Genomic DNA, 56,554 nt, shown 5'->3' on the forward strand with positions numbered 1-56,554 from the left:
CTCGCGCCGGCGAGGCACGAACCATCCTGAAGCCCACACGGGCCTGAAACCGGGCAGTCGAGGAGGGGCAGCGACTACGCCCCTTCAGGAGGCCGAGCGGAATCGTTGCGCAGGGGGACGAGCGGCATGGATGCCGCGAGAGGCGTGCGGGGCCATGGATGGCCCCTCTCGCCGGGCCCCCGGAGCGACGATGGAGGGAGGGAAGTCCGGCGAAGCCGGACCCGGATGCAGGGGCAAGCCTTTTGCTTCCTTTGGGGCGACTGCCAAAGGGAGGCGCCTGGGAAGGCGAAACCAGAAACATCCGCAGAACTCGGTAATCAACTTGGCTCAGGACGTTCTAGCAACACTTAACGCAGACATAGCCAATTCATTCGCCAAGCAGGCCGAAGGTCTGCCCCGCTTGACCTCAAATAGCTCCATCCCCCTTCAGCGCCGTAATCTGCTCGGCGCTGTACCCCAGCCCTGCCAGCACTTCGCTGTTGTGTTCCCCCAGCTCCGGGCCGATCCATTCGGTCGAGCCGGGGGTATCGGAGAGCTTGGGTACGATCCCCGGCATCTTGAACGGCTTGCCGTCCGGCAGCTTCGCCGAGAGGAACATCTCGCGGGCGAGGAATTGCGGGTCGGCGAACATGTCCTCGGCGGAGAAGATACGGCTGGCCGGCACTTCGGCGCGATTGAGCACCGACAGTACCTCCTCCAGCGGCAGCCCACCCACCCAGCGGTCGATCACCCCATAGAGCTCATCCCGACGTGCGTCACGACCGTCGTTGCTGGCCAGTTGCGGGTCGTTGGCAAGGTCCTCGCGGCCGATGGCGAGCATGAAGCGCTTGAAGATGGCATCGCCGTTGGCGCCGATCTGTACATGACGGCCGTCAGCGGCCGTGTGAATGGAGGAGGGGGTGATACCTGGCATGATGTTGCCGGTGCGTTCGCGGATGAAACCGAAGACATCGAACTCCGGCACCATGCTTTCCATCATCGCGAACACCGCCTCATAGAGCGCCACGTCCACCACCTGGCCCTGGCCGCCGTTCACCTCGCGGTGGCGCAGCGCCATCAGAGCACCGATCACGCCCCACAGGGCGGCGATGGAGTCACCGATGGAAATCCCGGTGCGCACCGGCGGACGGTCCTCGAAGCCGGTGATATAGCGCAGCCCGCCCATGGACTCACCGACGGCACCGAATCCTGGCTGGTCCTTGTAGGGGCCACTCTGGCCGAACCCGGACAGCCGCACCATCACCAGCTTCGGGTTCAGGGCGTGGATGACGTCCCAGCCCAGGCCCAGCTTCTCCAGCACACCGGGGCGGAAGTTCTCGATCAGGATGTCCGCGTCGGCCAGCAGCCGCTTGAGGATGTCCTGGCCGTCGGGGTGCTTGAGGTTCAGCGTCAGCGACTTCTTGTTGCGTGCCTGCACGAACCACCAGAGCGAGGTGCCCTCGTACAGCTTGCGCCACTTGCGTAGCGGGTCGCCGCCGTCGGGGGATTCGATCTTGATGACTTCGGCACCGAATTCGGCGCACAGGCGGGACGCGAAGGGGCCGGCGATCAGGGTACCGAGCTCAATCACCTTGAGGCCGGCGAGGGGTTTGGCGGGGGCGTTCATCGGGTTATCCATGGGCCAGGCAATGGCGGCGACTCTACCCCGTGGGGCCGATAGCGAACAGTCCGGTTTGCCGCTGGCGCACCTTCCCGGGCCGACTTAAAGTGCTTGCAGGACCCACATTCTCGCGCGCCGACCGCCATGCCAACACGCTTCGCAACTGCCTGCCACTTGTCGCCCGGTTCGCGCTGGGAGGGGGGCTTATGCAGCTGAATGTCCCCACTCTGGTGCTGGTGGATATCTACGTTCTCGCCCTGGTGGGGCTGCTCATGCTGCACGCCTGGCGCCGTGGCCGCCGCGAGCCGACCCTCGGCTACCTGGCCGCCATGCTGTTGCTTGGCGCCCTGGGCACCGTGCTGGGCAGCTTGCGCGGCATGGGCATGGATTTCGTCCCCCTGGTGCTGGGCAACGTGGTGCTGCACGTCTGTGCGGCCATGAACTGGACCGCCATGCGGGTGTTCGTCGGGCGTCAGCCGCACCTGCCGGGTATCTGCGCCGGTGCCGTGATCTGGGCGGTGCTCTGCCTCAACCCGGCCTTCTACGAATCACTCACGGTAAGGGTGGCGGTCAGTTCGCTGATCACTGTCTGCTATTGCGGGCTCAGTGCCTACGAGCTCTGGCGCAGCCGCGCAAGCCTTGAAGTGGCCTACATGCCGGCTTTGGCACTGACCCTGTTCCACATGGTCTTCTACAGCGTGCGCATCGTGGTCGACCGTGGCATGCCCTTCGAGCAGGCGGTCGCGAGTTCCGGCCAGGGCACCAGCTTCTTCTCCCTGCTGGTGTTCGAAACCCTGCTCTACGCCATCGGTATCGCCTTCGTCACCCTGGCCATGGTCAAGGAGCGTGCCGAACTGAAGTTCCGCGCAGCCGCCTATTGCGACCCGCTCACCGGCGTCGGCAACCGTCGCGCCTTCATGGCCACGGGCGAATACCTGGTGGAAAGCTGCGAGCACCGCGGTGAACCGGTGGCCCTGCTGCTCTGTGACCTCGACCATTTCAAGCGTCTCAACGACAGCTATGGCCACGCCACCGGTGACGAGGCCCTGGTCGCCTTCACCCGCGTTGCCGCCGGCAGCATGCGTAAGCAGGACGTGTTTGGCCGCATCGGTGGCGAGGAGTTTGCCTGCTTGCTGGCCGATGCCGACGACGAGGCCGGCGCACAGGTGGCCGAGCGTATTCGCCGCGAGTTCGCAGAGCTGCCGTTCCAGGAGCCGGGTGCGCTCAGCGTCAGTATCGGTATCGTCAGTTCAAAGGAGGCCGGTTACGACCTGTTCCGCCTGCTCTCCCTGGCCGACGATGCCCTCTACGACGCCAAGGACAAGGGCCGCAACCGCATCCAGCGCTACCCCGCCGATTAGCCGGAAGGCCCAGCCACGACAGTGGAATCAGGGTAGACTTGCCGCCCTCCGAGAATCATCAAGAAGCCCGACATGGCCCTCCAAGCGACCCCCTACAAAGTCGAACTCAACCTCACCGACCTCGATCGCAGCGTCTACGAGAACCTGCGTTTCACCGTCGCCAAGCACCCGTCGGAAACCGAGGAGCGACTGGCCGTCCGCCTGATCGCCTACATCCTCTGGTACCACGAGCAGCTGGCCTTCGGTCGTGGCCTGTCGGACGTGGACGAGCCCGCGCTGTGGGAGAAGAGCCTGGACGACCGTGTGTTGCACTGGATCGAAGTGGGTCAGCCCGATGCCGAGCGCATAACCTGGTGCTCGCGCCGTACCGAGCGCTTCAGCCTGGTGACCTACGGCAACCTGCGGGTCTGGCAGACCAAGGTGCTGGACGGCGTGCGCAGCCTGAAGAACATCAACGTCGTTGCCGTGCAGCAGGAAGCCCTGGAAGAACTGGCCCGTGACCTGCCGCGTTCGATCAGCTGGAGCGTGATGATCAGCGACGGTTCCCTGTTCATCACCGACGAGCGCGGCCAGCATGAAATCCCGCTGGAGTGGCTGGTCGGGGAGCGCTGATCGGAGATCCGGAGGATTTCCGGGGCAGGGCATCAGGCCCTCGCCCCAAGGCCCTTTCCCGGGAGGGAGAGGGGAAGTCGAGTCAAAGATTGGACCTTTCATGCGTATCGAACACCGCGTCCTGCCCGATGTCCTGCCTGACCTGGGCGACCTGCCACCGCTGCTGACCCGCCTCTATGCTTCCCGGGGCGTGCAATCCGCGACGGAACTGGACAAGAGCCTGGCGCGGTTGATCCCCTACCAGCAGCTCAAAGGCATCGACGCCGCCGTGGCGCTGCTGGTGGAGGCCCTGCAGAAGCGCCAGCGCATCCTCTACGTCGGCGACTTCGACGCCGATGGCGCCACCGCCAGCAGCGTCGGCGTGCTCGGCCTGCGCATGCTCGGTGCCTTCCATGTCGATTACCTGGTGCCCAACCGTTTCGAGTATGGCTACGGCCTGACCCCGGAAATCGTCGCCGTCGCCCTGGAGCGCAAACCGGACCTGCTGGTGACCGTGGATAACGGCATCTCCAGCGTCGAAGGCGTTGCCGCAGCCAAGTCCGCGGGGCTGAAGGTACTGGTGACCGACCACCACCTGCCGGGCCCGGAGCTGCCGGCGGCCGACGCCATCGTCAACCCCAACCAGCCCGGTTGTGACTTCCCCAGCAAATCCCTGGCCGGTGTCGGCGTCATCTTCTACGTGCTGATGGCCCTGCGGGCACGCCTGCGCGAGCTGGACTGGTTCAATCGTACTGGCCTCAAGGAACCCAACCTGGGCGACCTGCTGGACCTGGTGGCGCTGGGCAGCGTAGCCGACGTGGTGCCCCTGGACGCCAACAACCGCATCCTGGTGCACCAGGGCCTGGCGCGCATCCGCGCAGGCCGCGCGCGGGCTGGCCTCAAGGCGATTTTAGAAGTCGCCGGCCGGCCGGCTGGCCGCATCACGTCGACCGACCTCGGCTTTATCCTCGGCCCGCGCCTGAATGCCGCCGGCCGCCTGGACGACATGAGCCTGGGCATCGAGTGCCTGCTTTGCGAAGACGAAGCCCTGGCCCGTGACATGGCGGTGCAACTGGATCAGCTCAACCAGGACCGCAAGGCTATCGAGCAAGGCATGCAGCGCGAGGCCCTGGCCCAGCTGAAGAACCTGCCCATCGAAGACATGCCGTTCGGCCTCTGCGTGTTCGAGCCGGACTGGCACCAGGGCGTGATCGGCATCCTCGCCTCGCGGCTGAAGGAGCGCTACCACCGCCCGACCATCGCCTTTGCCGATGCCGGCGACGGCCTGCTGAAGGGCTCGGCGCGTTCGGTGCCGGGTTTCCACATCCGCGATGCGCTGGACGCCGTTGCTGCCCGCCATCCGGGCCTGATCAGCAAATTCGGTGGTCATGCCATGGCCGCCGGCCTGTCCCTGCCTGTGGAAAACTTTGGCGCCTTCGCTGCCGCCTTCGACGCTGAGACCCGTCGGCAGCTCAGCGAGGATGACCTTACTGGCCGTCTGCTCTCCGACGGCCAACTGAGCATCGCGGAGTTCCACCTGGAGCTCGCCCGCGCCCTGCGCCTGGCCGGTCCCTGGGGCCAGCACTTCCCCGAGCCGTTGTTCCATGGCGTATTCCAGATCGTCCAGCAGCGGCTGGTCGGCGAGCGCCACCTGAAGCTGGTGCTGAAAAGTGAATGCGGTTCGGTGCAACTGGACGGCATCGCCTTCAACATCGACCGCGAGCAATGGCCCAACGCCAGCGTGCGCTGGGCCGAGGTGGCCTACAAACTGGACGTCAACGAATACCGTGGCCAGGAAAGCGTGCAACTGATGGTCGCCCACATCGCCCCGCGCTGACGCGAATGGTTGTGGGGGCGAATTCATTGGCTCTGTCTGCATGACGTGTTGCAAGCAGCTGCATTGCCCGTAGGAGCTGGCTCTTGGCCCGATGGTCAATCTCTCGCAACAGCTCGCGCAGACCCGCGAGGCAGGCCTTCGGCCTGCTTGGCGATTGAAATCGCCGCTACTTGCTCATCCGTCACCCTACCCTCGCAAACCTCCGATCCGGGTCTACGCTGTTCCAGTCCCGCGTCCCTGAAAAAAATTTCGTCCTGTTGTCGATCTGGTCCTTTCCCCATCGACCAATAAGCACAGTCAGCAGGCACGGGCCGCAGGCTGGAGTTCATGCCACCCAACAGGAGAACAACAATGCGCTTCATGGTGATTGTCAAAGCAACCAAGGAATCGGAAGCCGGCATCATGCCGAGCACGGAACTGCTCACGGCCATGGGCCAGTACAACGAGGAGCTGGTGAACGCCGGCATCCTGCTTGCCGGCGAGGGCCTGCACCCCAGCTCCAGGGGCGCGCGGGTGGTGTTCAAGGGCAAGGACCGCGCCGTGATCGACGGCCCCTTCGCGGAAACCAAGGAGCTGATCGCCGGCTTCTGGCTGTTCAAGGTCAATTCCCTGGAAGAGTGCATCGACTGGGTCAAGCGTTGCCCCAACCCCATGCTGTCCGATTCCGAGATCGAAATCCGCCAGGTGTTCGAGGCCGAGGATTTTGGTGAGGAGTTCACCCCCGAACTGCGCGAACAGGAACAGCGCGTCTTCGAGAAAGCCGGGCAGCAGTGACCGCCGTCCACCACGGACAGGAGACCCTCATGAAAATCGATCCCTACCTCACGTTCGATGGCCAGTGCGGCCCGGCCTTCCAGTTCTACGCCAAGGTGCTCAACGGCACCCTGGAAGCCTTCCTGAGCTTCGCCGAAAGCCCGGCCAGCGACGACGTCCCGGAGAACTTCCGCGACAAGATCATGCATGCCCGACTAGCGGTGGGGGACCAGGTGATCATGGGCTCGGACTGCCCGCCCCAGGCGCCTTTCGAAGGCGTCCGCGGCATCAGCATTTCGATCAACGTCGACCGCATAGTCGAGGCCGAGCGGGTGTTCAACGCCCTGGCCGAAGGTGGCCAGGTGCAGATGCCCCTGGCGCAAACCTTCTGGGCCGCGCGCTTCGGCATGCTGGTGGACCGCTTCGGCGTGCCCTGGATGATCAACTGCGAGAAGGATCAGTAATCCGCAGAAAGCCCATAACGCCGGAGATACTCCGGCGTTATGGGCCTAAGCTTCTGGAGTCGAATCGGGGACGACTCCCATGCGTATGACCCACTGGCTGCGTGACTACGCCAGCCGCTTCCATTACCGCCGAGAATGGCTGCGCACCGACATCGTCGCTGGCCTGTCGGTGGCCGCAGTGCAGATTCCCACCGCCATCGCCTATGCGCAGATCATCGGCTTTCCCGCGCAGGTGGGTCTCTATGCCTGCATCCTGCCGATGCTGATCTACGCCCTGGTCGGTGGTTCGCGGCAACTGATGGTCGGCCCCGACGCAGCCACCGCCGCGATGGTCGCCGCAGCCATCACACCGCTCGCCGCCGGCGATCCGCAGCGCCTGGTGCACCTGTCGATGATCGTCGCCGTGATGGTCGGCCTGTTGTCCATCGTTGCCGGATTCATTCGCGCCGGTTTCATTGCCAGCTTCCTTTCGCGACCCATCCTGGTGGGTTACCTCAACGGCATCGGGCTCAGCCTGCTGGCCGGGCAGTTGGGCAAGCTGCTGGGTTACCAGAGCGAGACCAGCGGTTTCATCGCCGGGCTGCTGGCAATGATTCGCAACCTCGCCAATACCCACTTGCCGACCCTGGGGCTGGGGGCCGCCACCCTGCTGCTGCTGATCCTCCTGCCCAGGCGTTGGCCGCGGCTGCCCGTCTCCCTGGTCGCCCTCGTGCTCGCATCGGTGGCGGCCGTCTGGCTGCAACTGGACCGGCACGGAGTGGCGCTGCTGGGCGCCGTTCCGGCCGGCCTGCCGGAGCTGAGCTGGCCGAAGACCAACTACCACGAGCTGCTCGGCCTGCTGCGCGACGCCACCGGTATCACCATCGTCAGCTTCTGCAGTGCCATGCTCACCGCGCGCAGCTTCGCCGCCCGCCACGGCTACGCCATCGATGCCAACCGCGAATTCATCGCCCTGGGGCTGGCCAACATCGGCGCCGGGGTGTCGCAGTCCTTCGTCATCAGCGGTGCGGATTCGCGCACGGCGGTGAATGACCTGGTGGGCGGCAAGACGCAGATGGTCAGCGTGGTGGTGGCCCTGGTGATAGTCGCGGTGCTGGTGTTCCTCCACGGCCCGCTGGCCTGGGTGCCCATTGCAGCCCTGGGCGCGGTGCTGATGCTGGCCGGCTGGGGGCTGATCGATTTCCGCGCGCTGAAGGCCTTCTGGCGCCTCAGCCGCTTCGAGTGCGGCCTCTGCCTGCTGACAACCGTGGGCGTGCTGGGTGTCGGTGTGCTGCCCGGCATCTTCGTTGCCGTAGCCCTGGCCCTGTTGCGTCTGTTGTACCTCACCTATCGTCCCAGCGACGCGGAGCTTGGCTGGGTGGAGGGTGTGGACGGCCAAGTGGAGCTTGGGCGTTATCCACAGGCCACCACCTTGCCGGGGCTGATCATCTACCGATTCGACGCGCCGCTGCTGTTCTTCAATGCCGATTACTTCAAGCAGCGCCTGCTGGCTGTGGTGGAGCGGGCGGAAGACCCGCGCGCGGTGCTGCTCAACGCCGAAACCATGATCAACCTGGATGTTACGGGCCTGGCCACCTTGCGTGAGGTGCAGGAAACCCTCGCGGCCCGGGGCGTTTTTCTCGGTTTTGCCCGTCTCTTCGGTCCGGCCCACGACCTGCTGCAACGCTCCGGGCAGTTTGGCGAGCTGAAACCGCCGCTGGTGTTCAGCTCGGTACGTGCCGGCATCAATGCCTACCGCATCTGGCTGGCGAAGCAGGCCTTGCAGGACAAGGATGCGGTCGCGTAAACAACCTGGCTCACCCACTGGATAACAAGGAACGACCATGGACCCTTTCATGCAAGCCGCCATCGAAGAAGCCCGCCAGGGCCTGGCCGAGGGCGGGATTCCCATCGGCTCGGTGATCGTCCACAAGGGCCGCATCATCGGTCGGGGCCATAACCGCCGTATTCAGGAAGGCAGTGCGATCAAGCACGGCGAGATGGACGCCTTCGAGAACGCCGGCCGCCAGCCCGCCAGCGTCTACCGCGAGGCGGTGCTCTACACCACGCTGTCGCCGTGTGCCATGTGCAGCGGCGCCATCCTGCTCTATGGGATTCCCAAGGTGATCATCGGCGAGAACCGCACCTTCATGGGCGAGGAGGAGCTGCTGCGCTCCCGTGGCGTGGAGCTGGAGGTCCTGCAGGACGCCGAATGCGTGAAGCTCATGGAGGATTTCATCGAAGCCCGGCCGGAGTTGTGGAACGAGGATATTGGCGAGCCGACGGCCTGATCCCAAACCAGCGCCACATCCGTATCGCCCCCCCCCGGCGCACGCCAGTGGGCATCCCTTGCGAGAGCCCGTCTCGCAAGGGGACTACCAATCGTCGAGTAGCGACTATGCTGGTATTCAGCCGATTCAGCAGCGGATCGCAGATGTCGCTGCAGGCTCGACACGATAGGGGTGTCGAGGCCGGGAACCGACAAAAATGACGATCATTGAACAGAAATGACTTGGATCAGACTCCAGTGCGGCTTGAGGATCTCGCGCCGTACGTCCGTTGGATCGCTGCCAAGCAGTAGGAATGTCCGACTGGTTTTGCCTGATTGCTACAGCAGAAGGAGAGTTCGATGCTGCCAAGTTCCGTTTCGGAAAGGATCCTGTCTCGCGGTCTGATGGACGTGCTCATTCGAGCAGGCCTGGTCGCGATCCTCGCCATTTCCTGCTACCAGGTTTTCCATCCCTTCCTCAACCTGATGCTCTGGGCATTGATCCTGGGGGTCACGTTCTACCCACTGCATCAGAGCCTGAAGGCCAAGATGGGCATGCGTGATGGCCACGTGGCCACGCTGATCGTCCTGGTTTCCCTGATCCTGCTGATGGTGCCGATCTACTTGCTGGCGTCTTCCATGGCCGAGTCGGTGCAGGCGGCCATCGAGCTGTTCAAGGGCGGTGAGCTGGACATTCCATCACCCAACGCGTCCGTTGCCAGTTGGCCCCTGATCGGCCAGCCACTGTTCGACTTCTGGCAGCAGGCGTCGGTCGACCTGAGCAGCCTGATGAAGAAGCTACTGCCCCACCTGCGCGGCTTCGGCATGAGCATGTTCGGCAAGCTGGCCGGCGTAGGGGCGGGCTTTTTGCTGTTCATCGCCGCATTGATCGTGGCAGGTATCTTCATGGCCTTTGGCGAGAACGGTCACCGCAGTGCCGTACAGATCGCTTCGCGCATCTCCGGGCCGGACCGCGGCCCGCAGATCGCCGATCTTTGCACGGCGACCATTCGCGCAGTGGCCCAGGGCGTGGTCGGCATTGCCTTCATCCAGATGCTGCTGGTGGGCATCGCCTTCGTGCTGATGGGGATCCCGGGCGCTGGCCTCCTGGCGCTCGGCGTGTTGCTGCTGGGCATCATGCAACTGCCCGCATTGCTGATCACCATTCCGGTGATCATCTTCGTGTTCGCCACCCAAGGAGCGACCGCCGGCACCATCATCTTCGCCATCTACACCTTCGTTGCCGGGATGTCGGACAACGTCCTGAAACCCCTGCTGCTGGGACGTGGTGTCAACGTGCCGATGCCCGTGGTGCTGATCGGCGCCCTGGGTGGCATGGTCACCGGCGGCATCATCGGGCTGTTCATTGGTCCGGTCATGCTGGCCGTCGGCTACATGCTCTTCTGGCACTGGGTGGAGGACCAGCCCACGGCGCTGGACGCGAACGCGGAAGAGGAGGGGCGAGCGACCTGAGCCGGACCCGGTGCCATGGTCCACTCCGTCGCCTTCCGTCTGATCCTGCTCGGTGTGCTTGGCCTCGGCGGCTGTGTGCGGCTGGGGCCGGATTTTCAGTCGCCCCGCGAGCCCTGGGTGGAGCACTGGAGCAGCCCCGCGCTGGAGCAGATGAGCCTCGACCGACCGGAGCCGGACTTCCTGCAGTGGTGGCGGGTGTTCGAGGACCCGACCCTGGATGCCCTGATCGCCGAGGCGGACGCGTACAACGCCAGCCTCGAAATTGCCGGCCTGCGGGTGATGGAGGCCCGTGCGCAACTGGGTATCGCAGTGAGTGGTCGCTACCCGCAGTTCCAACAGGCCAGTGCCGATAGCCTCTACCTGGACCGTGACCAGTCCGGTGGCCGCAATCCCCAGGATAGCCATTCCTGGCAGTATGGCGCCGCGTTCGACATTGCCTGGGAACTGGACTTCTGGGGCCGATTCAGTCGCGCCATCGAATCTGCGGATGCGGCCTACTTCGCTGCCCGGGCCAACTACGAAGACGCCCTGGTGCTGCTGCGTGCCCAGGTGGCGGATACCTACTTCGTCCTACGGACTTTCGAGGCTCGCCTGCGCATCGCCCAGGAAAACGCGGAACGGCAGAAGCGCAGCTTCGAGATCACCGAGCGGCTGTTCCGCAGTGGCGACAGTTCCGAACTGGACTTCCAGCAGGCGAAAACCCAGTACCTGGGCACCCTGGCGACCATTCCCGACCTGGAGAGCCAGGTAGCCAGGACGCGCAACGCACTCGCCGTGCTGATCGGTCGGCCACCGGGCCCTTTGCCTGAACTGGCCGAGCGGGTCGGGCTCATTCCGCTTCCCGATGCTGCGGTGCTGCAGGATGTTCCGGCCAATCTGCTGCTGCGCAGGCCGGATGTGCGTTCAGCCGAACTGGCGGTCGCCGCCCAGTCGGCGCTGATCGGTTTCTCCGAGGCCGATCTGTATCCCTCGGTGGCCTTGCTGGGCAGCATTGCCTGGAGTGCCTCAAGCCTAGATGGCGCATCGGACACCCTGGACCTGGTCGGCGGTCCCAGCCTGGCCTGGAACCTGTTCGACCACGGCCGGATCAAGAACGACGTGCGTGTGCAGGACGCCCGCTTGCAGCAGTTGATCGAGGCCTACCGTGACCGGGTGCGCCAGGCCGCGCGCGAGGCCGACGACGCCGCCACCGGGCTGGCCAAGGCGCTGGAAAGCGAGCGCATCCGCCGCGAGAGCGCGCTGTCTGCCCTGCGTTCGCTGGACCTGGCCAACGCCCAATACATCGAAGGCTTCGCCGACTTCCAGCGGGTGCTGGATGCCCAGCGCGAGCTGTTCCAGCAGCAGGAAACCTACCTGCTCAGCCGCAGTGATGCAGTCAGCAACCTGATCGGCTTGTACAAGGCCCTCGGCGGTGGTTGGTACCGGGACGGCCCCATGATCGACGACTCCACCCGCGAGCAGATGCAACGGCGTACCGACTGGGACGATCTGCTGGACGAGCCGCCGGCTGCGGCCGGGCCAGACGCTGATACCGAGCAAGGTGAACGAGAATGAGCGAACAACCGCAGGCCCCGGCCGAGGAAACGGCGAAGCCCGAACCAGCCGGAGCGCCCGATGCGGCCGCGAAGGGGACGAAATGGGTGGCGCTGGTCATCGTCCTGACGCTGGCCTGGTACCTCCTGGCGGATCGATTCACCCCCTATACCCAGCAGGCACGGGTGCAGGCCTTCGTGGTGCCGGTAGCGGCCGAAGTCGCCGGCCGGGTCACCAAGGTGCATGTGCGCAACAACCAGGACGTCGAGGCCGGCGCGGTGCTCTTCGAAGTGGACCCGGAGCAGTACCAGATCGCCGCCGACCGCGCCCGGGCCGATCTCGAAACCGTTCGCCGACAGATCGGTGCCAGCACCGCCGCCATCGACTCGGCACTGGCGTCGCTGCGAGCCGCCCAGGCCAATGAACTGAAGGCGCGGCAAGACAACGATCGCCTGGAGCGGCTGTATCAGGACGATCCGGGCACCATCTCCGTGCGTCGCCTGGAAGGGGCGCGGGCGACCCTCGAGCAGGCCATCAGCCAGGTGGCAGCGGCACGCGCCGAAGTGCAGCGCGCGCGCGAGCAGCAGGGCGGCAGCGATGAGGAGAACGCGCAGTTGCGCAGTGCCGCCACCGCGTTGGAAAAAGCTGAACTCGATCTGGCCAATACCCGGGTGAAGGCCCGTTCCGCTGGCCTGATCACCGACCTGCGCACCGATGTCGGCCAGTACGTCGGCGCTGGCAGCCCGGTCATGACCCAGATCGCCATCCACGACCTGTGGCTGAGCGCCGAGATGACCGAGAACAACCTGGGTCATGTCGAGGTCGGCACGCCCGTGGCCATCGTGCTCGACGCCCTGCCGGGACGGCTGTTCGACGGAAAGGTACGCAGCATCGGGTATGGCGTCAGCGTCGGGCAGGCCCCGGCCCCTGGCACCCTGCCGACTGTGGATAACAGCCGCGACTGGTTGCGCCCGGCGCAGCGCTTCCCAGTGATCGTGGAGTTCGCCCCCGGTGAACTGGAGCAGCTGCGTGGCCTGCGCGTCGGTGGCCAGGCGGAGGTCATGGCGTTTCCGAGCGAGGGCAATCCGCTCAATCCCCTGGGCCGGTTGTTCATCTACCTGATGAGCTGGCTGTCCTATGCCTACTGACGGCGATCCACGCGGTCGACGGGCGCTGCGCATGGCCAGCGGTGTCGCGCTGTGCCTGGCGATCAGCTTCGGCTTTGCCGTGCCGATACCCTTCCTGCCGCCGATCTTCGTTCTCCTGCTGTTGGTCACCAACAACCGCCCGCTGCCCCTCAAGGCGGCCCCGGCCCTGGCCCTGCTCATCATGCTGACCACCGGCAGCGGCCTGCTGATGATCCCGCTGCTGCGCCATGCGCCGCCCAGTGGCTTCCTGCTGGTGGGGCTGTGCCTGTTCCTTTGCTTCCGCTACGGCCTGCGCGGAGGCAATCCCCTGGTGACGCAGTTCCTGGTGGTCGGCCTGACCATGATTTCCGCGGCCGGCACCTTCGATTTCGGCTTGGCGGTCACGGTCATCGAGGCCCTGGCCAAGGGCATCGTGCTCGCCGTGCTGGTCGCTGCGGTCAGCCACTGGCTGTTCCCGGAGCCGGCCAGTGCCCCGGCCTCGCCGAGCCGCCCGGTGCTGGGAGACAGCGAATCTGCCTGGATTGCGCTACGTGCCGCACTGGTAGTGCTGCCAGCTTTCCTGCTGGCGCTGATCGACCCTTCCAGCTACATGCCGCTGATCATGAAGGCGGTCAGCCTGGGCCAGCAGGTCTGCGGCGCCTCCGCTCGCAATGCCGGGCGCGAGCTGTTGGGCTCGACCCTGCTCGGTGGCCTGCTCGCGATGTTGTTCTGGGCTGCCCTGAGCCTGTTCCCGCACCTGTGGATGTTCTTTCTCTGGATGCTCCTGTTCGGGCTGCTGCTGGCGCGCCGGCTCTATGCGCTGGTGGCGACCCGACAGACACCGGGATTCTGGATGAACACCCTGGTGACCCTGATCATCCTGCTGGGGCAGTCGGTGCAGGACAGCGAGGCTGGCAAGGATGTCTACACCGCCTTCGCGGTACGTATGGGGCTGTTCATCGCCGTCACCCTGTACGCCTGTGTGGCGGTCTACCTGATCGACCGCCGGCGTTTTCACCGGCAAGGCCGTGCCGCCCTTTGAGAGGTCTGTTCGATGCTGATCAATCTGCTGGTTGGAATTCCCGTGATGGTGCTCTGCCTGTTCATGCAGTCGGTGTTCGTGGCCTTCAGCCTGAGGCCGTACATCCACTACGTGCGAAGCGGAAGAGTTCATCTATCACGCTGGCGCGTCACGCTGCTGCTGTCGGCGGTGATGCTGGTGATGCTGCTGGGCAATTTCGTCCAGATGGCGGTGTGGGGGGCTCTGTTCCTGATGCTGGGGGAATTCGACAGCTTCGCCACGGCGATTTATCACTCGGGGGTGAACTTCGCCACGCTGGGCTACGGCGACATTGTCATGACCGAGCAATGGCGGCTGCTGGGCCCGCTGGAGGCCGCCAACGGCATCCTGATGTTCGGGGTTTCCACGGCGGTCATGACGGCAACCGTCTCGGATCTCATCAAGCACAAGTTCGAAGAGGGCCAGTCCCACTAGCGTGCGGCTAGACTGAAACTGTTCGTCCCCATGCACCTGCGGGAGGAGCAGCATGGCGATTCGCGAAGGTTTCATCGGCGGCGTCGGCAACACGCCACTTCTGCGTCTGGATAGCCTCTGCGCCGAGACCGGCTGCGACATCCTGGCCAAGGCCGAATTCCTCAACCCCGGCGGCTCGGTCAAGGATCGCGCGGCCCGCTCCATCATCGACGACGCCGAACGCCAGGGCCTGCTGTATCCCGGCGGTACCGTGGTGGAAGGCACCGCTGGCAACACCGGCATAGGCCTGGCGCATATCTGTGCGGCACGGGGCTACCGCTGCATCATCGTGATTCCCGACAACCAGTCGCCGGAAAAGCTCGACCTGTTGCGCACCCTGGGAGCTGAAGTGCGGCCGGTGCCGCCCAAGCCCTACAAGGACCCGGACAACTACCAGAAGATCGCCGGGCGCCTCGCCGCCGAGCTGCCGGGCGCCATCTGGGCCAACCAGTTCGATAACGTCGCCAATCGCCAGGCCCATTTCGAGACCACTGGCCCGGAAATCTGGGCTGAAACCGACGGCCAGCTGGATGCCTTCGTCTGCGCCACGGGTACCGGCGGCACCCTGGCTGGCGTGGCGCGCTACCTCAAGGCGCGTGATCCACAGGTCCGCATCGTGCTCGCCGACCCGATGGGCAGTGCGCTCTACAACTGGGTGAAACGCGGCGAGCTGGTGGCCGAGGGCAGCTCCATCACCGAAGGCATCGGCACCACGCGCATCACGGCCAACCTCGAAGGCACCCCCATAGACGACGCCGTTCAGGTGGACGATCCCGCCTGCGTGGCCATGGTCTATCACCTGCTGCGGGAGGAGGGCTTGTTCGTCGGCGGTTCATCCGGCATCAACCTGGCCGCCGCCGTGCAAGTCGCCCGACAGCTCGGGCCGGGTCACCGGATCGTCACCCTGCTCTGCGACCGGGGTGGGTTGTATGCCGGGCGGTTGTTCAATCTGGCGTGGCTGGCGGAGAAGGGGTTGGCGGCGGCGGCGGGAGTCGAAGGGTAGCGGGACCCCATGCGTAGCGCCCCCAGCGGGGAGATTCCGGCGAGAGTGGTGAAAGAAGCCCAACGATGATGCGTTGGGCTTCATACCTCTGCCCGACCTGCAGGGCGCTCCGGAGAGCTTTGGCTTACCAGCCGAGCTGCTTGTTGAAACCGAGGGCGTCGTAGTAGTCGCCCTGGTAGGTGATCTTGCCGTTCTTCACGCGGATGAAACTCACGCCTTCGAACTTCAGCGGCTTGTGGGTGGCCGGGGTTTCGGCACTCCAGGCGCCGCTGTTGGTGCCGGCGAATTCCCATTGGAAGGCAATGCCGTCGGCACTGACGATGGGCTCGCTGGTCATCTTCCAGGTGAGGTTCGGCACGGCGGTGATGAACACCTTGATCACGTTGTCGCGGGCAGCGGCACGGCCTTGTTGCGGCGTACCGACGGTGGCGTCGAAGTACACCGCGTCCTCGGCCAGGAAGCTGGCGGCCTTGTCGACATCGTGAGCATTCCAGGCAGCCATGTAGCCGGCGACTATCGCCTTGGCATCGTCGGCCGCCTGGGCCATCCCGGCCAGGGTGCAAAGCAGGATGAAGCTGAAATTACGCAAGGTGTTACGCATTGCTCGTGCTCCTGTTTGAGGTGGCGCGAATGCGGGCGTCGCTCACGCCGCGCGGGCTAGGCGAGAAGTGCGGAGAACGCGGAATGTACTGTTGTACATGAGCATTTCGACGCTCTTCTCAACAACGCCCGGGCAAGCGAGCGGCGGCCGGATCAGTGCTTGAACATCACGTGGCGAATGGCGGTGTAGTCCTCCAACCCATACATGGACATGTCCTTGCCGTAGCCGGAGTGCTTGACGCCGCCGTGGGGCATTTCGCTGACCAGCATGAAATGAGTGTTGACCCAGGTGCAGCCGTATTGCAGGCGCGCGGACAGGCGGTGGGCGCGGCCGACGTCGGACGTCCAGAGGGAAGAGGCCAGTCCGTAGTCGGAATCGTTGGCCCATTCCAGCACCTGCTCCTCGCTGTCGAAGGCGGTGACGGAAACCACCGGGCCGAACACTTCGCGGCGGACGATCTCGTCGTCCTGGCCAGCGCCGGCGAGCACGGTGGGCTGGAAGAAGAAGCCGGGGCCGTCGACACGCGCGCCACCGGTGACCACCTGGATGTGCGGCAGGGCGGCGGCGCGCTGGACGAAGCCTTCGACGCGCTCCAGGTGCTGCTCGGTGATCAGCGGGCCGAGCTCGGTGGCCGGGTCGTCCTGCAGGCCGGTCTGGATGCTGCCCACGGCTTCGCCCAGCTTGGCCACGAAGCGCTCGTAGATGCCCTTCTGCGCGTAGATGCGGCAGGCGGCGGTGCAGTCCTGGCCTGCGTTGTAGAAGCCGAAGGTGCGGATGCCTTCCACGGCGGCGTCGATGTCGGCGTCGTCGAAGATGATCACCGGCGCCTTGCCACCCAGCTCCATGTGCATGCGTTTCACGCTGTCGGCGGTGCCGGCGATGATGCGCGAACCGGTGGCGACCGAGCCGGTCAGGGACACCATGCGGACTTTCGGATGGGTCACCAGCGGCTCACCGACAGTCGGGCCACGGCCGAAGACCAGGTTCACCACGCCAGCGGGGAAGATCTGGGCGATGAACTCGGCGAGTTTCAGTGCGGTCAGCGGGGTCTGCTCGGAGGGTTTCAGCACCACGGTGTTGCCGGCGGCCAGGGCCGGGCCGAGCTTCCAGGCGGCCATCATCAGCGGGTAGTTCCACGGCGCGATGGAGGCGACCACGCCGACCGGGTCGCGGCGGATCATCGAGGTGTGGCCGGGCAGGTATTCACCTGCCGCAGAACCGCTCATGCAGCGGCTGGCGCCGGCGAAGAAGCGGAACACATCGGCGATGGCCGGCAGTTCGTCGTTCAGCGCGGCGGCGTAGGGTTTGCCGCAGTTCTGTGATTCCAGGCGGGCCAGTTCTTCTGCGTGGGCGTCGATGGTGTCGGCGAGTTTCAGCAGCAGGGTGGCGCGGTCCTTCGGCGGGGTCTGCGACCAGGCCGGGAAAGCGGCGTCGGCGGCCCGCACGGCGGCGTCGACCTGGGCCGGGCTGGCCTCGGCGATTTCCACCAGGGCGCTGCCCAGGGACGGGTTGAGCACAGCGAGGCTGGGGCCTTCGCCGGCGACGAGCTGGCCATTGATCAGGAGCTTGGTTTGCATGGGGTGAGTCCTCGTTCGGTCTAGCCCCTCTCCCCCCGGGAGAGGGGTTGGGGTGAGGGTTGTCGTGTGCGGCTCGGACTGCCCTCTCCCCCGGCCCCTCTCCCTGAGGGAGAGAGGAGCAAAGCGAGGGAGAGGGTGCAGGCCTTGAACTCTTACTTCCCGCTACCCGCCACGCCCTCGCCACCCTTGGTCAGGTAGTAGGCGCCGAGGATGGGCAGCATGGTCACCAGCATCACCAGCATTGCCACCACGTTGGTCACGGGGACGTCGCGCGGGCGGCTGAGCTGGTTGAGCAGCCAGATCGGCAGGGTGCGTTCGTGGCCGGCGGTGAAGGTGGTGACGATGATCTCGTCGAAAGACAGCGCGAAGGCCAGCATGCCGCCTGCCAGCAGGGCCGAGCCCAGGTTCGGCAGGATGATGTGGCGGAAGGTCTGCCAGCCGTCGGCGCCCAGGTCCATCGAGGCTTCGATGAGGCTGTGGGAGGTGCGGCGGAACCGCGCGATCACGTTGTTGTGGACAATCACCACGCAGAAGGTGGCGTGGCCGATGACGATGGTCAGCAGGCCCGGTTCGATGCCCAGCCCCTTGAACGCCGACAGCAGCGCGATGCCGGTGATGATGCCGGGCAGGGCGATTGGCAGGATCAGCATCAGCGAGATGCCTTCCTTGCCGAAGAAACTGCGGCGGTAGAGCGCAGCCGCTGCCAGGGTACCGAGCACCATGGCGATCAGGGTGGCGATGGCAGCCACCTGCGCCGACAGCTTGATCGCTTCCAGCACGTCGGCGCGGCCGAAGGCGACGCTGAACCAGTGCAGGGTGAAGCCCTGCGGCGGGAAGCTGAAGGCGGCGTCTTCGGTGTTGAAGGCGTACAGGAAGATGATCAGGATCGGGATGTGCAGGAAGGCCAGCCCGCCCCAGGCGGCCGCTTTGAGGCCCATAGAGGCTTTTTCAGAGTGCATCGAAGGCCCCCAGGCGTTTGACGATGGACAGGTACACGGCGATCAGCACGATCGGTACCAGGGTGAAGGCGGCGGCCATGGGCATGTTGCCGATGGCGCCCTGCTGGGCGTAGACCATGCTGCCGATGAAGTAACCGGGCGGGCCCACCAGCTGCGGCACGATGAAGTCGCCCAGGGTGAGGCTGAAGGTGAAGATGGAGCCCGCGGCGATGCCCGGGATGGACAGCGGCAGGATCACTTGCATGAAGGTCTGGCGCGGGTGTGCGCCAAGGTCGGCCGAGGCTTGCAGCAGCGATGGCGGCAAGCGCTCCAGGGAGGCCTGGATCGGCAGGATCATGAACGGCAGCCAGATGTAGACGAACACCAGGAAGCGTCCCAGGTGCGAGGTCGACAGCGTGCTGCCACCCACGCCGGGAACACCCAGCAGCAGTTCCAGCAGCGGCTCCAGGTGCAGCGCCTGGACGAACCACATCACCACGCCGCCCTTGGCCAGCAGCAGGGTCCAGGCGTAGGCCTTGACGATGTAGCTGGCCCACATGGGCATCATCACCGCGATGTAGAAGAACGCCTTGGTCTTGCCCGTGGTGTAGCGCGCCATGTAGTAGGCGATGGGGAAGGCCAGGGCGGCGCTGGCGATGGACACGGCGATGGCCATGCTCATCGTGCGCAGGATGATGTCGAAGTTCGCGGCCTGGAACAGTGCGGCGAAGTTGGCCAGGGTGAGGTCCGTCGACACCGCCATGGTGAAGTCGTCGAAGGTGTAGAAACCCTGCCAGAGCAGCGTCAGCAGCGAGCCCAGGTAGATCGCGCCGAACCACAGCAGCGGCGGCACCAGCAGCAGGGAGAGGTACAGGGTCGGGCGGCGGTAGAGCAGGCTCGACAACCTGCGCATCAGGCCATTGGCGGCGCGCGGCCGCTCGGCGTTGAGGGTCAGTTCCATGTCACGCACCCTCGGTCAGCTGGACCATGGCATCGCGAGCCCAGCGGGCGGTAACCACCTGGCCCTGCTGGTGCAGCGGCGCGGCGTCCTGCCACTGGCTGTTGGCCAGGCTGACACAGAGGTTCTGGCCGTTATCCAGACGGATCTCATAGCGGGTGGCGGCGCCCTGGTACTGGATGTCGTGCAGCAGGCCGCTGATCTCCACATCGCTGCCGTTGCGCTCGCCACTGGCGAAGCGGATATGCTCGGGGCGGATGGAGAACGGCTGCTCGGTGCCGGTGAGTTGGCGCGCCAGGTCGCCGCGCAGGACGTTGGAGGTGCCGACGAATTCCGCGACGAAGGGGGTCGCCGGCTTCATGTAGAGGTTGCGTGGGGTGTCCACCTGTTCGATGCGGCCCTTGTTGAATACGGCCACGCGGTCGGACATGGACAGCGCTTCGCCCTGGTCGTGGGTGACGAAGATGAAGGTGATGCCGAGCTGGCGCTGCAGCTTCTTCAACTCGCTCTGCATCTGCTCGCGCAGCTTGAGGTCCAGCGCACCCAGCGGCTCGTCCAGCAGCAGCACGCGCGGACGGTTGACCAGCGCACGGGCCAGGGCCACGCGCTGGCGCTGGCCGCCGGAAAGCTGCGCCGGCTTGCGCTCGCCGTAACCAGCCAGGGCGACCATCCCCAGGGCTTCCTCGGCGCGGGCCAGGCGCTCGGCCTTGGCCACGCCTTTTACCTTCAGGCCGTAGGCGACGTTGTCGCGCACGTTCATGTGCGGAAACAGCGCGTAGTCCTGGAACACGGTGTTCACATCGCGCTCGTAGGGCGGCAGGCCGGCGGCCTCTTCGCCGTGAATGCGGATGGAACCTGAAGTGGGCTGCTCGAAGCCGGCGATCAGGCGCAGGCAGGTGGTCTTGCCCGAGCCGGATGGGCCGAGCATGGAGAAGAACTCGCCGTCCTTGATATCGATGGATACCCGGTCGACGGCCTTGACCTCACCGAACTGGCGGGAAACCTGGGTGAACTGGACAGCAAGTGTCATGGTGCGGTGCTCCGGTGACGCAAAAAAAGACATGACTTGGGCGGGGCTTCGCGGTGGAAGCCCTGCGGGAATTTCAGGTGGTGCGGACAAGCTCCCTCTCCCAGAGGGAGAGGGAAGGTTTCATCGTGCTAAGGGCTGGACTGAGCGAGCGGCCTGAGGGCAAGGCGCCCCGCAGCGAGGCGCGAGACATACCTTCTGGTAGGCGAAGCGCCGAGTGAGGACGCAACGCCGCCATCAGGTCGCGCAGCCAGTTCAGCGACCGCCCATGATCGCGATGTAGTCCTGGGTCCAGCGGCTATAGGGGACGAACTTGCCGCCCTCGGCCTGCGGGGTTTTCCAGAAGGCGATCTTGTCGAACTGGTCATAGCCGTTGGTGGCACAACCCTCGGCACCGAGCAGGGCGCTGGCCTTGCAGCCGGCGGGCACGGCCGGCAGGGCGCCGAACCAGGCAGAGACGTCGCCCTGGACCTTGGGTTCGAGCGACCAGTTCATCCACTTGTAGGCGCAGCTCGGGTGCTTGGCCTCGGCGTGCAGCATGGTGGTGTCGGCCCAACCGGTGACGCCTTCCTTCGGGAACACGGTGGCGACTGGCTGGCCTTCGGCTTTCAGGGTGTTGGCCATGTAGCCCCAGGTGCTGGAGGCGGCCACGCCTTCGTTCTTGAAGTCGCTCATCTGCACGGTCGCGTCGTGCCAGTAGCGGTGTACCAGGCTGTGTTGCTTGCGCAGCAGGTCGAGCACGGCGGCGTACTGCTCTTCGGTGAGCTGGTAGGGGTCCTGGATGCCCAGTTCCGGTTTGGCAGACTTCAGGTAGAGAGCGGCATCGGCGATATAGATCGGGCCGTCGTAAGCCTGCACGCGGCCCTTGTTGGCCTTGCCGTCGGCCAGTTGCTGGGGCTCGAACACGGCGCTCCAGCTGTCCGGCGCCTGCTTGAAGGCCTTGGTGTTGTACATCAGCAGGTTCGGGCCCCACTGGTAGGGCGTACCGTAGGATTTACCCTCGACGGTGAACCAGGGCGCGTCTTTCAGGCGCGGGTCGAGGTTCTTCAGGTTGGGGATCAGCTCCGGATTGATCGGCTGTACGCGCTTGCCATAGATCAGGCGCAGCGAGGCGTCGCCGGACGCGGTGACCAGGTCATAGCCGCCCTTGGCCATCAGGCTGACCATCTCGTCGGAGGTGGCGGCGGTCTTCACGTTGACCTTGCAGCCGGTGTCCTGTTCGAACTGGGTGACCCAGTCGTAGTTCTTGTCCGACTCGCCGCGCTCGATGTAGCCGGGCCAGGCGATGATGTCGAGCTGGCCTTCGCCGGCTCCGACTTGTTTCAGGGCTTCGGCGGCCTGGAGGCTGGTGCTGGCCAGGATCGCGGTGGCCACTGCGCTGAGCAGGGCGGTTTTGCGCACGGACATGATGTTCCCTCTTTTTCGTTATTGGTCGGGGCAGATCAAGCAGGTGATGCCGGCCTTCAGGGCCTTTTATCTCTCTTAGAGGTCGTTTCCGTGGCGGGCCATGATGTGGCGCACCACGCTGTAGTCCTGCAAGGAGTCGCTGGACAGGTCCTTGCCGTAGCCGGAGCGCTTGAGCCCGCCATGGGGCATCTCGCTGGCCAGCATGAAATGGGTGTTGATCCAGGTGCAGCCATACTGCAGCCGCGCGGCGACCTGCATGGCCTTGTCCAGGTTCTGGGTCCAGACGGAGGAGGCCAGGCCGTACTCGGAGTCGTTGGCCCAGTCCACGGCCTGGGCCAGTTCGTCGAAGCGGGTGACGGTGACCACCGGGCCGAAGACTTCGCGCTGGACGATCTCGTCTTGCTGCTTGCAGCCGGCCAGCAGGGTGGGCTGGTAGTAGAAACCCGCGCCGGAATGCACCGCGGCGCCGGTGACCCGTTCGATGTGCGGTTGGCCCAGGGCGCGTTCGACGAAACTGGCCACGCGGTCGCGCTGGCGCGAGCTGATCAGCGGGCCGATTTCATTGTCCTGGTCGCGCTTGCGGGCGAAGCGCAGGCTGGCCACGGCCTCGCCCAGTTCGCTCACCAGGCGGTCGTGGATGCCGGCCTGGGCGTAGATGCGGCAGGCAGCGGTGCAGTCCTGGCCGGCGTTGTAGTAGCCATGGGTGCGCACGCCCTGGACCACGGCGTCGAGATCGGCGTCGTTGCAGACGATCACCGGTGCCTTGCCGCCCAGTTCCAGGTGGGTGCGTTTCAGGGTGCGGGCGGCGCTCTGCAGGATCTTCTGGCCGGTGACGATGTCGCCGGTGAGCGACACCATGCGCACCCGCGGGTGGCTCACCAACTGACTGCCGACGCTGTCGCCGCCGCCGCAGAGGATGTTGATCACCCCCGGCGGGAGGATTTCGGCCAATGCCGGCGCCAGGGCCAGGATCGACAGCGGGGTGTGCTCGGATGGCTTGAAGATCAGCGTGTTGCCGGCAGCGAGCGCCGGGGCGATCTTCCAGGCCGCCATCATCAGCGGGTAGTTCCAGGGTGCGATGGAGGCCACCACGCCGACCGGATCGCGGCGCACCAGGCTGGTGTGGCCGGGAATGTACTCGCCGGCGAGCTGGCCTTGCTGGCAGCGCACGGCGCCGGCGAAAAAGCGGAACACGTCAGCAGTGGCGGGGATGTCGTCCTGGCGCGCCAGGTGCAGCGGCTTGCCACAGTTCAGGGCTTCCAGGCGGGACAACTGGTCGGCACGTTTCTCGATGGCATCGGCGATGGCCAGCAGGGCGGCGGCGCGTTGCGCGGGGGTGGTGCGCGACCAACGGGGGAAGGCTCGGTTAGCGGCAGCGACGGCGGCTTCCACCTGCTCGATGGACGCTTCGGCAATGGCTACCAGGGTTTCGCCGCTGGCGGGGTTGATGATCGGCTCGGCCAACCCTTCGCCGATGACGAGCTGGCCGTCGATCAGCAGTTCGGTGTGCAGGGTCGGTGTGCTGGCGGCGCCGGTCATCTTGCTGGCTCGTTTCTTCTCGGGTTTTTGTTCTTCAGTCATCCCGGTGCTCCCTGGGTGGGCCCGGCATGCCTCTGCTTATGGGGAGCAGAGACTAGAGGCCGGGCCTGGGGTCGACAAATTCTAAATATTGAAAGTGGCGTTCGATTAAATCGAAGGCCTGCGGTTGTTCGGCTGTTCCCGCGCCACGGTGAGGAAAGGGTCCACCAGGGTCGGGCGGGCGGTACCGCGTCGCCAGGCCAGGCCCACGTCCAGTGGGGCGCCCAGGTCCACCAGCGGGCGGGCCTCGATGATGTCGCCTTCCAGCGACCAGGGGCGGTAGGTCATATCCGGCTGGATCGACAGGCCGAGGCCCGCTGCCACCAGGCTTCGCACCGCTTCCACCGACGCGGTGCGCAAGGTCACCTGGGGCGTGAGTCCGGCGCGGGACCAGATGCGCTGGGTGTGCAGGCCCATCTCGTCGGCGTTGAGCTGGATCAGCGGCTCGCCTGACACGTCCGCCAGGCTGATGCTGTCGCGCTCCAGCAGCGGGTGCTGGGCCGGCAACCAGAGACGATGGGGCGAATGGGTCAGCACCTCGGTCTGCAAGGCGTGGCGGTCTTCCAGGTTGGAGAGGATCAGCACGCCCACATCGATCTCGCCGCTGACCAGCAAATGCTCGATGTAGGGGCGCTCGTCTTCGACCACCCGGGTTTTCACGTTGGGGTAGGCGCGCTGGAAACGGGTGATGAGGTCGGCCAGGTAGTAACCGGCCACCAGGCTGGTCACGCCGATGGTGAGGCTGCCGGCCACCTGGTCGGTGCTCTGTTGCAGGCTGCGCTTGGCGTTCTCCACCGTCGCCAGGATCAGGTGCGCCTGACGCAGGAACTGATGACCCTGATGGGTCAGGGACATGCCCTTGGCGTGGCGATTGAACAGGCTGACGCCGATCTCTTCCTCCAGTTGCTGGATGGCCAGGGTCAGGGTTGATTGGGAAATGAACACCGCCTGGGCCGCGGCGGAGATGGAGCCGGTCTCGGCAACGGCGATGAAGTGGCGGATCTGGCGGAGGGTCATCATGGGCGTGGTTCGCGTCTGGATGGCGGCCGATGGATAGGGAATATCGAAATCTGAACGAGCGTTTCGCTTTTTTAGATGGATTCTGTCAATCCCGCCACCTTGCGGACCCGCGGCAATATCTCGAAGCACACTGTGAACTGCCGCGGGGAATCCCAGCGGCTAGAGTCGGTCGATCTTTGGGTTTGGACTTATCTGGAGGCTTCGATGAATACCCGCGGACTGCTCGACCAACTGCTCAAATCCGGCCAGGACCTGCTGCAACAGAAAACTGGCGGCAAATCGGGAGGCTTCTCGGGCGGCAAGTCTGGCAACGGCGATCTCGGCAGCCTGCTCAAGGGGGCGGGCGGTGGCGCTCTGGCGGCAGGCGCACTGGGTCTTCTGCTGGGCAACAAAAGTGCGCGCAAACTGGGCGGCAAGGCGCTGACCTATGGCGGCCTGGCTGCGCTTGGCGTGCTGGCGTACAAGGCCTATGGCAACTGGCAGGCCCAGCAGGCGAACGCGCCAACAACCGAACCGCAGACCCTCGACCGCCTGCCCGCGCCCCAGGCCGAGCAGCACAGCCAGGCCATCCTCAAGGCGCTGGTGGCGGCGGCCAAGGCCGATGGCCATGTGGATGCCCGCGAACGCCAGCTTATAGAAGAAGCACTGGGCAAGCTGACCCAGGACGCGGAACTGCACCGCTGGCTGGACGCCGAACTGAACAAACCGCTGGACCCCGCCGACGTGGCTCGCGCGGCCACCACCCCGGAAATGGCCGCCGAGATGTACCTGGCCAGCGTGCTGATGGTGGACGAAGAGCACTTCATGGAGCGTGCCTACCTGGAAGAGCTGGCTCGTCAGCTGCGGCTCGATCCGGGACTCAAGGTCGAACTGGAGCGGCAGGTGCGCCAGGAACTCGTCTGACCGACACCACCGGAGTGGGAGCGGATTCATTCGCGATTTAAATCGCTCCCACAGGGCTCCCGCGCGTCGCCGGATCGGCGCAAATCGCGGCTGGCATGCTGCCGGCCTCCAGTGACTCGGGTATACTCGCCGGCTTTTCCGAAAGTTTTGCCAGCGAGAGCTTCCGCCATGGAAATCAACCCGATTCTGAACAGCATCAAGGACCTCTCCGATCGCACCCTGTCTATTCGGGGGTATCTTTGACTACGATCAGAAGCATGATCGTCTCGTCGAAGTAAACCGCGAACTCGAAGATCCCAACGTCTGGAACAACCCCGAATACGCCCAGAATCTCGGCCGCGAACGCGCCCAGCTGGCGCAGATCGTCGAAACCCTGGACGACCTCACCGGTGGCCTCGCCGATTCCCGCGACCTGCTGGACATGGCGGTCGAGGAGAACGACGAAGCTGCAGTGAACGACGTCGCTGCCGAAGTCGAGCGCCTGCGCGAGATTCTCGAGAAGTTGGAATTCCGCCGCATGTTCAGTGGCGAGATGGACATGAACAACGCCTACCTGGACATCCAGGCCGGCTCCGGCGGTACCGAAGCCCAGGACTGGGCCAACATGCTGCTGCGCATGTACCTGCGCTGGGCCGACAAGCGCGGCTTCGACGCCACCATCATCGAACTGTCCGAAGGCGAAGTCGCCGGCATCAAGGGTGCCACCGTCCATGTGAAGGGCGAGTATGCCTTTGGCTGGCTGCGCACCGAGATCGGCGTGCATCGACTGGTGCGCAAGAGCCCCTTCGACTCCGGCAACCGTCGCCACACCTCGTTCACCGCGGTGTTCGTCTCGCCGGAAATCGATGACAACATCGAAATCGAGATCAACCCGGCGGACCTGCGCATCGACACCTACCGCTCCTCCGGCGCGGGCGGTCAGCACGTGAACACCACCGACTCCGCGGTGCGTATCACCCACGTACCGACCAACACCGTGGTGGCCTGCCAGAACGAGCGCTCCCAGCACGCCAACAAGGACACCGCCATGAAGATGCTGCGGGCCAAGTTGTACGAGCAGGAGATGCAGAAGCGCACCGCAGCCTCGCAGGCGCTGGAAGACACCAAGTCCGATATCGGCTGGGGCCACCAGATCCGTTCCTATGTACTCGACCAGTCGCGGATCAAGGATCTGCGTACCGGCGTCGAGCGTAGCGACTGCGACAAGGTGCTGGACGGCGATATCGACGAATACCTCGAGGCCAGCCTCAAGCAAGGGCTTTGACGCACCACACTTTTGTAGGAGCGGGCTTGCTCGCGAAGAGCATCGAACGCTTCGCGAGCAAGGGCGAGTCGCCCTCTCGGTCCTACGGTTACCCAAATTGAAACAGACGCCAGGCAGATAGAACGACCATGAGCGACCAACAACTCGACCAGCACGAACTGCAACAGGAAGAAAACAAGCTGATCGCCCAACGCAAGGAAAAACTTGCTGCCGTGCGTGAAGCCAAGGCCATCGCCTTCCCGAATGACTTCCGCCGCGACAACTATTTTGCGGACCTGCAGAAAGAGTACGCCGACAAGACCAAGGAAGAGCTGGAAGCAGCCGCCATCCCGGTCAAGGTCGCCGGTCGCATCATGCTCAACCGTGGTTCCTTCATCGTCCTGCAGGACAGCAGCGGCCGCCTGCAGGTCTACGTGAACCGCAAGACTCTGCCCGAAGAGACCCTGGCCGAGATCAAGACCTGGGACCTGGGCGACATCATCGGCGCCGAAGGCACCCTGGCCCGTTCCGGCAAGGGCGACCTGTACGTCGAGATGACCAGCGTGCGCCTGCTGACCAAGTCGCTGCGCCCGCTGCCGGACAAGCACCACGGCCTGACCGACACCGAGCAGCGCTATCGCCAGCGTTACGTCGACCTGATCGTCAACGAGGAAACCCGCAACACCTTCCGCGTGCGTTCCCAGGTGATCGCCCACATCCGTCGCTTCCTCAGTGACCGCGGTTTCCTCGAAGTGGAAACCCCGATGCTGCAGACCATCCCCGGTGGCGCTGCGGCCAAGCCGTTCGCGACCCATCACAATGCGCTGGACATGGCCATGTTCCTGCGCATCGCGCCGGAGCTGTACCTCAAGCGTCTGGTGGTCGGCGGTTTCGAGAAGGTCTTCGAGATCAACCGCAACTTCCGTAACGAAGGCGTTTCGACCCGGCACAACCCCGAGTTCACAATGCTCGAGTTCTACCAGGCGTATGCCGACTACGAAGACAACATGGACCTGACCGAGGAACTGTTCCGCGAGCTGGCCCAGGCGGTGCTCGGCAGCACCGACGTGCCCTACGGCGACAAGGTCTTCCACTTCGGCGAGCCGTTTGTCCGCCTGTCCGTGTTCGACGCCATCCTCAAGTACAACCCGGAAATCACCGCCGCCGACCTCAACGATGTCGAGAAGGCCCGCGAGATTGCCAAGAAGGCCGGTGCCAAGGTCCTCGGCCACGAAGGTCTGGGCAAGCTGCAGGTGATGATTTTCGAGGAACTGGTGGAGCACAAGCTGGAGCAGCCGCACTTCATTACCCAGTACCCTTTCGAAGTGTCGCCGCTGGCGCGCCGCAACGACCAGGACCCGAGCGTCACCGACCGCTTCGAGCTGTTCATCGGTGGCCGCGAGATCGCCAACGCCTACTCCGAGCTGAACGACGCCGAAGACCAGGCCGAGCGCTTCATGCTGCAGGTCAAGGAGAAGGACGCTGGTGACGACGAGGCCATGCACTACGACGCCGACTTCGTCAACGCCCTGGAGTACGGCATGCCGCCCACCGCAGGTGAAGGCATCGGTATCGACCGTCTTGTGATGTTGCTCACCAATTCGCCGTCTATTCGAGACGTCATCCTGTTCCCGCACATGCGGCCGCAGGCTTGATGCAGGAGCAAGAAAAAACCGCCTTCGGGCGGTTTTTTCTTGGCTGCCGTGCGGCGCGCGAACCTTTTGCCCCGGCGCCGCTCCTAGTTGGCGCTCGTCAGGGTCGACAGAGCCTTAATCTTGCCCATCCCAGCATTGAATAGCCGGATAAATGGTCAACACTTTCACCTTGAGTGAGATCGGAGGGTTTCCTGTCTTGAACCAGACGTCCCGCAGTGACAGTGCCGCCCGCGTGGCCAGCGCGGTAGCCGAAAGCGTGAAGTACCAGGGCCGCAAGGCCAGCCGCCAGGGCAGCGAACAGCGCCGCCAGGCGATCCTCGATGCCGCCATGCGCATCATCGTCCGTGACGGCGTGCGTGCCGTACGCCATCGCGCCGTGGCCGCCGAGGCCCAGGTGCCGCTATCGGCCACCACCTATTACTTCAAGGACATCAACGACCTCATCACCGACACCTTCGCCCAGTTCGTGGAGCGCAGTTCGGCGGTGATGGCGGCCTTCTGGGCCAGCGTGGAGGACGACCTCCAGGCCATGGCTGCGGTGCTCAGCCGCGACGGTGACTCGCGCCGGGCGATGACCGACCAGATCGTCGAGCTGGCCATCCAGTACGTGCGCAGCCAGTTGGAGGAAAACCGCGACCAACTGCTCGCCGAACACGCCTTCCGCCAGGAAGCGCTGCTCAACGCCGGCCTGCGTAATCTTGCTGACGCACATCGCAGGATACTGTCGCAGGGCGCGGAGCATTTCTTCCAGGTGCTGGGCTCGGCCGAGCCAACTCAAGACGCCAAGGTGTTGACGGCCGTCATTCTGCGGATGGAATATCAGGGCCTCCTCGACGGGGTGGAAAACCTCGACATCGACGAGATGCGAGCCGTCCTGAAACGCTACCTTTACCTGGTGATGGGACTGTAGGCGCATAGATCGAACCCCGCCGAGGCGGGGTTTTTCGTTATCACAAGGAGAGCGAAATGAAAGTCTGGCGTGCCGTGGTTGCCCTGTCCTTCCTGCTGTTGGGCGGCTGCCTGGTCACCTTCAAGGATCCGATCCCGGCCAACGAGCCGGCACCCATGCCACTTCTCGGGGACTGGACCCGCAAGGACGAGTGGGGCGAGCGCCAGTACCTGGAGGTCAGCCGCGCCGGCTCCAACCTGTACAAGGCACGCAGCTTCGAGGGCAGCAAGGACAACCTGGAGGGCATGGAGGAGTTCGGCTTCACCGTCGCCCACCATGGACGCCGCTGGTACCTTTCGGCCGGTCTGCCGAAGAGGCTTGGTGCCAACTTCGCCATCGCCGGATTCGAGCTGACCACCGACAACGAGTTGGTGGTCTACAACCTGGATGTCGAACGTTTCGAGCAGGAAATGCAGGACGGCAAATTCCAGGGGCAGGTCGTGGAAATGCCGGAAGGCGACGGCGTGCTCATCACCAGCCCGCTGGATGTGGTCTTCGGCTGGCTGGACGACCCCGCCAACTCCGACGTTTTCGTCGAAGTGGCGCGGTACCAGCGCGCGACCGAGGAGTGAGCCACCGATGACCCGCCGCAAGCTGCCAGACGATTACCAGAAGACCATTCGCGCGCTATCGGACCGTATCGTCCAGGCGCAGACGCCGATCCGCGTGCTGGACGCCGTGAAATGGGACGACAGCGTCCGCCAGGGCTTCCTCAAGCACAAGGGCAAGGCCATGCCCCCGGTGGACCGCGCCTACTACGACAGCCGTCCGCTGGCCTTCGACTCGGTCGAGAAGAAGCTGGAATTCCAGAACATCGAGCGCGATATCACCCGTCACCTGGGCCAGTTCAACCCGGTGGGGCAGATCATGCGGCGCATGTGCAAGGAGTACCGCATGGTCATCCGCATGCTCGAAGCACGCGGCACCGCGGATTTCGGCCTGATCTCCCAGGAACTCTATGGTGCCGCCTCCGACGCCTTCCATGCCGGCGACCCGACCCTGGCCGACCTCGGCCTGATGCTCTCGGACTACCTGAACAACATCGCCCATCGCGGCGACCTCAAGGACGAGGCCAAGACCCTCACCGCCAAGGACGCCGTGGGCTTGCTGCAGAGTCGGCTGGCGGCCGTGTTCGGCGACGACACCATCCGCGTTTTCGAGTCTGACGGCATAGTCGCGGATGCCGCGGCCGGGGCGGACTACATCAAGGTGCGTGCCGACGCCATGTTCAACGAGCGCGACGTGCGTGCCCTGGAAGTCCACGAAGGGCTGGTACACGTGGGGACCACCCTGAACGGCCAGAATCAGCCGATCTGCACCTTCCTCTCCAAGGGCCCGCCGTCGTCGACCGTGACCCAGGAAGGCCTGGCGATCCTGATGGAGGTCATCGCCTTCGCCTCTTACCCGACTCGCCTGCGCCGGCTGACCAACCGCACCCGCGCCATCCACATGGCGGAGGAGGGCGCGGACTTCCTCGAGATCTACCATTTCTACCGCGAGCAGGGCTGCAGCATGGAAGAGAGCTACGGTAACGCCAGCCGTGCTTTCCGTGGCTCGCTGCCGGGCGGGCTGCCCTTCACCAAGGACCTGTCCTACCTGAAGGGCTTCATCCTGATCTACAACTACATCCAGCTGGCCGTGCGCAAAGGCAAGCTGGAGCAGATCCCTCTCCTGTTCTGCGGCAAGACCACCCTGGAAGACACCCGCACCCTGCGCCAACTGGTGGACGAGGGGCTGGTGGTACCACCCAAGTACCTGCCGCCGCAGTTCCGCGACCTCAACGCGCTGTCGGCCTGGATGTGCTTCTCCAACTTCCTCAACCACCTGAGCCTGGACCGCATCGAGGCGGACTACGCCAACATCCTCTGACCAGCCTGCAGGGGCGAAGGCACTCCCCCTGCAAGGCGGCACGAACCCTGTAGCGGCGAATTCATTCGCCAACCAGCCCGCAGGGCTGGCCTGTGATGTTTCAGGAAGGAAATGCACATGCCCGGTTCCCGCCTCTTGCCGATCCTCTTCGTCCTGCTCCTGCAAGGCTGCAGCGCGCTGCTCTTCTACCCCGACCGCTACCTGCCCATCACCCCGGAGAAGGCCAAGCTGGAGTACCGCGACATCAGCCTGACCGCCGCTGACGGTACGCGCCTGCATGCCTGGTGGCTTCCAGCCAAACCGGGTGTGGACGTGAAGGGCACGGTGCTGCACCTGCATGGCAATGGCGGCAATGTCGCTACCCACCTGGGCGGCAGCTGGTGGTTGCCGGCGCAGGGTTACCAGGTGCTGCTACTGGATTACCGTGGCTATGGCCGCTCCGAAGGCTCGCCCAGCCTGCCGGCGATCTACCAGGACATCGAGGCCGCCTTCGCCTGGCTCGACCAGGCGCCGGAAGTCCAGGGCAAGCCGGTCGTGTTGCTGGGGCAGAGCATCGGCGGCGCGCTGGCGGTGCATTATCTTGCCGAACACCCTGCGCGGCGCGAGCAACTCAGGGCGCTGGTGCTGGACGGCGTGCCCGCCAGCTACCGCGAAGTGGCCCAATACAGCCTCTCCAACGCTTTGGTCACCTGGCCGCTGCAGGTCCCGCTGTCCTTCCTGATTCCGGATAGTGACAGCGCTATCCGCGCAATCGGCGGGCTGAAAGGCCTGCCCATGCTGATCTACCACAGCATCGACGATCCGGTGGTGCCTCTTTCCAACGGCGTGCGCTTGTATCAAGCTGCGCCCCCGCCGCGGGTGTTCCAGCCGGTCCGCGGTGGCCATGTGCAGACCTTCGCCGATCCCACCTGGCGGCAGGTCATGCTGCTTTACCTCGAAGACCCGAAAGGCTTCGTCGGACTGCGCCGGCTGGCTGAAGTCCCGAATACAGAGAGTCCCCAATGAGCGAACGCAACCCCATTCCACTGATCCTCACCGGCATCGGCAGCATTGTCGGCACCGTGATGGTGCTCTGGTACTACGGCTACCTTCACTTCGCCAAACCGGAGGACGCCCTGCTGCTGTCCGACTTCACCATGCTCAAGACCATCCCGGGCGAGGATTACAAGGTTTCCCTGGAAGCTGCCCCGCAGGTCGCCCAGTGCATCGACGGCGTGCTGGTGCTGTTCGATACCCAGCAGAAGGGCCTGACCGGCGTGCTGGTGGACAACAAGCGCAAGGCCGTGCGCTGCATGGGTCAGGAGACCCCGCAAGAGGTCAAATAAGGGGCTAGCCTCCGTTTGGAGGTACCCGTCATGGACATTCGAATCTGGCAGGGTGATATCACCACCCTGAGCGTCGACGCCATCGTCAATGCCGCCAACAGTTCGCTGCTTGGTGGCGGTGGCGTCGACGGCGCCATCCACCGGGCCGCCGGCTCCGAGCTCCTCGCCCACTGCCGCACGCTAGGCGGCTGCCCTACAGGCGAGGCACGCATCACCCCGGGCTTCCGCCTGCCGGCGCGCTTCGTGATCCACACCGTCGGGCCGGTCTGGCACGGCGGCACTCGCCGCGAACCCGAACTCCTCGCCAACTGCTACCGCAACAGCCTGGCCCTGGCCGAAGCCGAAGGGCTGGTCAGCATCGCCTTTCCGGCGATCAGTTGCGGGGTGTACGGCTATCCGCTGGAGGCGGCGGCGCGAATTGCTGTGGCCGAGCTGCAGCGGCCGCGGCCGGTGGGCAGCGGTCTGCGTGAGGTGCTGTTGGTGGCCTTTGGGGCGGATATGGTGAAGATCTATCAGGACACCCTGAAGTAGGCTGCTGGGAGCGAACGGCCTGTCTTGCCGGACCTCTTTCGTAGGATGGGTAGAGCGGAGCGAAACCCATCATCGGATCGATGGGTTTCGCAGGTGTTCTCATCAAGGTGCCGCCCTCAGCAAGCGCATCCCGTTGAACACCACCAGCAGGCTGGCGCCCATATCGGCGAACACCGCCATCCACAGGGTGCCTTGGCCCATCAGCGTCAGCGCGAGGAACACCGCCTTGATGCCCAGCGCCAGGGTGATGTTCTGCATCAACACCGCGTGGGTCCGGCGCGACAGGCGTATGAACTGCGGCAGCTTGCGCAGGTCATCGTCCATCAAGGCAACGCCGGCGGTTTCGATGGCGGTATCGGTGCCGGCGGCGCCCATGGCGAAGCCGATGTCGGCACGTGCCAGGGCCGGGGCGTCGTTGATGCCGTCACCCACCATGCCCACCGGCACGCCTGAGGATTGGCGCAGGCCGATTTCCGCCAGCTTGTCTTCCGGCAGCAGGTTGCCACGGGCATCGTCCACCCCCACCTGGCTGGCGATGGCCTGCACGGTGTGCGGGTTGTCGCCAGAGAGCATCAGGGTCTTCACCCCCAGCTCATGGAGCTGGCCGATGGCTTCGCGGCTGCTGTCACGCACTGTATCGGCGACGGCGAACAGGGCCAGCACGGTGTCCTCGCCGCACAGCGCCACCACCGTTTTGCCCTGGGTTTCCAGGGCGTCCAGGCGCGCTTCCAGCGCCGATGAACAGAGGCTGAGCTCTTCGACCAGGCGGTGATTGCCCAGTTGATAGGTGCGGCCCTCGATCAGGCCGGTGACGCCGCGACCGGGCAGGGCGGCCAGGTTATCCACAGCGTAGAGCGCTATACCGTCGTCTTCGGCGGCACGGGCTACGGCCTGGGACACGGGGTGGTCCGAACGCGCCGCCAGGCTGGCGGCCACAGCTCGGGGATCGCGTTCATCCGCGTGCAGCAATTGGATGTCGGTCTGGCGAGGACGGCCTTCGGTCAGCGTGCCGGTCTTGTCCAGGGCGATCCAGGCCAGCTTGCGGCCCAGCTCCAGGAACACGCCGCCCTTGATCAGGATGCCGCCACGGGCCGCCGCCGCCAGGCCACTGACGATGGTCACCGGGGTGGAAATCACCAGGGCGCATGGACAGGCGATCACCAGCAGCACCAGGGCGCGGTACAGCCAGTCCAGCCAGGCGCCGTCGAACAGCAGGGGCGGCAGCAGGGCGGTGAGTACGGCGATGAGGATCACCACCGGCGTATAGATGCGCGAAAACTGGTCGACGAAGCGCTGGGTCGGCGCCCGCGAGCCCTGGGCGGCTTCCACGGCGTGGATGATGCGCGCCAGGGTGCTGTCGTCGGCGGCGCGGGTGGCGCGGTATTCCAGTTCGCCCTCGCCGTTGATGGTGCCGGCGAACAACGGGTCGGCCAGGTCTTTTTCCACCGGCAGACTCTCGCCGGTAATCGGCGCCTGGTTGACGCTGGAGCGGCCGCTCAGCACTTCGCCGTCGAGGGCGATGCGTTCACCGGGACGTACCCGCACGCGGGCGCCGGGCTTTACGTCGCGCGCCGGGCGTTCACGCCACTGGCCGGCCTCGAATACCGTGGCCTGCTCGGGGGCCAGTTGCAGCAGGCCGCGAATCGCGTCCCTCGCTCGCTCCAGGGAGCGCGCCTCGATCAGTTCGGCGATGGCGAACAGCACGCTGACCATGGCCGCTTCCGGCCACTGGCCGATCAGCAGCGCACCGGTGACGGCGATGCTCATCAGGGCGTTGATGTTCAGGTTGCGGTTCTTCAGGGCGATCCAGCCCTTGCGGTAGGTGGGCAGGCCGGCGCCGAGGATGGCGAGGATGGCGAGGGCCGCTACCACCCACTCGGGCGTGAGGGTGAACCACTCGCAGACTTCCGCCGCCATTGCGGCCAGACCGGCCAGGGCCAGCGGCCACCAGGGCTTCTGCGCTTCTTTCGGGGCGCTGGCGGGAGCGCCTTCGCGCAGCGGCACGGCCTGCATGCCGAGGCTCTCGATCAGGCGCTGCAGCGGTTCCACATCGTCGAAGCGGTGACGCACGCGCAGCAGGCGCTGCATCAGGTTGAACTCCAGTTCTTCGATGGCCGGGACCTTGCCCAGGGCATCGCGGATCAGGCGCTCTTCGGTGGGGCAGTCCATGGCATCGATGCGCAGGCTGCTCCAGCGCGGTTCGGCGGTAGCGGCGACGGCGGCCAGTTCCGGTGCGGCGGAGCGGGGCGCATGCTCATGGTCGTGGCAGCAATGGTGGCTCATGGGTCAATTCCTGTTTGACGCTTCGGTGGCCATTGCACACCCTGTAGCAACTACAGAGTCAAGCGGAGTCCGGCAATGAAGATCGGCGAACTGGCCACCCTCACCGGCTGCCCGGTGGAAACCATCCGTTACTACGAGCGCGAAGGCCTGCTACCGGCGCCCTCGCGCAGCGCGGGCAACTACCGGCAGTACGACACGGTCCACGTGGAGCGGCTGTCGTTCATCCGCCACTGTCGCTCGCTGGACATGACCCAGGAGGAAATCCGCGCCCTGCTGGCCTTGCGCGATCGTCCCGAGGCCGATTGCGGCACTGCCAACCGGCTCATCGAGGAACACCTGCACCATGTGGAGGTGCGCATCGCTGAGCTGCAGTCATTGCGCGACCAGCTTCATGACCTGCGCGCGCGCTGCAGCGGGGAGGGCGCAAGCGAAGCCTGCGGCATTCTCCGCGAGCTGGAGCAACCGGGGCCGCCGCCGGTGACCAGCGAGGAATGCGCGCACGCCGGCCACCTGCACGTACCGGGCGTGCATCGACGAGGGTGACGACCCCAGCGCTCGATCAGTGGTTGGTGCTGTCGCGCTGATCGCTGAGTTGTTGCAGGTAACGGCGTGAAAGGGCCAGGAAACGCGGTGTCGGCCCGATGTCCTCATAGAGCGGGTCGCCCTGTTCATCGGTAGCGACCACCTGGCTGCCCCTGACGTAGGGGAAGCTGGCTTCCAACTCTTCCAGGGCGGCGCCTACCAGTTCGCCGATCAGTTCCTCGACGCTGCGCTTGGGATACATCTCGGACAGCGCGGCAAGGCGTGCGGCGGACTCCAGGTCCAGGTGAATGCTGTACTCGCTGCGGGTCAGGCGACCCTTGGCGTTCTGCTCCCAATGGCGGGCTAGTTCTCGGATCTTCATAGACACCTCATCCTTTACCCACGTGGTGGTGGGTGACTGCGAAGCACCGGGCGATCTCTGCCGCCCGGGAGTCGTCATTCGTGATGGCGGCTAATCTTCAGACTAGCTTGCCGACGCGCCTGGATACGCCGTTCGTCGCGCCCTTGTATCTGTATGGCGCGCTGGGCAATCTGGAGGCCGCATACAGAACGGAGAGACGGTAATGGCCGAAATCGACGCGCGCCTGCGTGAGGATGTCCACCTGCTCGGTGAACTGCTCGGAGATACCATCCGCACCCAGCTGGGTAAGGCCTTTTTCGACAAGATCGAGCGTATCCGCAAGGGCGCCAAGGCTGCGCGCAAAGGCTCGGCCCAAGGTGAGCGCCAGCTCATCGAGACCCTCGACGGGCTTACAGACGATGAACTGCTTCCGGTGGCTCGTGCCTTCAACCAGTTCCTCAACCTGGCCAATATTGCCGAGCAGTACCACCGCATCCGCCGGCGCGGCCCGGATGAACCGCAACCTTTCGAAGATCGTGTGCTGGGCGACTTGCTGCAGCGCCTGCTCGCTGCCGGTCATGGCCCGGAACAGCTGGCCCGGCAGCTGGGGCGCCTGGATATCGAATTGGTGCTGACTGCCCATCCCACCGAGGTTGCCCGCCGAACGCTGATCCAGAAGTACGACGCCATGGCGGCGCAACTGGCCGTCCAGGACCACGCCGACTTGAGCGACGCCGAGCACGAGCGGACGCGCCTGCGCCTCCTGCGCCTGATTGCCGAGGCTTGGCACACCGAGGAGATCCGCCGCATCCGGCCGACACCGGTGGACGAGGCGAAATGGGGCTTCGCAGTGATCGAGCATTCCCTGTGGCATGCATTACCCAATGTGCTTCGGCATGTCGACCAGGTGCTGCATGAGGCCACCGGGCTGCGTCTTCCACTGACTGCCGCGCCTCTGCGCTTCGCTTCCTGGATGGGCGGCGACCGCGACGGCAACCCCAATGTCACGGCCGCCATCAGCCGCCAGGTGCTGCTGCTGGCCCGCTGGATGGCAGCCGACCTCTATCTGCGTGACATCGACCATCTGGCCGCCGAGCTGTCCATGCAGCGGGCCAGCGATGAGCTGCGGGTGCGGGTGGGCGTTCATCCAGAACCCTATCGAGCGGTGCTCAAGCAATTGCGTGATCGCCTTCGCGCCACCCGCGCCTGGGCCGAAGCGGCTCTGGACAGGGATATACCACCGAGCGTCGACGTGCTTCATGAGAACAGCCAGCTGCTTGAGCCCCTGGAGCTTTGCTACCACTCGTTGCACAGCTGCGGCATGGGCGTTATCGCTGACGGCGCGCTGCTCGATTGCTTGCGTCGCGCGGCCACCTTCGGCCTGTTCCTGGTGCGCCTCGACATCCGTCAGGACGCCGGGCGTCACGCCGCCGCGCTGGATGAAATCACCGACTACCTGGGGCTGGGCAATTACGCCGAGTGGGATGAAGAGGACCGTCTGACGTTCCTCCAGCGCGAACTGGACAACCGACGTCCGTTGCTGCCATCGCACTACCGTCCTTCGGCCGACACCGCCGAAGTGCTCGCCACGTGCAGGGTGGCGGCCAATGCGCCGGCTGCGTCCCTCGGTTCCTACGTGATCTCCATGGCCGGGGCGCCTTCGGACGTGCTGGCGGTGCAACTGTTGCTCAAGGAAGCCGGGTTGCAACGGCCGATCCGCGTGGTGCCACTCTTTGAAACCCTGGCTGACCTGGACAACGCCGGCCCGGCCATCGATCGCCTGCTGGGTCTGCCTGGCTACCGTGCGCGGCTGCATGGCCCGCAGGAGGTGATGATCGGCTACTCCGATTCGGCCAAGGATGCCGGGACCGTGGCGGCCGCCTGGGCCCAGTACCGCGCCCAGGAACGGCTGGTGGAGATATGCCGCGAACATCAGGTGGAGTTGCTGCTGTTCCACGGTCGCGGTGGCACCGTGGGGCGCGGCGGTGGCCCTGCCCATGCAGCCATCCTGTCGCAACCGCCGGGTTCAGTCGCAGGGCGATTCCGTACCACCGAGCAGGGCGAGATGATCCGCTTCAAGTTCGGCCTGCCCGGTATCGCTGAGCAGAACTTGAACACCTACCTGGCCGCCGTGCTGGAGGCGACCCTGATGCCGCCGCCGGAGCCCGAGCCGGCTTGGCGTGCCGCCATGGACCGCCTGGCTGCCGATGGCGTGGCCGCCTACCGCGCGGTCGTGCGAGAGCATCCTCAGTTCGTCGAGTATTTCCGCCAGGCCACACCTGAGCAGGAGCTGGGCCGCCTCCCCCTGGGAAGCCGCCCGGCCAAGCGTCGCGCGGGTGGTGTGGAGAGCCTGCGAGCGATTCCGTGGATCTTCGCCTGGACCCAGACACGCCTGATGTTGCCGGCCTGGCTGGGCTGGGAGGCCGCCCTGGCCAACGCCCAGCAACGCGGCGAAACCGCATTGTTGGCGCGAATGCGTGAGCGCTGGCCGTTCTTCGCCACCCGAATCGACATGCTGGAAATGGTCCTGGCCAAGGCCGACGCCAATATCGCCGCCCTCTACGACGAGCGACTGGTGTCTGGGGAGCTGAAATCCCTGGGTGCGCAGTTGCGCGACCTATTGTCGCAGGCGTGCACGTCGGTACTGGCTCTGACCGGTCAGTCCGAGCTTCTGGCACAGAGCCCGGAGACCCGCGAAGCCATCAGTGTGCGCAATACCTACCTTGACCCTCTACACCTGCTTCAAACCGAGCTCCTGGCCCGTTCCAGGCGCTGTGAGCAACATGTCGAAGGCCCTCTGGAACAGGCCCTTCTGGTGAGTGTGGCGGGTATCGCAGCCGGGTTGCGCAACACCGGTTGAGGCGGTTCCAGCCCCTACTTCCGGCGTCTTGTGCGCTATAGGGGCGCTGTGTATCTTGAACGTCCTTTTGGCCCGACAGCGACGCCGAAAACCTATTCTGAGATTGGCCCCATGAGGCGAATCCGACCGATCTGAAAATAAAATCTTTGAGGAGCACATCGATGCGCGTGATTCTGCTGGGGGCCCCTGGTGCCGGCAAAGGTACTCAAGCCGGTTTCATCACCAAGAAGTTCGGCATTCCGCAAATTTCCACCGGCGACATGCTGCGCGCAGCCGTCAAGGCTGGTACCGAGCTCGGCCTGAAGGCCAAGAGCGTCATGGATGCCGGTGGCCTGGTTTCCGATGACCTGATCATCAACCTGGTCAAGGAACGCATCGCCCAGCCCGACTGCGCCAACGGCTTCCTCTTCGACGGTTTCCCGCGCACCATTCCCCAGGCTGAAGCCATGAAGGAAGCGGGCGTGAGCATCGACCACGTGGTCGAGATCGCCGTGGACGACGAGGAAATCGTCAGCCGCATCGCCGGCCGCCGTGTGCACCCGGCCTCCGGTCGCGTCTACCACACCGAGCACAACCCGCCGAAGGTTGCCGGTAAAGACGACGAAACCGGTGAAGACCTGATCCAGCGCGACGACGACAAGGAAGAAACCGTGCGTCATCGCCTGTCCGTCTACCACTCCCAGACCAAGCCGCTGGTGAATTTCTACCAGAAGCTCTCTGCCGCTGAAGGCACCCCGAAGTACAGCGCCATCGCCGGCGTTGGTTCGGTGGAAGAGATCACTGGCAAGGTACTGGCCGCGCTCAGCTGAGACGTAGCTCGTATCTGACCAACGGCCCGCTTGCGGGCCGTTGGCGTTTATAATGCCCGCCTTTTTTCCTGCGTCTGGACTGATCGATGACCACTCTGCTGGCCCTGGATACCGCCACCGAAGCCTGCTCCGTTGCCCTGTTGCATGACGGCAAGGTGCTCAGCCACTACGAGGTGATCCCGCGCCTGCACGCCCAGCGTCTGCTGCCGATGATCCAGACCCTGCTGGCCGAAGCCGGATTGCCGCTGGCGGCGCTGGATGCCATCGCCTTCGGTCGCGGACCAGGGGCCTTCACCGGCGTGCGTATCGCCATCGGTGTCGTCCAGGGGCTGGCCTTTGCCCTGGATCGTCCAGTGCTGCCAGTTTCCGATCTGGCCGTGCTGGCTCAGCGTTCCCACCGTGAGCAGGGTGTCGATCAGGTGGCTGCGGCCATCGACGCGCGCATGGACGAGGTCTACTGGGGCTGCTATCGCCTGGAGGCCGGAGAAATGCGCCTGGCTGGCGCGGAAGCCGTGCTGCCGCCGGAAAAGGCCCAGCTGCCGCGCGACGCCAGTGGTGACTGGTACGGCGCGGGCACCGGCTGGGGCACCTTTGCCGCGCGGATTCCGGTTCTGGTCAGCGGTCAGTCACCCGCCTTGTTGCCCCATGCCGAAGACCTGCTGACCTTGGCCCGCTTCGCTTGGGCGCGGGGTGAAGGCCTGCCCGCCGATCAGGCGCAGCCGGTCTATCTGCGCGACAACGTCGCCACGCCCAAGGCGCCGCGCTAGAATTGAGCCTGTCGGCCCTCCGTCCCGGATTGCCAACGCCGGGGCGGGTGGCTAGAGTCCACCGGCACTCATTTCGAAACGCCAGCACTGCCGAGCAGTAACCGATGCGCATCGATGGCTTCACCTCTTCCTATCCGCTGGAGCGCAGCCCCCGTCAGGGCAGCGCGGTCACGCCTTTCCGCGAGATCCAGCGTGAAGCGGAGGCCCGTCGCGAGCAGCCGAGCACACCGTCTTCTACCCAAGGCTACGAGCAGACCGCCCAGCCCCGTCGTGTCCAGGCCAGCAATAGCTCCGGCGACAGCCTGCCGCTGCGTCCGCAGGACCTGATCCAACAGCAGCGCACTCTCAGCAACCGTGCTGCGCAGGCCATCGCCAGCTACAGCGCCACCGCCAGTTTCGCCGCCGACTACGACGCCCCCGAGGTGCTCGGGCTCGACCTCTACGCCTGATGTTGCCTTACCACCTGGGCTGCCCGTCGTGGAACGAGCCGGCCTGGCGCGGCAGCTTCTATCCCACCGACCTGCGCCCCGCCGACACCCTGGGGCATTACTGCCAGGTGTTCAACGCCGTGGAGGGCAACACGACCTTCTACGCGCGGCCTTCCGCCGACACTTTGCAGCGCTGGGCGCAGACCATGCCGGAGCAGTTCCGCTTCTGCGCCAAGATGCCTCGGGACATCAGTCATGAAGGTGATCTGCGCGACCAGTTCGCCGCCACTGACACTTTCCTCCAGCTCCTTTCGCCACTGGGCCCGCGCCTCATGCCGCTCTGGCTTCAGCTGCCAGCGGCTTTCGGACCCGCACGCCTGGGGGAGCTGGCGGCCTGGCTTGATGAATTCAGTCACCACCCCATTGCCGTGGAGGTACGCAACCCGGCGTTCTTCGACAAAGGCGACGCCGAGCGTATGCTCAATCGCCTGCTGCATGAACGCGGCGTGGAGCGTATCTGCCTGGACTCGCGGGCCTTGTTCAGCGTCCGTTCCCAGGACCCGGCGGTACTCCATGCGCAGGCGAAGAAGCCGCGGGTACCCGTGCGGCCCACGGCCTTCAGTACCCGTCCACAAGTGCGCTTCATCGGCGGGCCGGACCTGGACGCCAACCAGCCGTTCCTCGAGCCCTGGCTGGACAAGGTCGCCGGCTGGATCGAACAGGGCCTCACGCCCAACGTCTTCCTGCACACTCCGGACAATCATCTTGCTGCAGCCCAGGCCCTGCGCTTCCATGCCGCCCTGTGCAAGCGCCTGCCCGGACTGCCGGCCCTGGTGCTGCCGCAACCGCCGGCCGAACAACTCGGCCTCCTCTGAGCCTTGGGCTAGGCTATCGGCTTCTGCCTATGACTCCGGAGCCTGCCATGACCACCCAAGCGCAACGCGGTGAAGCCTTCGCCGCTCTGCACCGCGCTCCCGGCCTGTTCGTCCTGCCCAATCCCTGGGATGCCGGTTCGGCGAAGATGCTCGCCCATCTGGGGTTCGCCGCCCTGGCCACCACCAGCGCCGGCCTGGCATTTGCCCTCGGCCGGCGTGATGCGGAGGGCAATGTCAGCCGGGACGAAGCCCTGGCGAATGCCCGCGCCATAGTCGAGGCCACGCCCCTGCCGGTGGCGGCGGACCTGGAGAATGGCTATGGCGATCGTCCTGAAGACTGCGCCGCGACCATTCGTGCGGCTGCTTCAGTCGGGTTGGTGGGCGGCTCGATCGAAGATGCCAGCGGTCGCAGTGACGATCCCATCTACCCGCTGGAGTTGGCGGTCGAGCGCATTCGCGCCGCAGTGGAGTCCGCCCATCGCCTTGGATTCCCCTTCACCCTGGCGGCCAGGGCGGAGAACTACCTCCACGGCCGTCCTGACCTGGACGACACCCTGCGTCGCCTGGTGGCTTATGCCGAGGCGGGGGCTGACGTGCTTTATGCACCGGGCTTGACCACTCGCCAACAGATCCATGAAGTGGTGCATGCCGTGGCGCCACGGCCGGTGAATGTGCTGGTGGGGTCACCTGGCCTGAAGCTGAGCCTGGAGGAACTGGCCGAACTTGGGGTCAAGCGGGTGAGCGTAGGTTCCAATCTGGCGCGGGTGGCCTACGGGGCGTTTTTCCGTGCCGCCGAAGAACTGCACCAGGGCAACCTGGCGGCAATGGAGCAAGCCATTCCGTTCGATCGCATCAACGACCTGTTCCGGCCCTGAGCCGAGGCTCCTCTCCCGCTTGGGCGGATGGGGACGCTGGCTGCCGGCTCTGGCAGAATGCGCGGGTTTTCCGGTCAGGCGTGTAGGTCCATGAGTGAAGATTCCGTCAGGGTAAGGGCAGAAGCCCTTGAACCGGCCTATGCCGAAGCGCTTGAGACCTGGGCTGCGCGCCTGGGGCTGGTGCGGGAAGGCGAGGCAGATTTCGCCCTTCAGCTCGGTGGTGACGGTCTGCAACTGCTGCAGCTGGGGCCGGATTCGCCAGGCCCGGTGCGGGTGGATTTCGTCGAAGGAGCGGCAGCGCACCGGCGCAAATTCGGGGGTGGCAGTGGGCAGATGATCGCCAAGGCCGTTGGCGTGCAGCCGGGTATTCGGCCGAAGGTGCTGGACGCCACCGCGGGCCTGGGCCGCGATGCTTTCGTCCTGGCCACCCTGGGCTGCGAGATGACCCTGATCGAGCGCCAGCCGTTGATCGGCGCGCTGCTGGAAGACGGTCTGGCCCGCGCCGGACGGGACCTGGAGACAGCCGCCATCGTCGCGCGCATGCGCCTGCTGCAGGGCAACGCCATCGAGTTGATGCGGGGGTGGCAGGGGGAGGCGCCCCAGGTGATCTATCTGGACCCGATGTTCCCGCACCGCGACAAGAGCGCCCTGGTAAAAAAGGAAATGCGCCTGTTCCGTCCGCTGGTGGGCGATGACCAGGATGCGCCGGCGCTGCTAGAGGCCGCCCTGGCCCTGGCCAGCCACCGAGTGGTGGTGAAGCGCCCACGCAAGGCGCCGATCATCGAGGGCGCCAAGCCGAGCTATGCGCTGGAGGGTAAATCCAGCCGCTACGACATCTATCCGAAGAAAAAGCTCGAAGCCTGAGGCCAGCCAACGGCCTCGAAGTTCCGTGCCATTTCCGTCAGGGCCGGTAGGCCCTGATGAACAGCTCGACCACTTCCCGTACGTGCAACTCGGCCTCTTCCCCCTCCAGCGCCGCCGCGCAGCCGATCAGCAGGCGGAAGTTGTGCCCGCCCTTGATCAGGCAGAAGAAGTGCTCCGCGGCGTTCTGTGGATGGTCGATGCGCAGTTTGCCGGCCTCGTTGGCGTGGGCCAGCAGCCCGGTCATCTCCTGCAGGATCTGCAGCGGTCCCGCCTCGTAGAACATCCGTGACAGCTTCGGATCCTGGTTGGCCATGGCCACCATCACCCGGTGCAGCTCGAGGGATTCGCGGCTGTTGATCAACTGATGGAAGCTGCGGCCGATGTTCAGCAGCACGCTCTCGATGCTGGCGTCGGCCGGTAGCTCGAACAGCAGCTCTGGCAGCTGCTCCTCACATTTGGCCTTCACCGCGGCGGAGAACAGCCTCTCCTTGTCCGTGAAGTGGCTATACACGGTCAACTTGGACACGCCGGCCTCGGCGGCGATGGCGTCCATGCTGCTGCCGTCGTAGCCGTTCCTTAGGAAAAGATTCTTCGCGGCTTCGAGAATGGCCTTTCTCTTTACCGGATCTTTCGGACGGCCTGGGCCGTTGGTTGGAAATGAATTGTCTGACATTTCTTTATAAATACTGGACTGGTGAGTTTGCTATTTTTACTATACCCAGCAGTATAAATATTCCAGCTGTTCTTCGCGAAAGGTCATTCATCATGTTTCGCCATGCCTTGCCCCTCGCTCTGCCCCTTTCCCTCTCTCTTCTGATCGCGGCCTGCGGCAATGGGGAGCCTGTTCAACAGGTGGTTCGTCCGGCCATGGTGGTGCAGCCCGAACCGGCGGCAGATGCGGTGGATACCTTCCCGGGCGAAGTGCGTTCGCGCTATGAGCCGGAATTGGCCTTCCGCATCGGTGGAAAGATTGCCAAGCGCCTGGTGGAAGTGGGCCAGCGGGTGAAGAAGGATCAGGCCCTGGCCGAGCTGGACCCACAGGACGTGCGCCTGCAACTGGAGGCTAGCCGGGCCCAGGTGGCTGCGGCTGAGGCCAACCTCACGCTGGTGCGCGCCGAGCGTGATCGCTACCGCACCCTCTTGGATCGCCAGATGATCAGTCGCTCCCAGTACGACAACGTGGAAAACACCTTCCGCGCCGGCGAGGCGCGGGTGAAGCAGATCAAGGCCGAGCACAACGTCGCCAGCAACCAGGCGGCCTACACCGTGCTGCGTGCTTCCCGGGATGGCGTGATCGCCGCCCGTCGCGCGGAAGTCGGACAGGTGGTGGCCGCCGGCCAGACCGTCTTCACCCTGGCCGTCGATGGTGAACGCGAAGTCCTGATCAGCCTGCCGGAACACGCGATCGACCGTTTCAAGGTTGGCCAGGATGTGGCGGTTGAGCTCTGGTCGCTGCCCGGTCAGCGTTTCCCGGCACGCATCCGTGAACTGGCACCGGCCGCTGATTCGCAGTCCCGTACTTTCGCTGCACGGGTCGCCTTCGCCGACAACAAGGTCCCGGCGGAACTGGGCCAGAGCGCTCGCGTGTTCATCCGCAGCAACGGCGCGGTGCCGCTTTCCGTACCGCTGTCGGCACTGACTGCCGAAGCGGGCCAGCCCTATGTCTGGGTGGTCGATCCCAAGGACTCCACGCTGAAGCGTCGCCTGGTGCGCGTCGGTCCCTATGGCGAAGACCGCGTGCCCGTGCTCGAAGGCCTGCAACCCGATGACTGGGTGGTGGCAGCCGGCGTGCAGGTGCTGCGCGAAGGCCAGCAGGTGCGGCCGGTGGACCGCGCCAACCGTTCGGTGAAGCTGTTGGCCAAGGAGTAAGGCGCCGTGAATTTCAATTTGTCCGCCTGGGCGCTGCAGAATCGCCAGATCGTCCTCTACATCATGCTGTTGCTGGGCATTGTCGGGGCCATTTCCTACACCAAGCTGGGGCAGAGCGAAGACCCGCCCTTTACCTTCAAGGCCATGGTCGTGCGCACCAACTGGCCGGGCGCCAGTGCCGAGGAAGTCTCCCGCCAGGTCACCGAACGCATCGAGAAGAAGCTGATGGAGACCGGCGAGTACGACAAGATCGTCTCCTTCTCCCGTCCCGGTGAGTCGCAGGTGACCTTCATTGCGCGCGACTCCATGCATTCCAACGAGATTCCCGAGCTCTGGTACCAGGTCCGCAAGAAGATCAGCGACATTCGCCATACCTTGCCGCCGGGCATCCAGGGACCGTTCTTCAACGACGAATTCGGCACCACCTTCGGCAACATCTACGCGCTGACCGGTGAAGGTTTCGACTACGCCGTGCTCAAGGACTACGCCGACCGCATCCAGCTGCAGCTGCAGCGGGTCAAGGATGTGAGCAAGGTGGAGCTGCTCGGCCTGCAGGACGAGAAGATCTGGATCGAACTGTCCAACGTGAAGCTGGCCACCCTGGGGCTGCCGCTCGCCGCAGTGCAGCAAGCCCTGGAGGAGCAGAACGCGGTCGCTACCGCCGGATTCTTCGAGACGCCCAGCGATCGTGTGCAGCTGCGTGTTTCCGGCCGTTTCGATTCGGTTAAGGAAATTCGCGACTTCCCTATTCGCGTGGGTGACCGCACCTTCCGCATTGGCGATGTGGCGGAGGTTCGTCGCGGCTTCAATGACCCGCCGGCACCGCGCATGCGCTTCATGGGCGAGGACGCCATCGGCCTTGCGGTGTCCATGAAGTCCGGCGGCGACATCCTGGTGCTTGGCCAGGCGCTGGAGGGCGAGTTCGCCCGCCTGCAGGAGAACCTGCCGGCCGGCATGCAGTTGCGTAAGGTGTCGGACCAGCCGGCAGCGGTGAAGACCGGGGTCGGGGAGTTCGTTCGCGTGCTCACCGAGGCGCTGGTCATCGTGCTGCTGGTAAGTTTCTTCTCCCTGGGCTTGCGCACCGGCCTGGTGGTGGCGCTGTCGATCCCGTTGGTACTGGCGATGACCTTCGCCGCGATGTACTACCTCGGCATCGGCCTGCACAAGATTTCGCTCGGCGCCCTGGTGCTGGCACTGGGCTTGTTGGTGGACGACGCGATCATCGCGGTGGAGATGATGGCCATCAAGATGGAGCAGGGCTATGACCGTCTCAAGGCGGCGAGCTTCGCCTGGAGCAGCACGGCGTTCCCCATGCTCACCGGCACCCTGATCACTGCCGCCGGCTTCCTGCCCATCGCCACCGCGCAATCCGGCACCGGCGAGTACACCCGCTCGATCTTCCAGGTGGTGACCATCGCCCTGGTCGTGTCCTGGATCGCCGCGGTGGTGTTCGTGCCCTATCTGGGTGACCGCCTGCTGCCCGACCTGGCCAAGCTGCACGCGAAGAAGCACGGCGGCAGCGACAAGGGCCACGATCCCTACGGCACGCCCTTCTACCAGCGGGTCCGTCGCGTAGTGGAGTGGTGTGTGCGGCGACGCAAGACCGTGATCCTGCTGACCCTGGCTGCTTTCGTGGCCTCCATCGCCCTGTTCCGTTTCGTTCCCCAGCAGTTTTTCCCATCCTCGGGTCGCCTGGAACTGATGGTCGATCTCAAACTGGGCGAGGGTTCGTCCCTGGCCAACACCGAGGCTGAGGTCAAGCGTCTGGAACAGCTGCTGCGCGAGCATCCGGGTGTGGATAACTACGTGGCCTATGTTGGCACCGGTTCGCCACGCTTCTACCTGCCGCTGGATCAGCAACTGCCGGCGGCCAGCTTTGCCCAGTTCGTGGTGCTGGCCAAATCCATCGAGTCCCGCGAGGAAATCCGCAGCTGGCTGATCCAGGTGCTGAACGACGAATTCCCCGCCCTGCGCAGCCGCATTTCGCGCCTGGAGAACGGTCCGCCGGTGGGCTACCCGGTGCAGTTCCGCGTGTCTGGCGAACACATCGACGAAGTCCGCGCACTGGCCCGCCAGGTGGCCGACAAGGTGCGTGAGAACCCCCATGTGGTGAACGTGCACCTGGATTGGGAAGAGCCGAGCAAGGTGGTGCGGCTGAATATCGACCAGGACCGCGCCCGCGCCATGGGTGTGACTACCGCCGATCTCTCGCGCTTCCTGCAGAGTTCGCTGACCGGCGCGCCGGTGAGCCAGTACCGCGAGGACAACGAGCTGATCGAGATCCTGCTGCGCGGGACCGTGCGTGAACGCCAGGAACTGGCCCTGCTGCCGAGCCTGGCCGTGCCCACCGACAATGGCCAGAGCGTGCCGCTGTCGCAGATCGCCACCCTGGAGTACGGCTTCGAGGAAGGCATCATCTGGCACCGCAACCGCCTGCCGACGGTCACGGTGCGCGCCGATATCTACGACAAGTCCCTGCCGGCGAGTCTGGTCAAGGACATCTCGCCGACGCTGGACCCGATCCGCGCCGAACTGCCGGACGGCTACCTGCTGGAGGTCGGCGGTACGGTGGAAGACTCCGCTCGTGGGCAGAAGTCGGTGAACGCCGGCATGCCGCTGTTCATCGTGGTCGTGCTGACGCTGCTGATGTTGCAGCTGAAGAGCTTCTCGCGTTCGGCCATGGTCTTCCTGACGGCGCCCTTGGGGCTCATCGGCGTGACCTTGTTCCTGTTGGTATTCCGCCAGCCCTTTGGCTTCGTCGCCATGCTCGGCACCATTGCCCTGGCTGGGATGATCATGCGCAACTCGGTCATCCTGGTGGACCAGATCGAGCAGGACATCGCCCAGGGTCTGGATCGCTGGCATGCCATCATCGAGGCCACGGTGCGACGCTTCCGGCCTATTGTCCTAACCGCCCTGGCGGCGGTGCTGGCGATGATCCCACTGTCGCGCAGCGTGTTCTTCGGTCCCATGGCCGTGGCCATCATGGGCGGCCTGATCGTCGCCACCGCCCTGACCCTGCTGTTCCTGCCCGCGCTCTATGCGGCCTGGTTCCGGGTCAAGCCGGCGGAAGCCGAACAGACAAGGCCGGTGCTGGCACCGGACGTCCAACCCAGCCACTGACGACAAAGGCCCCTTCGGGGGCCTTTTTCATGTGTATGGGCTGTTTCTGCCAATCCTGCGGCCACTTCCTCTCCGGCCCTTGGCGTCGTCGCCTGCCAGGCAGAGACTGGCCGGGCTCGCTACCGCCAATCGCCACAAGAAGAGGTGCCCATGCAGCATGCGACCCAGGTGGAATTGCTCAAGCGAACCCTGGCACTGGTGGAACGGGGCGTATCCGAATGCCTCGACGCGCCTTCATCGTTGCCGGTGGACGTCTATCTCGATGAACAGCGATACCGCCGCGAGCGCGACGAGGTTCTGCGCCGTGAACCGCTGCTGGTGGCTCGTTCCAGCGAGGTTCCACCCGGTCATTTCGTCACCCGCGACCTCCTGGCGCCGCTGCTGCTGACCCGCGATGAGCACGGCCGACTGCGCGCGTTTCTCAATGTCTGCAAGCACCGGGGCACTCAGTTGGTGGGTGATGCCTGCGGGCGTAACCGGGTATTCGTCTGCCCCTATCACGCCTGGTCCTACAACCCGGACGGCCAACTGCGCGGCATCCCCCATGGCTATGGCTTCGAGGGCATAGACCGGGCTTGCCTGAACCTCACTGAGGTACCGGTGGCCGAGCGCTTCGGCGCCATATGGGCGCGCCACTCACCCGGGCCGGCACTGGACATGGATGCCTTCTTCGGTGAGCAGATCCTGGCCGACTTCGACAGCTTCGCCCTGGATGAGCATGTGGTCTTCGATCCCCGGGACATTCGCCGGCCGGTGAACTGGAAGCTGACCATCGACACTTTCCTGGAGAATTACCACGTCTCCAGGGCGCACCAGGCCACCATCGATCACCTGTTCTGGCCCAACCTGGGGCTGTTCGAGCGCTTCGGCCGGCATATCCGCAACTACTACGTGAAGCGCAACTTGCGTGAGGTTCTCGATCAGCCTGAACGTGACTGGAACCTGAGGCACCACGGTAACCTGCTGTATTTCCTCTGGCCCAACACCCTGGTACTGGTGGAACCGGACCACATCGACTTCTCCACTGTGTTCCCAGACGGCCCCCTCGCCACCCGCGTGCTAGGCCACACTCTGCTGCCGGAAGCTCCGGCGACGGAGAAGGCGCAGCGTTATTTCGAGAAGAACAACGCCATTCTCTACTCGGCGCTGGAGGAGGACTTCGCCATGGCGGCACGGGTGCAGGCCGGGATTCAGGCCGGCGCCAGCGACCGGCTCTGGCATGGGCGTTTCGAGCAGGCGCTGCGCTGGTTCCACCAGGGGCTGGATGAAGCGTTGGCGGATGAGCGCGTGGCGGTGTTGGCAAAGTGATTTCACGCCGGATTGCCAATCCGATATGCCGCTCATTCACTGGCGCTTGTTGGTCGTTCAAAGAAAAAGCCCGGCATCACGCCGGGCTCATCCGTACCTCGTTGAGGCTCAAAGCGCTCCAAACACCTTCTTCGCCAGACCAGTGGCGGCACCTGCCGGGTTCTGGCGGATGCTGGCCTCCTGCTCGGCAATCATCTTGAACAGGCCGTCCAGGGCTTCTTCGGTCACGTAGCTTTCGATATTGGCGCTCTTGGCATCCACGACGCCGAAGCTCGCGGCCTGGCCGGCGAAGCTGTTGTATTGCTGGGCCAGACCCACCTTGTCGGTGGCCTGCTTGACGATGGGCAGGAACTTGGCGCGCAGCTGGTCGCGGCTGGACGTGTTCAGGTATTGGGTGGCGGCGTCATCCGGGCCGCTGAGGATGCCCTTGGCGTCTTGCACGGTCATCTTCTTCACGGCGTCCACCAGCATTGCCTGGGCCTGCGGTACTGCGGCTTCGGCGGCCTTGTTCATGGTGTCTTCGAGCTGTTCCACCTGGGCGCCCATGCCCATCATCTTCATGGTTTTGGCGGCCTTGCCGAGGTTGCCCGGAAGTTCGATGCGGACGTCCGGGTTTTCGGCGAAGCCGCCCGGTTTGCCCAATTGCTGGACGGCGACCTTGGCGCCCTGGGTCAGCGCGTCCTTCAGGCCGCCAGTGGCATCCGACTGACTGAGATCGGCGATGGACAGGGCGAAGGCGCTTGCAGACAGGGCGAGGCCGGCGCAGAGGGTGGCAAAGCGGATCATTGCTGCATCCTTGTGGCTAGGGGGGAGGACGGTCTGTTTGTGCTCAGCGGACCGGATCGACCTTGATGCGAAGTGGCTGCGGGTCGGAGCCGTCGAGTTTAACCGAGTGCTGCTCGGTACTGATGAACATCAACCTGCCGTCCAGTTCGATGCGCGCACTCACCGCGTAGCGGTGGTTGGCCTGGACCTTGGCGGGGTCGTAGTCGAGCCGGAAGGCCAGCGGCACCTGGCCCTCTATCGGTCCCTGCTGGCGGGCCAGTTCCACGGCCGGGGCATCGGCCAGCGATACGTCCTGGAGGCTGACGCTGAGGGTCGCGGCCGGGGGAAGGGCCATGCGTTGCAGGTAGAAGACCTCACCTTCCAGTTGGCGAGTTTCGCTGGCGGGATGGCCGGCGCAGGCAACCAGCAGGCTACCGGCAAGGATCACGGACAGTGCTTTCATCAGGACCTCGGGGTCATGCGGGATCGACAGATGCCACTATAGAAGGCCACGCACGATGAGCCATGGTGCCAGGTCAAGACGCCCGAAAATGACATCGCCCCCGGGTGGGGGCGATGTGGCTGTAGGGTCAGTGCGGATTGTCGTCCAGTGCCGTGCTGGATATGGCGTTGAGGGTGTCGTTGAACTGCACCGTTTCGTTGAAGGACTTGACCAAGGCGCGGAAACGGTCCTTGGCGGCGATCAGTTGCTTGAGTTTCTCGGCCAGTTCGTCGTCCTTGCGATTGAGCGCGGCCTCGCGCTCCTCCAGGGCTTCGGCACGGCGCCCCAGGGACTCGGCCAGCTCATCGTTGCGTTGCTTCTCCAGGCGCAGGCTTTCGGCAAGCTTGGCGGTGCCGCGGTCGCGCGCTTCGACGCTTTCGGCCAGGGCCTTGAGGGCGGCGCTGCGCTCGGCGAGGGCGCGCGCGTTGTCCTCGGCGCTCCGTTCCAGATTGGAGACTTCGCGTGTAAGGCGTGCTTCCAGCAGCCGCAGTTGTTCGTCCTTGTCCGCGAGGAGGCGCTCCTTCTCTTGCAGCTGCGACTTGCGTTGCTCCAGGTTTTCCTGATGCTTCAGCGCGTCCAGTTTCTGCTGGGTCAGGCCTTTGGCCATGTCTGCGAGGGAGTCGAGGGTGCTCTGCACGTCGTACAGGACGCTGTCGGTATCGCTGCCGAGGAACGCCGCGTGGGGAGTATCTGCGGAGCGCTCGACCGCTACTTCGGTCTCGGTGTTGGTCATCGGTGAGGGCGTCACAGGCTGAGGGATGTAATGTCGTATGTCCTCGATTTCGAGGGGGCGTTCAGCCTCGATGCTGGGCTGTGGCTCAGGCTGGGGTTCAGGTTCAGGCTGCGGTTCTGGTTCTGGTTCTGGTTCTGGTTCTGGTTGGGGCTCAGGCTCAGTCTCGAAGGGAGCTGCCGAGGAAGGCGCGTCATCAACAGCGTCCACATCACTGGCGTGTACGTCAGTTTGCTCGTGCGAGATCAGTTCCGGGGCTTCCTCGGCGATCTGGGTGGGCTCCGCAACGGGAGTGTCGGCGATGGCGGGAAAGCTCAGGCTGAAGTCCACGCCAAGGGAGCGGCTGTCGATGGGGGAGGGCGGGGCTGCCGTGATGACGGCTTCCTCCACCAGCGGTGGACGGGTGGACGGCAGTGGCTCACCGGTGTTGGCACTTTCGCGGGTGGCAATCAGCCTGTTCACCGCGGACCGGTTGATGGCCAGGTTGTGGTGTGAGCCTGTCACGGCTGGCTTCTGGTCGCCGCCTGTGATCTCACCCTTGAGCTGAACGAAGTGGAATTCCAGCTTTTCAGTCGTGCTCACGATTCATCCCCCTTGGTGATCTGCTTGAGGACCTGCACGGCGTACTGCCATTCCTGTTCGGACTCCAGGCCGGCCAGGTGATAGCCGTCTTCCTGGGGCACGGCGCTGGCCACGTAGACCTTCGAGGTGCCGTTGCGGCCTTCTTCGTTGAGGGTGTAGACGAGGATGTTGCGGTCGATCAGGGGGATGGCGAAGCTGCACAGGACGGCAGCGTTGACCACCTCTCCGGTGTCTTTCTCGACAGTGATGGTTCTCAGCAGCATGGGCGGGGTCTTCCATGTTCGGGACTGGTGGTGCGCTCGGATGTCCGAGGCGGCGCAGCGCCGAATGGTACGGAGGGGACCCCGGCACGCCTGCCGGGAGCGGTCTTATTGTGATGTGGGAACGGTCTTAGTCGGGCAGCGCAAAGGAGGCGCCAGGCCCGGAGGCCTGGTACTGCAAGGGTCAGCCAGCTTCTGCCGGGGCTTCCGGCTCGGCCTCGGTCTGGCGATCGAGAGCTACCTGGCGGATAGACAGGCGGATCTCCGCCGGCAGCACGCGCTTGGCGGCGCCTTCAGCCAACTCGCCGAGCAACTCGTGGTAGCTCAGCTTGCCGGCTTCGTCGCGACGCAGGACGCGCTGGTCCAGCAGGGTCTGGATGAAGTGACGGAACAGGCTCTTGTCGAAGAACTCCGGGGCGTTCAGGCCATGGAGAATCGACAGGCGCTGCGCCATGACGGTGCAGAGGTCTTCCAGTTCCTCGGCGCTCAACTGGTTCTGCCCTGCGTTCAGTAGCAGGGCGATGGCCATGTAGAAGCGTTGAAGCGTCTGGACGATGGCACGGGCCAGCAGCGTCAGCAGGACGAACTGTCGCGAGCTCGGTGCCGGGCGCACATACACGTCGCCTTCGACTTTGAGCAGGCCTTGCTCAACGAAGGCGGCCAGCCATTGGTCGACCACGCCTTCCACCTCGCTGGCGTCCCAACGGATGAACAGCTCGGCCTGCAGGTAGGGATAGAGCGCGCGCGTATAACGCAGGATCTGCTCGCGGCTCATTCGCGCGCTGCTCTGGAAGAAGCACGCCAGCAGCGCCGGCAGCGCGAACACGTGGAGCACGTTGTTGCGGTAGTAGGTCATGAGGACGGCGTTCTGCTCGTCCAGATAGAGGATCTTGCCCAGCGCATCTTTCTGCTCGGCCAGCAGGTTCATGCTCTGCACGTACTGGGTCAGCGCCTGGCCATCGCCTTCCGGCAGGGTGGCGTGGGGCGAATAGGGGACGGCGCGGAGCAGCGCCAGGTAGAGATCGAGCACACGGGTCAGGGCGCGTTCGTCCAGGGCCAGGCGACTGGTGGAGAGCAGTGCCAGGGCCACCAGGTTGACCGGGTTGATCGCCGCCGCGTCGTTGAGGTGGCGGGCAATGCGCACGGCCAACTGATTGGTGGTGTCGTTGAGCCAGGCTGGGCGGAACTGCGGGCCCAACTCCTGGTTGCGCCAGTCCGGTTGCTGCTGGTCGAGGAACTCGGCCAGCTTGATCGGTTCGCCGAAGTTCACCGCCACCGAGCCGAAGCGCAGCTTCAGCGCACCGATGACTTTGAACAGGTCGAAGATGGATTCCTTCTTCTTGCTCGCACCGCGCAACTCACCCAGGTAAGTGCGACCTTCCAGCACGCGCTCGTAACCGATGTATACCGGCACGAAGACGATGGGCAGACGCGAGGAGCGGAGGAAGCTGCGCAGGGTGATGGCGAGCATGCCAGTCTTCGGATGCAGCATGCGCCCCGTGCGCGAGCGCCCACCTTCGACGAAGTACTCCACCGGGAAGCCGCGGCTGAACAGGGTGTGCAGGTATTCGTTGAACACAGCCGTGTACAGCGGGTTGCCCTTGAAGGTGCGGCGCATGAAGAACGCGCCGCCACGGCGCAACAAGCCGCCGATCACCGGCATGTTGAGGTTGATGCCGGCAGCGATGTGTGGCGGGGTCAGGCCGTTGCGGAACAGTAGGTAGGACAGCAGCAGGTAATCGATATGGCTGCGGTGGCAGGGCACGTAGATGACTTCATGGCCCTGGGCAATGTCTTGCACGCCTTCGATATGGTTGACCTTGATGCCTTCGTACAGCTTGTTCCAGAACCAGGACAGCACGACCTCGAGGAAACGGATGGCGGTGTAGGCGAAATCGGAGGCGATTTCGTTGCCGTACTTCAGCGCCAGGGCCTCGGCTGTGGGCAGGCTGATCTTCTCGCGCTCGGCTTCCTCGGCCATGGCTTGGCGGACCATGGGCGCGCGCACCAATCCCTTGACCAGGTTACGGCGATGGGAAAGGTCGGGGCCGATGACTGCGGTCTTCTGATTGCGGAAGTGCACCCGCAGGATACGGTTGACCATACGCAGGGTGCGCTCCGGGCCCTTGTCCTGTTCCACCAGCTCACGCAGGTGGATCGGGGCGGAGAACTGCACGCGGGTCTTGCGGCCGAGGATGAGGATGCTGACCAGCTTGCGCAGGCGTCCGGTTACCGCCCAGCTGTCGGCGAACAGCAGCTTCCATGGGCTCGTTTCGCGATCAGGCGACTGCCCCCAGAACACCGTCACCGGGATGATCTGCGCATCTTCCACCGCGTTCTGCTGAATGGCGCCCAACACCCGTACCAGAGTGGGGGAGGCACCGCGCTTGTCCTGGCCGCCAAGCCAGCCCGGCTCCGGCGACAGGTAGAAGAACGCGGCTGGCTCCAGCAGGTCACCCACCGCCACCGGCAGCACCGGACGAGGCAAGCCGGCCTTGGTGCACTCCCGGTCCACCACCGCCAGGTCGCTGGCCGACGGTTGCTGCAGCACGTAGAGCACCGGCTTGCTGCGGTCGAGCTTCAAGGTGAAGGCGGATTGGTTGATGGTCTCCGAGCGCACCCAGAGGTAGAGCAGGCGGCGCAGGGCACCAAAGGCAAGGCGGCGGAAGGGGGAGCGGGTCATGACGGGGGTAATGCTGTGAAACGAGCGATTGCTCGGGGCGGCTAGTTTGCCGTATTCGCCGCCGGGTCGCAAAAAGCCACTGGCTGTCGTTTCTAACCGAATATTCCTGCAACTTTTCGCACAAGTGGCTGTCTTGCAATGCCTGCGGGGGACTCCTTATAGTCCGCCAGCGTTTTGCAAGGCCCCGGTGGCCAGCATGGCCAGGGGCTGCTCCCTTCGGGACTAGAGGCCATGATCGAGATAACAAATCTGACCAAGCGCTTTGCGCACCATACTGCCGTGGATAATCTGTCCTTCAGCGTCGCACCTGGGGAGGTGCTGGGGTTTCTGGGCCCCAACGGCGCAGGCAAATCCACCACGATGAAGATGCTTACCGGTTTCCTTGCGCCGACCTCCGGTACCGCGAGCATCTTCGGCTTCGATATCCAGACCCAGACACTCAGGGCCCAGCGGGAAATCGGCTATTTGCCTGAAGGTGCCCCGTGCTACGGCGACATGACCGTGCGCGGCTTCCTCGAGTTCATTGCCGAGGTCCGTGGCTATCGCGGTGCCGAGAAAAGGTCACGGGTAAGCCGGGCGGTGGGCCAGGTCGAGCTCGAGAGTGTCTTTGGCCAGTCCATCGAGACGCTCTCCAAGGGCTTCAAGCGTCGTGTCGGCCTGGCTCAGGCCATACTCCACGACCCGCGCGCGCTGATTCTGGACGAGCCTACCGACGGCCTCGACCCGAACCAGAAGCATCAGGTTCGCCAGCTCATCCAGAGCCTGGCTCGCGACAAGATCGTGATCATCTCCACCCATATCCTCGAAGAGGTCGCGGCGGTCTGCACCCGCGCCCTGGTGATCGCTTCCGGCAAGGTAGTGGCAGACGGCACGCCGTTCGAACTGGAAAGCCGTTCGCGCTATCACCAGGCGGTCACCCTGGTAGCCGAGGAGCCCTTGGACATGCTCGCCCTGGCCGTACTGCCGGGCGTTGCCGGTATCGA

The 56,554-nt window shown here is 64.9% G+C and carries 51 protein-coding genes (1 of these 51 cut by a window edge); 34 read left to right on the forward strand and 17 right to left on the reverse strand.

Annotated features, from left to right (window positions below; translation table 11 throughout):
- Positions 1 to 406: 406 nt before the first annotated feature.
- A complete protein-coding gene (locus G559_RS0105995) occupies positions 407 to 1,606 on the reverse strand; it encodes a CaiB/BaiF CoA transferase family protein (RefSeq protein ID WP_028627376.1) in 1,200 nt (399 codons plus the stop codon).
- Positions 1,607 to 1,806: 200 nt separating this feature from the next.
- Between G559_RS0105995 and G559_RS0106000 the strand changes: the two genes are divergently transcribed.
- The 13 genes from G559_RS0106000 (at position 1,807) to G559_RS0106060 (ending at position 15,524) form a co-directional block, all read left to right on the forward strand.
- The gene (locus tag G559_RS0106000; protein ID WP_028627377.1) at positions 1,807 to 2,961 is read left to right on the forward strand and encodes a GGDEF domain-containing protein; all 1,155 of its coding nucleotides are present in this window, start codon (positions 1,807 to 1,809) and stop codon (positions 2,959 to 2,961) included.
- A 72-nt stretch (positions 2,962 to 3,033) separates the two neighbouring features.
- The gene (locus G559_RS0106005) at positions 3,034 to 3,573 is read left to right on the forward strand and encodes a YaeQ family protein (protein ID WP_028627378.1); all 540 of its coding nucleotides are present in this window, start codon (positions 3,034 to 3,036) and stop codon (positions 3,571 to 3,573) included.
- Positions 3,574 to 3,673: 100 nt separating this feature from the next.
- On the forward strand, positions 3,674 to 5,389 hold the full coding sequence (recJ, locus tag G559_RS0106010) for a single-stranded-DNA-specific exonuclease RecJ (protein WP_028627379.1): 1,716 nt from the start codon (positions 3,674 to 3,676) through the stop codon (positions 5,387 to 5,389).
- Positions 5,390 to 5,740: 351 nt separating this feature from the next.
- Positions 5,741 to 6,163: a YciI family protein gene (locus G559_RS0106015; RefSeq protein ID WP_028627380.1), complete on the forward strand. Its 423-nt coding sequence runs from the start codon at positions 5,741 to 5,743 to the stop codon at positions 6,161 to 6,163.
- Positions 6,164 to 6,192: 29 nt separating this feature from the next.
- Complete coding sequence (locus G559_RS0106020) at positions 6,193 to 6,606, forward strand: VOC family protein (protein WP_028627381.1); 414 nt, start codon at positions 6,193 to 6,195, stop codon at positions 6,604 to 6,606.
- A 79-nt stretch (positions 6,607 to 6,685) separates the two neighbouring features.
- Positions 6,686 to 8,392, forward strand: coding sequence for a SulP family inorganic anion transporter (locus G559_RS0106025; protein ID WP_028627382.1), 1,707 nt, complete (start codon positions 6,686 to 6,688; stop codon positions 8,390 to 8,392).
- Positions 8,393 to 8,429: 37 nt separating this feature from the next.
- Positions 8,430 to 8,876, forward strand: a complete 447-nt coding sequence (locus G559_RS0106030) for a nucleoside deaminase (RefSeq protein ID WP_028627383.1) — start codon at positions 8,430 to 8,432, stop codon at positions 8,874 to 8,876.
- 338 nt (positions 8,877 to 9,214) lie between these two features.
- Positions 9,215 to 10,327 carry an AI-2E family transporter gene (locus G559_RS28510; protein ID WP_051246436.1) on the forward strand — a complete coding sequence of 371 codons (1,113 nt, stop codon included), beginning with the start codon at positions 9,215 to 9,217 and terminating at the stop codon, positions 10,325 to 10,327.
- A 15-nt stretch (positions 10,328 to 10,342) separates the two neighbouring features.
- Entirely contained in the window at positions 10,343 to 11,881 is a 1,539-nt protein-coding gene (locus G559_RS28515; RefSeq protein ID WP_036996987.1) for an efflux transporter outer membrane subunit, read from the forward strand.
- Positions 11,878 to 13,008 (forward strand): HlyD family secretion protein, encoded by a 1,131-nt coding sequence (locus tag G559_RS0106045; RefSeq protein WP_028627384.1) that lies wholly within the window; start codon positions 11,878 to 11,880, stop codon positions 13,006 to 13,008. Before G559_RS28515 ends, G559_RS0106045 begins: the two co-directional genes overlap by 4 nt.
- Positions 12,998 to 14,029, forward strand: coding sequence for a DUF2955 domain-containing protein (locus G559_RS0106050; RefSeq protein ID WP_028627385.1), 1,032 nt, complete (start codon positions 12,998 to 13,000; stop codon positions 14,027 to 14,029). Before G559_RS0106045 ends, G559_RS0106050 begins: the two co-directional genes overlap by 11 nt.
- 12 nt (positions 14,030 to 14,041) lie before the next feature.
- Complete coding sequence (locus tag G559_RS0106055) at positions 14,042 to 14,482, forward strand: potassium channel family protein (protein ID WP_028627386.1); 441 nt, start codon at positions 14,042 to 14,044, stop codon at positions 14,480 to 14,482.
- 52 nt (positions 14,483 to 14,534) lie between these two features.
- The gene (locus G559_RS0106060) at positions 14,535 to 15,524 is read left to right on the forward strand and encodes a cysteine synthase A (protein ID WP_028627387.1); all 990 of its coding nucleotides are present in this window, start codon (positions 14,535 to 14,537) and stop codon (positions 15,522 to 15,524) included.
- A gap of 124 nt (positions 15,525 to 15,648) precedes the next feature.
- Here G559_RS0106060 and G559_RS0106065 read toward each other — a convergent pair whose 3' ends face one another.
- From G559_RS0106065 to G559_RS0106100, 8 genes are all read right to left on the reverse strand, one after another.
- A complete protein-coding gene (locus G559_RS0106065; RefSeq protein ID WP_028627388.1) occupies positions 15,649 to 16,125 on the reverse strand; it encodes an ester cyclase in 477 nt (158 codons plus the stop codon).
- Positions 16,126 to 16,277: 152 nt separating this feature from the next.
- A complete protein-coding gene (locus G559_RS0106070) occupies positions 16,278 to 17,702 on the reverse strand; it encodes a gamma-aminobutyraldehyde dehydrogenase (RefSeq protein WP_028627389.1) in 1,425 nt (474 codons plus the stop codon).
- A gap of 152 nt (positions 17,703 to 17,854) precedes the next feature.
- Positions 17,855 to 18,661, reverse strand: a complete 807-nt coding sequence (locus G559_RS0106075; protein WP_028627390.1) for an ABC transporter permease — start codon at positions 18,659 to 18,661, stop codon at positions 17,855 to 17,857.
- Positions 18,651 to 19,601 carry an ABC transporter permease gene (locus G559_RS0106080; protein ID WP_028627391.1) on the reverse strand — a complete coding sequence of 317 codons (951 nt, stop codon included), beginning with the start codon at positions 19,599 to 19,601 and terminating at the stop codon, positions 18,651 to 18,653. Before G559_RS0106080 ends, G559_RS0106075 begins: the two co-directional genes overlap by 11 nt.
- 1 nt (position 19,602) lies before the next feature.
- On the reverse strand, positions 19,603 to 20,628 hold the full coding sequence (locus G559_RS0106085) for an ABC transporter ATP-binding protein (protein WP_028627392.1): 1,026 nt from the start codon (positions 20,626 to 20,628) through the stop codon (positions 19,603 to 19,605).
- A gap of 252 nt (positions 20,629 to 20,880) precedes the next feature.
- A complete protein-coding gene (gene ydcS, locus G559_RS0106090) occupies positions 20,881 to 22,032 on the reverse strand; it encodes a putative ABC transporter substrate-binding protein YdcS (protein ID WP_028627393.1) in 1,152 nt (383 codons plus the stop codon).
- Between the two features lie 75 nt (positions 22,033 to 22,107).
- Positions 22,108 to 23,613 carry a gamma-aminobutyraldehyde dehydrogenase gene (locus tag G559_RS0106095; protein ID WP_028627394.1) on the reverse strand — a complete coding sequence of 502 codons (1,506 nt, stop codon included), beginning with the start codon at positions 23,611 to 23,613 and terminating at the stop codon, positions 22,108 to 22,110.
- Between the two features lie 105 nt (positions 23,614 to 23,718).
- A complete protein-coding gene (locus G559_RS0106100; protein ID WP_028627395.1) occupies positions 23,719 to 24,630 on the reverse strand; it encodes a LysR family transcriptional regulator in 912 nt (303 codons plus the stop codon).
- A 204-nt stretch (positions 24,631 to 24,834) separates the two neighbouring features.
- On the opposite strand from G559_RS0106100, the gene G559_RS0106105 reads away from it, so the two are divergent.
- The 9 genes from G559_RS0106105 to G559_RS0106145 all read left to right on the forward strand — a co-directional run bounded on the left by G559_RS0106105 (position 24,835) and on the right by G559_RS0106145 (position 33,105).
- A complete protein-coding gene (locus tag G559_RS0106105; RefSeq protein WP_028627396.1) occupies positions 24,835 to 25,533 on the forward strand; it encodes a tellurite resistance TerB family protein in 699 nt (232 codons plus the stop codon).
- A 168-nt stretch (positions 25,534 to 25,701) separates the two neighbouring features.
- A protein-coding gene (prfB, locus tag G559_RS0106110; protein ID WP_137822185.1) for a peptide chain release factor 2 occupies positions 25,702 to 26,797 on the forward strand; the annotation gives its coding sequence in 2 pieces (ribosomal slippage) (positions 25,702 to 25,773 and positions 25,775 to 26,797; 1,095 coding nt in all).
- Positions 26,798 to 26,925: 128 nt separating this feature from the next.
- Positions 26,926 to 28,431 (forward strand): lysine--tRNA ligase, encoded by a 1,506-nt coding sequence (gene lysS / locus G559_RS0106115; protein ID WP_028627398.1) that lies wholly within the window; start codon positions 26,926 to 26,928, stop codon positions 28,429 to 28,431.
- Positions 28,432 to 28,627: 196 nt separating this feature from the next.
- Complete coding sequence (locus tag G559_RS0106120) at positions 28,628 to 29,341, forward strand: TetR/AcrR family transcriptional regulator (protein ID WP_028627399.1); 714 nt, start codon at positions 28,628 to 28,630, stop codon at positions 29,339 to 29,341.
- Between the two features lie 56 nt (positions 29,342 to 29,397).
- Positions 29,398 to 29,952, forward strand: coding sequence for a hypothetical protein (locus G559_RS0106125; RefSeq protein WP_028627400.1), 555 nt, complete (start codon positions 29,398 to 29,400; stop codon positions 29,950 to 29,952).
- Positions 29,953 to 29,959: 7 nt separating this feature from the next.
- Positions 29,960 to 31,249, forward strand: a complete 1,290-nt coding sequence (locus G559_RS0106130; protein WP_028627401.1) for a flavohemoglobin expression-modulating QEGLA motif protein — start codon at positions 29,960 to 29,962, stop codon at positions 31,247 to 31,249.
- A gap of 111 nt (positions 31,250 to 31,360) precedes the next feature.
- Positions 31,361 to 32,254, forward strand: coding sequence for an alpha/beta hydrolase (locus G559_RS0106135; RefSeq protein ID WP_028627402.1), 894 nt, complete (start codon positions 31,361 to 31,363; stop codon positions 32,252 to 32,254).
- Complete coding sequence (locus G559_RS0106140) at positions 32,251 to 32,574, forward strand: hypothetical protein (protein ID WP_028627403.1); 324 nt, start codon at positions 32,251 to 32,253, stop codon at positions 32,572 to 32,574. Before G559_RS0106135 ends, G559_RS0106140 begins: the two co-directional genes overlap by 4 nt.
- 30 nt (positions 32,575 to 32,604) lie before the next feature.
- Positions 32,605 to 33,105 carry an O-acetyl-ADP-ribose deacetylase gene (locus tag G559_RS0106145; RefSeq protein WP_028627404.1) on the forward strand — a complete coding sequence of 167 codons (501 nt, stop codon included), beginning with the start codon at positions 32,605 to 32,607 and terminating at the stop codon, positions 33,103 to 33,105.
- 102 nt (positions 33,106 to 33,207) lie between these two features.
- Here G559_RS0106145 and G559_RS0106150 read toward each other — a convergent pair whose 3' ends face one another.
- Entirely contained in the window at positions 33,208 to 35,388 is a 2,181-nt protein-coding gene (locus G559_RS0106150; RefSeq protein WP_028627405.1) for a heavy metal translocating P-type ATPase, read from the reverse strand.
- A 75-nt stretch (positions 35,389 to 35,463) separates the two neighbouring features.
- On the opposite strand from G559_RS0106150, the gene cadR reads away from it, so the two are divergent.
- Positions 35,464 to 35,931, forward strand: a complete 468-nt coding sequence (cadR, locus tag G559_RS0106155; RefSeq protein ID WP_028627406.1) for a Cd(II)/Pb(II)-responsive transcriptional regulator — start codon at positions 35,464 to 35,466, stop codon at positions 35,929 to 35,931.
- Positions 35,932 to 35,947: 16 nt separating this feature from the next.
- On the opposite strand, the gene G559_RS0106160 is transcribed toward cadR, so the two are convergent.
- Positions 35,948 to 36,292, reverse strand: coding sequence for a pilin assembly protein (locus tag G559_RS0106160; RefSeq protein ID WP_028627407.1), 345 nt, complete (start codon positions 36,290 to 36,292; stop codon positions 35,948 to 35,950).
- 202 nt (positions 36,293 to 36,494) lie between these two features.
- Here G559_RS0106160 and ppc point away from each other — a divergent pair, with 202 nt between their 5' ends.
- The 7 genes from ppc (at position 36,495) to G559_RS0106200 (ending at position 43,749) form a co-directional block, all read left to right on the forward strand.
- The gene (gene ppc / locus G559_RS0106170) at positions 36,495 to 39,131 is read left to right on the forward strand and encodes a phosphoenolpyruvate carboxylase (protein ID WP_028627408.1); all 2,637 of its coding nucleotides are present in this window, start codon (positions 36,495 to 36,497) and stop codon (positions 39,129 to 39,131) included.
- Between the two features lie 161 nt (positions 39,132 to 39,292).
- Positions 39,293 to 39,940, forward strand: a complete 648-nt coding sequence (gene adk / locus G559_RS0106175) for an adenylate kinase (RefSeq protein ID WP_028627409.1) — start codon at positions 39,293 to 39,295, stop codon at positions 39,938 to 39,940.
- 86 nt (positions 39,941 to 40,026) lie between these two features.
- The gene (gene tsaB / locus G559_RS0106180) at positions 40,027 to 40,707 is read left to right on the forward strand and encodes a tRNA (adenosine(37)-N6)-threonylcarbamoyltransferase complex dimerization subunit type 1 TsaB (protein WP_028627410.1); all 681 of its coding nucleotides are present in this window, start codon (positions 40,027 to 40,029) and stop codon (positions 40,705 to 40,707) included.
- Positions 40,708 to 40,811: 104 nt separating this feature from the next.
- On the forward strand, positions 40,812 to 41,156 hold the full coding sequence (locus G559_RS0106185) for a hypothetical protein (protein ID WP_028627411.1): 345 nt from the start codon (positions 40,812 to 40,814) through the stop codon (positions 41,154 to 41,156).
- A complete protein-coding gene (locus tag G559_RS0106190) occupies positions 41,156 to 42,010 on the forward strand; it encodes a DUF72 domain-containing protein (protein ID WP_028627412.1) in 855 nt (284 codons plus the stop codon). Before G559_RS0106185 ends, G559_RS0106190 begins: the two co-directional genes overlap by 1 nt.
- 47 nt (positions 42,011 to 42,057) lie before the next feature.
- Positions 42,058 to 42,885, forward strand: coding sequence for an isocitrate lyase/PEP mutase family protein (locus G559_RS0106195; protein ID WP_028627413.1), 828 nt, complete (start codon positions 42,058 to 42,060; stop codon positions 42,883 to 42,885).
- Positions 42,886 to 42,975: 90 nt separating this feature from the next.
- Positions 42,976 to 43,749, forward strand: a complete 774-nt coding sequence (locus G559_RS0106200; protein WP_028627414.1) for a class I SAM-dependent methyltransferase — start codon at positions 42,976 to 42,978, stop codon at positions 43,747 to 43,749.
- A 37-nt stretch (positions 43,750 to 43,786) separates the two neighbouring features.
- Here G559_RS0106200 and G559_RS0106205 read toward each other — a convergent pair whose 3' ends face one another.
- Complete coding sequence (locus G559_RS0106205; protein ID WP_028627415.1) at positions 43,787 to 44,422, reverse strand: TetR/AcrR family transcriptional regulator; 636 nt, start codon at positions 44,420 to 44,422, stop codon at positions 43,787 to 43,789.
- A gap of 92 nt (positions 44,423 to 44,514) precedes the next feature.
- On the opposite strand from G559_RS0106205, the gene G559_RS0106210 reads away from it, so the two are divergent.
- From G559_RS0106210 to G559_RS0106220, 3 genes are all read left to right on the forward strand, one after another.
- The gene (locus G559_RS0106210; protein ID WP_028627416.1) at positions 44,515 to 45,618 is read left to right on the forward strand and encodes an efflux RND transporter periplasmic adaptor subunit; all 1,104 of its coding nucleotides are present in this window, start codon (positions 44,515 to 44,517) and stop codon (positions 45,616 to 45,618) included.
- Between the two features lie 6 nt (positions 45,619 to 45,624).
- The gene (locus tag G559_RS0106215) at positions 45,625 to 48,741 is read left to right on the forward strand and encodes an efflux RND transporter permease subunit (RefSeq protein ID WP_028627417.1); all 3,117 of its coding nucleotides are present in this window, start codon (positions 45,625 to 45,627) and stop codon (positions 48,739 to 48,741) included.
- 150 nt (positions 48,742 to 48,891) lie between these two features.
- Positions 48,892 to 50,049, forward strand: a complete 1,158-nt coding sequence (locus G559_RS0106220) for an aromatic ring-hydroxylating oxygenase subunit alpha (RefSeq protein WP_028627418.1) — start codon at positions 48,892 to 48,894, stop codon at positions 50,047 to 50,049.
- 108 nt (positions 50,050 to 50,157) lie between these two features.
- Here G559_RS0106220 and G559_RS0106225 read toward each other — a convergent pair whose 3' ends face one another.
- The 5 genes from G559_RS0106225 to plsB all read right to left on the reverse strand — a co-directional run bounded on the left by G559_RS0106225 (position 50,158) and on the right by plsB (position 55,571).
- Positions 50,158 to 50,835, reverse strand: coding sequence for a DUF4197 domain-containing protein (locus G559_RS0106225; RefSeq protein ID WP_028627419.1), 678 nt, complete (start codon positions 50,833 to 50,835; stop codon positions 50,158 to 50,160).
- Positions 50,836 to 50,878: 43 nt separating this feature from the next.
- Entirely contained in the window at positions 50,879 to 51,277 is a 399-nt protein-coding gene (locus tag G559_RS0106230; protein ID WP_028627420.1) for a YbaY family lipoprotein, read from the reverse strand.
- Positions 51,278 to 51,404: 127 nt separating this feature from the next.
- Positions 51,405 to 52,628: a hypothetical protein gene (locus tag G559_RS30250; protein ID WP_028627421.1), complete on the reverse strand. Its 1,224-nt coding sequence runs from the start codon at positions 52,626 to 52,628 to the stop codon at positions 51,405 to 51,407.
- Positions 52,625 to 52,891, reverse strand: coding sequence for a hypothetical protein (locus tag G559_RS0106240; protein WP_028627422.1), 267 nt, complete (start codon positions 52,889 to 52,891; stop codon positions 52,625 to 52,627). The genes G559_RS30250 and G559_RS0106240 overlap by 4 nt, the downstream gene beginning before the upstream one ends.
- A 181-nt stretch (positions 52,892 to 53,072) precedes the next feature.
- Positions 53,073 to 55,571 (reverse strand): glycerol-3-phosphate 1-O-acyltransferase PlsB, encoded by a 2,499-nt coding sequence (gene plsB, locus G559_RS0106245; RefSeq protein ID WP_028627423.1) that lies wholly within the window; start codon positions 55,569 to 55,571, stop codon positions 53,073 to 53,075.
- Positions 55,572 to 55,802: 231 nt separating this feature from the next.
- Between plsB and G559_RS0106250 the strand changes: the two genes are divergently transcribed.
- Positions 55,803 to 56,554: the 5' portion of an ABC transporter ATP-binding protein gene (locus G559_RS0106250; protein WP_028627424.1), read on the forward strand. It continues 172 nt past the right edge of the window; only the first 752 of its 924 coding nucleotides appear in the window; its start codon is at positions 55,803 to 55,805; its stop codon lies off the right edge, out of view.

It is taken from the genome of Metapseudomonas resinovorans DSM 21078 (genome assembly GCF_000423545.1).
Taxonomy (GTDB): Bacteria; Pseudomonadota; Gammaproteobacteria; order Pseudomonadales; family Pseudomonadaceae; genus Metapseudomonas; species Metapseudomonas resinovorans.

What these genes read in the sequence shown, in the direction of transcription:
- G559_RS0106015 (WP_028627380.1), top strand. Translation starts at nt 5,741, where the DNA reads ATGCGCTTCATGGTGATTGTCAAAGCAACCAAGGAATCGGAAGCCGGC.
- G559_RS0106230 (WP_028627420.1), bottom strand. Translation starts at nt 51,277, where the DNA reads ATGAAAGCACTGTCCGTGATCCTTGCCGGTAGCCTGCTGGTTGCCTGC.
- G559_RS0106075 (WP_028627390.1), bottom strand. Translation starts at nt 18,661, where the DNA reads ATGCACTCTGAAAAAGCCTCTATGGGCCTCAAAGCGGCCGCCTGGGGC.
- G559_RS28510 (WP_051246436.1), top strand. Translation starts at nt 9,215, where the DNA reads ATGCTGCCAAGTTCCGTTTCGGAAAGGATCCTGTCTCGCGGTCTGATG.
- lysS (WP_028627398.1), top strand. Translation starts at nt 26,926, where the DNA reads ATGAGCGACCAACAACTCGACCAGCACGAACTGCAACAGGAAGAAAAC.
- G559_RS0106145 (WP_028627404.1), top strand. Translation starts at nt 32,605, where the DNA reads ATGGACATTCGAATCTGGCAGGGTGATATCACCACCCTGAGCGTCGAC.
- G559_RS0106065 (WP_028627388.1), bottom strand. Translation starts at nt 16,125, where the DNA reads ATGCGTAACACCTTGCGTAATTTCAGCTTCATCCTGCTTTGCACCCTG.
- adk (WP_028627409.1), top strand. Translation starts at nt 39,293, where the DNA reads ATGCGCGTGATTCTGCTGGGGGCCCCTGGTGCCGGCAAAGGTACTCAA.
- ppc (WP_028627408.1), top strand. Translation starts at nt 36,495, where the DNA reads ATGGCCGAAATCGACGCGCGCCTGCGTGAGGATGTCCACCTGCTCGGT.
- G559_RS0106100 (WP_028627395.1), bottom strand. Translation starts at nt 24,630, where the DNA reads ATGATGACCCTCCGCCAGATCCGCCACTTCATCGCCGTTGCCGAGACC.
- G559_RS0106055 (WP_028627386.1), top strand. Translation starts at nt 14,042, where the DNA reads ATGCTGATCAATCTGCTGGTTGGAATTCCCGTGATGGTGCTCTGCCTG.
- G559_RS0106135 (WP_028627402.1), top strand. Translation starts at nt 31,361, where the DNA reads ATGCACATGCCCGGTTCCCGCCTCTTGCCGATCCTCTTCGTCCTGCTC.
- G559_RS0105995 (WP_028627376.1), bottom strand. Translation starts at nt 1,606, where the DNA reads ATGAACGCCCCCGCCAAACCCCTCGCCGGCCTCAAGGTGATTGAGCTC.
- G559_RS0106200 (WP_028627414.1), top strand. Translation starts at nt 42,976, where the DNA reads ATGAGTGAAGATTCCGTCAGGGTAAGGGCAGAAGCCCTTGAACCGGCC.
- G559_RS0106070 (WP_028627389.1), bottom strand. Translation starts at nt 17,702, where the DNA reads ATGCAAACCAAGCTCCTGATCAATGGCCAGCTCGTCGCCGGCGAAGGC.
- G559_RS0106060 (WP_028627387.1), top strand. Translation starts at nt 14,535, where the DNA reads ATGGCGATTCGCGAAGGTTTCATCGGCGGCGTCGGCAACACGCCACTT.
- G559_RS28515 (WP_036996987.1), top strand. Translation starts at nt 10,343, where the DNA reads ATGGTCCACTCCGTCGCCTTCCGTCTGATCCTGCTCGGTGTGCTTGGC.
- G559_RS0106045 (WP_028627384.1), top strand. Translation starts at nt 11,878, where the DNA reads ATGAGCGAACAACCGCAGGCCCCGGCCGAGGAAACGGCGAAGCCCGAA.
- G559_RS0106125 (WP_028627400.1), top strand. Translation starts at nt 29,398, where the DNA reads ATGAAAGTCTGGCGTGCCGTGGTTGCCCTGTCCTTCCTGCTGTTGGGC.
- recJ (WP_028627379.1), top strand. Translation starts at nt 3,674, where the DNA reads ATGCGTATCGAACACCGCGTCCTGCCCGATGTCCTGCCTGACCTGGGC.
- G559_RS0106210 (WP_028627416.1), top strand. Translation starts at nt 44,515, where the DNA reads ATGTTTCGCCATGCCTTGCCCCTCGCTCTGCCCCTTTCCCTCTCTCTT.
- G559_RS0106130 (WP_028627401.1), top strand. Translation starts at nt 29,960, where the DNA reads ATGACCCGCCGCAAGCTGCCAGACGATTACCAGAAGACCATTCGCGCG.
- G559_RS0106240 (WP_028627422.1), bottom strand. Translation starts at nt 52,891, where the DNA reads ATGCTGCTGAGAACCATCACTGTCGAGAAAGACACCGGAGAGGTGGTC.
- G559_RS0106020 (WP_028627381.1), top strand. Translation starts at nt 6,193, where the DNA reads ATGAAAATCGATCCCTACCTCACGTTCGATGGCCAGTGCGGCCCGGCC.
- G559_RS0106005 (WP_028627378.1), top strand. Translation starts at nt 3,034, where the DNA reads ATGGCCCTCCAAGCGACCCCCTACAAAGTCGAACTCAACCTCACCGAC.
- G559_RS0106080 (WP_028627391.1), bottom strand. Translation starts at nt 19,601, where the DNA reads ATGGAACTGACCCTCAACGCCGAGCGGCCGCGCGCCGCCAATGGCCTG.
- G559_RS0106050 (WP_028627385.1), top strand. Translation starts at nt 12,998, where the DNA reads ATGCCTACTGACGGCGATCCACGCGGTCGACGGGCGCTGCGCATGGCC.
- G559_RS0106025 (WP_028627382.1), top strand. Translation starts at nt 6,686, where the DNA reads ATGCGTATGACCCACTGGCTGCGTGACTACGCCAGCCGCTTCCATTAC.
- cadR (WP_028627406.1), top strand. Translation starts at nt 35,464, where the DNA reads ATGAAGATCGGCGAACTGGCCACCCTCACCGGCTGCCCGGTGGAAACC.
- G559_RS0106105 (WP_028627396.1), top strand. Translation starts at nt 24,835, where the DNA reads ATGAATACCCGCGGACTGCTCGACCAACTGCTCAAATCCGGCCAGGAC.
- G559_RS0106220 (WP_028627418.1), top strand. Translation starts at nt 48,892, where the DNA reads ATGCAGCATGCGACCCAGGTGGAATTGCTCAAGCGAACCCTGGCACTG.
- tsaB (WP_028627410.1), top strand. Translation starts at nt 40,027, where the DNA reads ATGACCACTCTGCTGGCCCTGGATACCGCCACCGAAGCCTGCTCCGTT.
- G559_RS0106205 (WP_028627415.1), bottom strand. Translation starts at nt 44,422, where the DNA reads ATGTCAGACAATTCATTTCCAACCAACGGCCCAGGCCGTCCGAAAGAT.
- G559_RS0106225 (WP_028627419.1), bottom strand. Translation starts at nt 50,835, where the DNA reads ATGATCCGCTTTGCCACCCTCTGCGCCGGCCTCGCCCTGTCTGCAAGC.
- G559_RS0106000 (WP_028627377.1), top strand. Translation starts at nt 1,807, where the DNA reads ATGCAGCTGAATGTCCCCACTCTGGTGCTGGTGGATATCTACGTTCTC.
- G559_RS0106140 (WP_028627403.1), top strand. Translation starts at nt 32,251, where the DNA reads ATGAGCGAACGCAACCCCATTCCACTGATCCTCACCGGCATCGGCAGC.
- G559_RS0106085 (WP_028627392.1), bottom strand. Translation starts at nt 20,628, where the DNA reads ATGACACTTGCTGTCCAGTTCACCCAGGTTTCCCGCCAGTTCGGTGAG.
- G559_RS0106160 (WP_028627407.1), bottom strand. Translation starts at nt 36,292, where the DNA reads ATGAAGATCCGAGAACTAGCCCGCCATTGGGAGCAGAACGCCAAGGGT.
- G559_RS0106195 (WP_028627413.1), top strand. Translation starts at nt 42,058, where the DNA reads ATGACCACCCAAGCGCAACGCGGTGAAGCCTTCGCCGCTCTGCACCGC.
- G559_RS0106150 (WP_028627405.1), bottom strand. Translation starts at nt 35,388, where the DNA reads ATGAGCCACCATTGCTGCCACGACCATGAGCATGCGCCCCGCTCCGCC.
- G559_RS0106030 (WP_028627383.1), top strand. Translation starts at nt 8,430, where the DNA reads ATGGACCCTTTCATGCAAGCCGCCATCGAAGAAGCCCGCCAGGGCCTG.
- G559_RS0106190 (WP_028627412.1), top strand. Translation starts at nt 41,156, where the DNA reads ATGTTGCCTTACCACCTGGGCTGCCCGTCGTGGAACGAGCCGGCCTGG.
- plsB (WP_028627423.1), bottom strand. Translation starts at nt 55,571, where the DNA reads ATGACCCGCTCCCCCTTCCGCCGCCTTGCCTTTGGTGCCCTGCGCCGC.
- G559_RS0106185 (WP_028627411.1), top strand. Translation starts at nt 40,812, where the DNA reads ATGCGCATCGATGGCTTCACCTCTTCCTATCCGCTGGAGCGCAGCCCC.
- ydcS (WP_028627393.1), bottom strand. Translation starts at nt 22,032, where the DNA reads ATGTCCGTGCGCAAAACCGCCCTGCTCAGCGCAGTGGCCACCGCGATC.
- G559_RS0106095 (WP_028627394.1), bottom strand. Translation starts at nt 23,613, where the DNA reads ATGACTGAAGAACAAAAACCCGAGAAGAAACGAGCCAGCAAGATGACC.